We start from the raw sequence: 54,894 nt of genomic DNA on the forward strand, positions 1-54,894 counted from the left end.
GCGCGAGGCGCTGGCGGGTCTGGACAAAGTGCTGGCGCAGACGGCGGAAGATGCCGGCCGGCTGGCGCAGGCTGGGGCGCCCGCGGCCCAGATCACCGGCAATCTCAAGTTTGACCTTGTGCTGCCGGCCGCGCAGGTCGAGGCAGGACACGCCTGGCGCGCGCATCTGGGACGTTCCGTGGTGGCCGTGGCCAGCACGCGCGAGGGCGAGGACGCCCCGTTCATCGCGGCCATCAAGCGCCACGCGGTTGCACCGGGCGCGCCGCTCTTTCTGTTGATTCCGCGGCATCCGCAGCGTTTTGACGAAGCGGCGGGGCTGCTGTCGAACGCGAAAGTGCCGTTCGAACGGCGCTCGGCGGGCGCCGCCGCATCGCCGGATACCGCCGTGCTGCTGGGCGACACGCTGGGCGAAATGGCTTTTTATTACGCGGCTTCGGATGTGGCGATCGTGGCGGGCAGCTTTGCGCCGCTGGGCGGCCAGAACCTGATCGAAGCCTGCGCGGCGGGCGTGCCCGTGATCGTCGGGCCGCATACGTTCAATTTCAAGCAGGCGGCCGAGGATGCCATCGAGGCCGGCGCGGCACGCCGCGCGGCGGATCCGGTGCAAGCGGTGGACGCCGCGATGGCGCTGCTAAGCGATACGGCCGGCAGGCGGCAGGCGAGCAAGGCGGCCAGGGCCTGGTTCGACCAGCACGCCGGCGCCACGGCGCGCACGATGGCCGCGCTGGCGCCCTGGCTGGGCGAGCCGGCCGCGCGCCGGTAAGGCGTTCGTCAAGGCGCTAGTTAAGGCGTTTTGCGCGGCGTCAGCGTCACGGCGCCGGGGTTCAATTCCTGGCTGAACCGCCGCGCGTCCCGGCCCTCGTCCTCGGGCCGGGCGCCCAGCCAGCCCTGTCCCAGCGCAAAAACGCCCAGGTTCGCAAGCAGGATCAGGATGAAGAGCACGCGCATGCCGTACCTTCGTCAGAAAGAGGTGTTCAACGTGGCGCGCGCCACGGCGGCCAGCCCGTCCAGGACGGGATGGTCCAGGTAGACGGGAACGGGCGTCGCGCCAAACGCGCCGCCCGCATCGGCCAGCAGGCGTTCGATTTCTTGATGCACTTCGGGCCAGCCGCCGCCGGCCGCGTAGATCTGCGGCGTCTGGCCGTAGCGCTGGCGGCCCGCCAGCCATTGGCGCACGACGGCGCCGGCCTGGGCCGCGGCAATGCCCGAGGCGATGGCCTCGTGCGTGTCCGTGGGGTAGGGCACGACCTGGCCGTTGGCGATGGGCAGGTTGGCCGTGCCGTGCGCAAGCGAGGTGCGCATCATGGCCGGGCCCGGCAGGATCAGGCCGCCCGCGAAGACGTTGTCCGGTCCGACGGTGTCGATGGTGGTGGCGGTGCCGAAGCTGGCCAGCACGAAAGGCGGATGCGTGCCCGGCAGGCGCGAGAGCACGCCGAGCAGCGATGCCCAGCGGTCGGCGCCCAGCTGGGTGGGGGTGCGATAACTGTTGACCAGACCCAGCGTCGTTGCTTGTGACAGCGACCAGGTGACCGCGCAGCCGTGTTTGTTCAGGATGTCCGCGATGGCGTCGCCGCGCGCCGCGCCGGCGACGTTCACGCCCAACGCGCGCAGCGGCGGCCGCGGCAGGGCGGCCAGCCAGTCATCCAGCGCGTTCAGGTCCAGGCCGTCGAAGGCGACGGCCGCGGGCTCGCGCGGCATGTCCGGATTGCTGGCGTCCAGCCAACCCACTTTGAGTCGGCTGTTGCCGGAGTCGATGAGAATAATCATGCTTGGCGTCGAATCGAAATTTCACCGACCGAGATCGGTGTGGCGCCCTCGGGCGTTTGCACCAGCAGGCGGCCTTGATCGTCCACGCCACAGGCGGTGCCGCTTAGAAGAATAGCGCCCTTGTCCAGCACGTTCACCTTGCGGCCCGCCAGGGCGTCCACCTGGTCGAAACGCTGCCGGAATACGCCGAAGCCTTCGCGTTCGAGCGTGCGGACCGCCTCGTGCCAGGCCGTGGCGCTGGCGCAGACCAGGTCGGCAGCCGCAGCCGCGTGCGCGGCGCCGGCCTGCACCTGGGTCCAGTCCGCGACCTCGCGGCCCAGGGCAAGCGACAGCTCGGCCGCATCGATAAGGTTCACGCCCATGCCTATCACCACGGTGTATCCGGCGTCGCGGCCGCCCGGATTGCGGGTGGTTTCCACCAGGATGCCGGCCAGCTTGGCGTCGTGCCATTGGACGTCGTTGGGCCATTTCATGCACAGGCCGCGCGGCTCGGGCCCGGCGACGGTGCGCAGCGCCTCGCAGGCGGCCACGCCGGCCAGCGGCGATAACGCGGCCAGTTGCGTGGCCGGCAGGTGCACGTCGAATGCGCACGAGAACATCAGCGTGGAGCCCGAGCGGTTCTGCCACGGGCGGCCGGCGCGGCCTCGGCCGGTCTCCTGCAGATGCGTGCCCAGCAGCCAGGGCTTGCCCGCGCCGGCGCCCGAGCGCGCGCGCGCAAGCAGGTCGGCATTGGTCGATCCGGTGCTGTGGGTCCAGGCAATGTCCTGGAAGGCGGGCAGGCGGTCCGCGAGCGTCCGGGCAAGCGTTTCCGGGGCGGGCAGGTCGATGGGGCAAACGGGTGCGGGCATGGCCGCGATTGTAGGGCACGCAGGCCGCGCTCGCGGCTGCGGGGCCCCAGCGTTTATGATTGGCGATACATTTTGCATCGGTACCCCGACGACATGCCGCATTCCGCACTGCTTGCGACCGCCGCCGCGCCTTTTCGATACGAAGGCGGGGTTTGCCACGTGGGCGGCGATTGGAGCGTCCTGGCGCTGGCCGAGTCGGGCGAGGTCGAACGCAGGCGCGCGGCCCTCGCACAGGCGGCCAAGGACGGCGCCCGGTGGGACATGCACAGCATCCACCGGCTGGACACCATCGGCGCGCTGATCATCTGGCAGGCCTGGGGCGAGAAACTGCCCGAGCGCGTGCGTTGGGGCGCCGGGCAGCAGGATGTCTTCAACACGCTGGCGATGAACAAGGGCGAGACACCCGCGGCGGCGCCCAAGCCCGAGACATGGTCGTGGGTACGCGCCACGGGCGGCGCGGTCCTGCAGGCCGCCGAAAACGGCAAGGCGCTGCTTATCATGCTGGGCCAGCTCGTGCTGGATGTCGGCGCCATGCTGCGCCGGCCCTGGCTGGGCCCGTGGCGCGAGATTTCCGCGCAGGTGTACCGGACCGGCGCGCAGGCGCTGGGCATCACGGCGCTGGTGGGCTTTCTGATCGGCGTGGTGCTGTCTTACCTGTCGGCCCAGCAGCTTCAGATGTTCGGCGCCGACCGCTTCATCGTGCGCCTCCTGGGGGTCTCGATCGTGCGAGAGCTGGGACCGGTGCTTGCGGCGATCCTCGTGGCCGGCCGGTCGGGATCCGCGATTACGGCGCAGATCGGGGTGATGCGCGTGACGCAGGAACTGGACGCGATGCTGGTGATGGGCATTTCGCACGGCCAGCGCCTCATCCTGCCGCGCGTGGTGGCGCTGGCGGTCACGATGCCGCTGCTGGTGCTGTGGACCAGCGCCATGGCGCTCTTGGGCGGCATGCTGGCGGCGATGGCGCAGCTGGGCGTGTCCGCGCAGTGGTTCCTGCAATCGCTGCCGGATGCGATCTCGCTGACCAATTACTGGATCGGCATGCTCAAGGGCGTGACCTTCGGCATCCTGATCGCGCTCATTGCCTGCCACTTCGGCCTGCGCATCCAGCCCAACACCGAAAGCCTGGGACGCGGCACCACGACATCCGTGGTTACGTCGATCACGGGCGTGATTCTGCTGGATGCGGTGTACGCGGTCATCTTCAGCACGGTGGGCATCTGATGAATAGCGCCGCGCAGCACCGGCTGTTTACCGAAGAGGGCGTGACCGTCGAGCCGGTCATCACCGTGCGCGGCCTTCGCACGGCTTTCGGCGATCACGTGGTGCACGAGAACCTGGACCTGACGGTGTTTCCCGGAGAAATCCTGGTGCTGGTGGGCGGCTCGGGCACGGGCAAGACGGTGCTGCTGCGGCAGATCATCGGACTGGACGTGCCGGCCGCGGGCACCGTGAAGGTGCTGGGGCATACGCTTTCGGAACTGTCTCCGGGCGAACGCCGGCGCCTGTCATACCGCTGGGGCATGCTGTTCCAGGCGGGCGCGCTTTTCTCGGCGCTGTCGGTGTTCGACAACGTCGCGCTGCCGCTTCGCGAATTGCGCACGGTGCCCGAAGACCTGGTGCGCGACGTGGTCATGTGCCGGCTTGCGATGGTGGGCCTGTCGTCGCGAGATGCGGACAAGCGTCCCTCGGACCTGTCCGGCGGCATGGTCAAGCGCGTGGCGCTGGCGCGCGCGCTGTCGCTGGACCCGGAATTGCTGTTCCTGGACGAACCCACGGCGGGGCTCGATCCGCTGCGGTCCGACGAATTCGTCGACCTGGTGCGCAGTTTGCACCGGCAGCTTGGCTTTACCGTCGTCATGGTGACGCACGACCTGGACACGCTGCTGGCGCTGGCCACGCGCGTGGCCGTGCTGGCCGAGAAACGGGTGATCATTTGCGACACGGTGCCTGAAGTCCTGAAGTTCGATCACCCGTTCATTCATACGTTCTTCCTGGGCGAGCGCGGCTTGCGCGCGCTGGGAGATTTGGCACCGAAGGGAATGCACCATGGAAAACCGTAGTCATGCGCTCATGGCCGGTATCTTCACGCTGGTCCTGCTGGCTGCCGCGACGCTGACGGCCATCTGGATCGGCCGCGACCGGACGCAATTGCAGCCATACGAAATCATTTCGGCCACGGCCGTCACCGGCCTGAATCCGCAATCGGCCGTGCGCTACCAGGGCGTGCCCGTGGGCCGCGTGCAGTCGCTGGCGCTCAATCCCGACAAGCCGGGGCAGGTGCGCATCCGGATTGGCGTGGCCCCCAACACGCCGATCACCGAATCGACCTGGGCCGAACTGGGCGTGCAGGGCGTGACCGGCATGGCCAACGTGGACCTGCGCGATGACGGCTCGTCGCTCAAGCGCCTGACGTCCACGGCCGAGCATCCGGCCGCCATTCCGCTGCGTCCGGGCTTTCTGGACCGCATCGAAAAGCGCGGCGACAAGCTGATTTCCAACGTCGAGGTGGCGACGGAGCAATTGAAGCGCGTGCTGAGCGAACAGAACGTGCAGGCCCTCACGGCCAGCCTGCAGAACGCCACCGACATCTCGCAGTCCCTGAAGGACGCCACCCGTGATCTGGCGCCCACGCTGGCCAAGCTCGGTCCGCTGATGGATTCCTTGAACACCACCTCGCGCCAGGCCGACCGCGCCGCGCGCGAGATCGGCGACCTGGCCCAGCAGGCCCGCCAGTCGCTCGCGCGATTGAACGCGCCCGACGGCCCGCTGGCCGTCGCCACCCGCAGCCTGAACGACATCGCGCTGGCCGCCGCGCGGCTCGATGGCGAGACCTTGCCGGCCTTCACCACCATGGCCAACGATGTCAGCACGGCCGCACGGGGCGCCACCACCACCTTGCGCCGTGTGGACAGCACGCCGCAATCGTTCCTGTTCGGTCCCGCGCCCATTGCGCCGGGACCCGGCGAACCCGGCTTTGCCGGATTCCGGAGATAGATCCCATGAAGATGCGCAGCGCCATTCTGATCCTGACCCTGGCCCTGGCCGGTTGCGGCATCGGCCGCGTGGACGCGCCGCCCCAGTTGTTCGACCTGGGGCTGGACGCGCGGCCGGTGCCTGCGTTGCCGGCGCGCGATCCGATCGCGCTGTCGTTCCAGGCCGCGCCGGGGCTGTCCGACACCGGCATGATCTGGCGCGTGGGCGACAGCGCCGCGCCCCGGTCGTACGCCACCTATCGCTGGGCGGCCTCGCCCGCCGAGCTGGTGCGCCAGCGCATCACCGATCGCCTGTCGCGCCAGGGCGCTGTGCTGGGCGACCGCGTCACGTTGCAGACGCCGCAATTGCAGGTGTCGCTGGCGCAGTTCGAGCAGGTGTTCACCGAGGACGGCCAGTCGAGCCAGGGACGCCTGCTGCTGCAAGCCGTGCTGCTGAACGGGCGCGAGGTCGTGGACCAGAAGCGCATCATGGTGGCCGCGCCCGCGCCCACGCAGGATGCCGCAGGCGGCGTGGCCGCGCTGCGCCAGGCTACCGACGAGGCCAGCGACCAGCTTGCGCAATGGCTGGCGGCGACGCTGCGACCGCCTGCCGCTGCGCGCGGAAAGTGAGCTCGGGCTCGCGCTTGCGCGCGCCGTTGACGGTTGACCCGGATTTCGCCGCGCGGGCCGGGCGGTTAACATCGTTCCTTTTTCCGCACGTTGAGTCCCGCCATGTCCGCACGCACTGAAACCCACGCTTTCGTCGGCGCCGCCGGCCGTATCGATTGCGCCATCGACTGGCCCGCCGACGCGCCGCGCGGCTGGGCGCTGGTGCTGCATCCGCATCCGCTGCAGGGCGGCGCACGCGAGAACAAGGTGGTCACGACCTTGTCGCGCGCCTGCGTGCAGCACGGCCTGGTGGCGGTGCGTCCCAACTTCCGCGGTGTCGGCCACTCCGAAGGCGTGTTCGACAAATCCGTCGGCGAAACCGAAGACATGCTGGCCGTCGTGGCGCAGATGCGCGAGCTGCACCCCGAGCTGGCGCAGGCGCCGTGGGTGCTGGCGGGATTCTCGTTTGGCACGGCGGTCGCCGCGCAGACCTACGCCGCGCTGGCCGAACAGGGCGACGCCGTCCTGCCGTCGGCGCTGATGCTGATGGGGCCGGCGGTCAACCGCTTCCAATCGCACGAAGTGCAGGTGCCCGACGACACGCTGATGGTGCATGGCGAAGAAGACGAGGTGGTGCCGTTGTCCGAAGCCATGGACTGGGCGCGGCCGCGCTCGATTCCGGTCGTGGTGGTGCCGGGCGCCTCGCATTTTTTCCACGGCAAGCTGCTCGTGCTGCGTCAGCTGGTGCAGGCCCGCCTGAAGGTCGCGCTGGACTGAAACGGGCCTTGCCGCCGCGGCAGGTTGCATCAGGTTGCATGTTTTAGGCGCGCAGGGAACCCTGCGCGGCCGGGATGGGTCTGATCGACTGCCTATAATTGTCAGCCACTTGCCCCGCGCCGGCGGGCGTCATTCCTGGACCCACGTTGCCGATGAAGAAATTGCCTCACTCCGCTCAATCCCCCGTTGTCTTTACCCGCCGCCTGATCTCGGGCGCCGTGTTGTCAGCGATGCTGGCGGCCTCACTGCCGGCGTGGGCGCAGCAGGCGCCAGCCGCACCCGCCGCCGCGCCGGCCGCGACGGCCCCGGCGCCGTCGCCCTCGGGTGCAGTGCCTGTTGGCGACGTGTCGGCCGTCCCGGCTCCCACCATCGCGGCCAAGGCCTGGATCGTCATCGATGTGAATAGCGGCCAGACGCTGGCCGCATCCAACCCGGACATGAAGGTCGAGCCGGCCTCGCTCACCAAGATCATGACGGCCTACGTCGTGTTCAACGCGCTGGACGAAAAGCGCCTGACGCTGGAGCAGACCGTGCCGGTGTCCGAGCACGCGTGGCGCACGGGCGGCTCGCGCATGTTCATCGAGCCGCGCAAGCCGGTCACGGTGGACGAACTGAACCAGGGCATGATCGTGCAATCGGGCAACGACGCCTCCGTGGCGCTGGCCGAAGCCGTGGGCGGCAGCGAATCCGCCTTTGCCGCGCTGATGAACCAGGAGGCCGAGCGCCTGGGCATGAAGAACACGCACTTCATGAACGCCACGGGCCTGCCCGATCCCCAGCACGTGACGTCCACGCGCGATCTGGCCACGCTGTCCGCGCACCTCATCACGGATCACCCGGACTTCTTCCACTACTACAAGCAGAAGAGCTACACCTACAACAAGATCACGCAGCCCAACCGCAATCGCCTGTTGTGGGCCGACCCCTCTGTCGATGGCATGAAGACCGGCCATACCGACTCGGCCGGCTACTGCCTGGTCTCCACGGCCATGCGCGGCGACCGCCGCATCCTGGTGGTCGTGGTGGGCACCGACAGCGAAGCCACCCGCGCCGAAGAAAGCCTGAAGCTCCTGAACTGGAGCTTCCAGAACTTCGACACGGTCAAGCTGTTCGACAAGAGCCAGCCCGGCATCGACGCCCGCGTCTGGGAAGGCACTGCCGAAAACGTCAAGCTGGGTCCGCCCAATCCGGTGTCGATCGCCGTGCCGCGCGGCAAGGCCGGCGACTTGAAGCCGGTTGCCCAGCGCACCGATCCGCTGATCGCGCCGCTGGCCAAGGGTCAGCAGGTCGGCACGCTGCAGTTCACGCTGGACGGCAAGGTGCTGCGCACCGAACCGCTGGTGGTGCAGGACGCCGTCGAGCGCGCCGGGTTCTTTGGCCGCATGGTCGACACCGTCAAGCGCTGGTTCCAGTAAATCGGCGCACCGCGGCTGGGGCCGCGGGTGTAAGCTAGCAGCGGGCGTTTCGTGCGCGAAACGCCCGTTTTGCATTCTTCGGGGGCGGGCCGCGCGGCTCGTCCCTGTTCCATTTCAAATTCAGGAGTGCCTCATGATTCCGGGCGTGCCGGGCGAAAGCCAGGTGTATCTCAACGGTGAATTCCTGCGCATGGACGAGGCCAAGGTCTCCGTCCTGGACCGCGGCTTCATTTTCGGCGACGGCATTTACGAAGTCGTCCCCGTGTACCAGGGCAATGCGTTCCGCATGGCCGAACACCTTGACCGTCTTGACCGCAGCCTGGCCGCCTTGCGCATCGCGCAGCCGTTCGACCGCAGCGGGTGGATCAATCTGATCGAGCAGTTGCTGGACCGCTCCAACCTGGACACCTGCATCGTCTATCTGCAAGTGACGCGCGGCGTGGCCAAGCGCGACCATCCGTTCCCGTCGCCGGCCGTCACCCCCACGGTGTTCGGCATGATCGCGGCCTGGTCGCCGCCGACGGCCGCGCAACGCGCACAGGGCCTGTCCGCCATCAGCATCCCCGACGAACGCTGGCTGCACTGCGAGATCAAGTCCGTGTCCCTGTTGGGCAACGTGCTGGCCAAGCAGCAGGCCGTGGATGCGCAGGTGGACGAAGTCCTGCAGTTCCGCGACGGCTACCTGACCGAAGGCGCGTCCACCAATATCTGGGTCGTGTCCGGCGGAAAGCTGCTGGCCCCGCCCAAGAACAACCTGATCCTAGAAGGCATCCGCTACGGCCTGATGGGTGAACTGGCCGCCGAGGCCGGCATCCCGTTCGAGTCCCGCCGGATCTCGCAAGCCGAGGTGGAGCAGGCCGACGAGCTGATGCTGTCGTCCGCCACCAAGGAAGTGCTGGCCATCGTTTCGCTGGACGGAAAACCGGTCGGATCGGGCAAGCCCGGCCCTGTTTTTGAGCAATTGCGTGCGGGTTATGATGCCCGCATCGCCGCGCTGTAGTCCCGGCGCGGGGCGGCCCGCTTGCGATACCTGCGGGTCGGCCGCCCGCCCCGGCGGCGCCCGCCGGCACTTGCCGGCGCGCCGCTTGCCCCCATATAAGAATATTCAGGGGCAACTCTTTTTAGGCACATCATGCACATTCCGCCCGAAGATTCGTTGATCGAATATCCCAGCGACTTTCCCATCAAGGTCATGGGCAAGCACCATCCCGACTTTGCGCAGACGCTGACCGAGGTCGTATTGCAGTTCGATCCGGCATTCGACGCCGCGACCGTCGAAATGCGCCCCAGCAAGGGCGGCAACTATCTTGGCCTGACCTTCACCGTGCGCGCGACCTCGCGCGAGCAGCTCGACGCGCTGTACCGGGCGCTGCATGGCCATCCCATGGTGTCCATCGTCCTGTAAGGCAAGACCGCTGTGATCAAGTGGCTCGCGCGGCCGGTGGACTACCAGCCGGTCTGGCAGGACATGCAGGCGTACACCAGTCAGCGCGACGCCGGCACGCCAGATGAAATCTGGCTGTGCGAGCACACGCCGGTCTACACGCTGGGCCAGGCGGGCCGGCCGGAGCACGTGCTCAACCCCGGCAACATTCCCATAGTGCATTGCGACCGCGGCGGTCAGGTGACCTATCACGGCCCCGGGCAGGTCATGGCCTACGCGCTCTTTGACCTGCGCCGCGCCGACATGTACGTGAAGGAATACGTGTCGCTGCTGGAGTCCGCCGTCATCGACACGCTCGCGCAATTTGGCGTGGCCGGGGCCTGTCGCAAGCCCGGCGCGCCGGGCGTCTACGTGCCCCATCCCGCCGGCGGCGAGCTGGCCAAGATCGCCGCGCTGGGCATCAAGATCCGCAACGGGCGGGCCTATCACGGCGTCTCGCTCAACGTCGACATGGATCTGGCGCCCTTCCTGGGCATCAATCCGTGCGGCTACGAAGGCTTGCGCACCGTCGATATGGCGGCCTGTGGCGTGCGGCGCTCTCCCACCGAAGCGGGCGATGCGCTGGCGCAGAATCTGGCGTACGCCTGGAATTGCCGAAGGAACGCATTGTGAAGACCTATACGGCCGCCGAGGTCGCCGCGACCACGCCCGAACAGCTGGCGCGCCTGCGAGAAACCGGGCCGGCCGAAGACTACGCCGCCTGGATCCGCGCGGCAGCCGAATTGGGGCTGACCGAGGCGCAGACGATCTACGGGCAGATGCTGCTGGACGGCGTGGGCGTCGAACGCCAACCCGCCGAGGGACTGTCGTGGTTCAAGCGCGCGGCGCACGCCGATCACCCCATGGCCATCAACATGGTGGGGCGCTGCTATGAAAACGGCTGGGGTGTGGCGGCCGACGATACGGTCGCGGCCTACTGGTTCCGGCGTGCGGCGGACGCGGGCCTGGATTGGGGCATGTACAACTACGCGCACATGCTGCGCACGGGCCGCGGCGGCGTCACGCAGAATCAGGCCGCGGCGCTGGCGCTGTACCAGCAGGCTGCTCAAGCCGGCCACGTGAAGTCGATTGGCGTGGTGGGCCGCTATCACGAAGCGGGCGATGTAGTCCCGCAAGACCTGGAACGCGCGTTCGACTGCTATCGGCGCTGCGCCGAGGGCGGCGATTTCCGGGGCATGTTCCACCTGGGCCGCATGCTGCTGTTGCAGGGCCGCAAGGAAGACGCCGTCGCGTGGCTCGTGCGCGTGCCCGAAACCGCCACGCAGGCGTTCCTGAAGGAAGCGAACGGCATGCTGCAGGACTGCGGCTTTCCTGCCCTGTACGAGGTCGCGGACTGACGCGGATCAGGTGCTGAGCCGCAGGTCCAGCGCCACATCGATCATGTCGCGCTGGCCCGCGCCGCGTTCGCCTTCCAGCCGGTCCAACAGCAGCTGACCGGCCCGCCGGCCCAGTTCGGCGGCGTCCACGCCCAGCGTGGTCAGGCCCTGCACCCACTGCACGGCGCTGCCGTCATCCGAAAACCCCAGCACGGCCAGATCCTGCGGCACCTGCAGGTCGCGGTTGTGCGCTTCCGACACGGCGGCGGCCGCCAGCAGGTCGGACGTGCAGAACACCGCATCGAAGATCGTGTTGGTGGCCAGCAAGCGCAGAAAAGCCATGCGGCCGTCGTTCATGTGCTGGACCTCGGGCTGCACGATGTCGGCGACCCGTTCCAGGCCCAGCGCGGCGGCGCTGCCGACGAAGCCTTCGCGCCGGGCGCGCTCCCAGGGCGTGTCGGCGCTGATGCAGGCGACGCGCAAGTGGCGCTTTTCGGCCAGGTGCCGCGCCGCGATGCGGCCGGCCTCGGCGTTGTCGATCGCCACGGCGCTGTCCAGCATCTGGGGCGAAAGGCTCCAGGTCTCGACGACCGGAATCTCCAGCGCGGCGAGCGTGGCGCGCAGCGCGGCGTTGTCCAGGGGACCGACGACGAGGGCGGCCGCTGGCCGCAGCGCTTCCAGCAGCGGCAGCGCCGCGGCGTCGTGCCAGGGCGCCGCCGCCAGGTAGTAGCCGGCGGGGGCCAGCCGCTCGCTGCACGCCTGGAGGGCGCGGGCGGTCGGGCCGGCATCCAGACGGGCGGCAATCACGGCAATCGGGGCGGGCGAGGGCAGGCAGGGCATGGCAAAAGACAGGAAATGCGTCAGGCCAGACGATAACCCAGGGCTGGGCATCGCCGGGGCGCGGGACGTTCCCGCGGCGGATCGGGCCGTGAGGGGTAAAATGCCTGTTTTCTCCCAGACCCGGCCGTCTTTGCGCGCCGGTCACGAAGGTGTCCCATGTCCACGCTCGCCGAGTCTCCTGTGCCCTCGAACGAATCCGCCGCCGCGCCTGCCGAGGCGGTCTACGATCCGACGCAAAAGCAGAAATCGCAGGCCAAGACGGCGCGCATTCCCATCAAGATCATTCCGGCCGAGCGCCTGAAGAAGCCCGAATGGATCCGCGTGAAGGCCGCCGCGCCCGGTTCGCGCTTCTACGACATCAAGCGCATCCTGCGCGAGCACAACCTGCACACGGTCTGTGAAGAGGCCTCGTGCCCCAACATCGGCGAATGCTTCGGCAAGGGCACCGCCACCTTCATGATCATGGGCGACAAGTGCACGCGCCGCTGCCCGTTCTGTGATGTGGGCCACGGCCGGCCCGATCCGCTGGACACCAAGGAACCCGAAAACCTGGCGCGCACCATCGCCGCCATGAAGCTGTCGTACGTGGTGATCACCTCGGTCGACCGCGACGACCTGCGCGATGGAGGCGCGGGCCACTTCGTGGACTGCATCACGCATATCCGCGAACTGTCGCCCACCACCCGCATCGAGGTGCTGGTGCCCGACTTCCGCGGCCGCCTGGACCGCGCGCTGACCATCCTGAACGCCGGTCCTCCGGACGTCATGAACCACAACCTGGAAACCGTGCCGCGTCTGTACAAGCAGGCGCGTCCGGGCTCGGACTACATGCACTCGCTGAAGTTGCTGGCCGAGTTCAAGAAGCTGCATCCCGAAGTGCCCACCAAATCGGGCCTGATGCTGGGCCTGGGCGAGACCGACGAGGAAATCCTGCAGGTGATGCGCGACATGCGCGAGCACAACGTGGACATGATCACGATCGGCCAGTACCTGCAGCCGTCCGAACACCACCTGCCGGTGCTGCGCTATGTGCACCCCGATACGTTCGCGATGTTCGAGCGCGAAGCGTACGCGATGGGGTTCTCGCATGCGGCGGTTGGCGCGATGGTGCGGTCTTCGTACCACGCCGACGAGCAGGCGCACGCGGCTGGCGTGAACTGATCGTCTGATCGGTCTGGGCGTAGCCTTGCGTGGCCGCGCCCGCTACGCCTGCGAAAAAAACTTCTCCACGCCGCAGGCCACGAGCGCATCCAGGCTCTCGTCCACATACGTGGTCCAGTCGGCCGGCGCAAAGCCGGTTGCCAACGCCAAGGCCGTCGTGTCCAGCCGTGAGTTGCGCGGCCGCGCGGCGTCTGCCGCATAGTCCGCCGACGCCACGGCGGCAATCTGCTCAGGTTTCAGCGTCAGATTGATGCCCCGCTTGCGGGCGCCCGCGACAAGGTACTGCGCGTACGCATGCCAGCTTGTGGAGCCGGCGGCCGCGACGTGATAAAGCCCCGACGGCAGCGCCCGCGCCTGATGCAGGGCGATGCAGCGCACCGTGGTTTGCGCGATCAGCGAAGCGGGCGTCGGCGTGCCGTGCTGGTCCGCCACGACATGTAGCGATGCACGCGTGCGGGCCAGGTTCAGGATCGTGCGAAAGAAATTGTGCCCGTGCAGCGAATGGATCCAGCTGCAGCGCAGCACCAGCGCCTGGCAACCGCTTGCCGCAATGGCGCGTTCTCCGGCCAGTTTGGTGGCGCCATACACATTGATGGGATTGGGCGCGTCGGCTTCGGTGTAGGGCCGCGCAAGCGCGCCGTCAAAGACGTAATCCGTGGAGTAGTGAACCAGCAGCGCGCCGCTGGCCGCCGCGTGCCTTGCCAGCGTGGACACGGCCACCGCGTTCACCTGGGCTGCCGCTTCGGGTTCGCGCTCGGCCTGGTCGACCGCGGTCCATGCGGCCGCGTTGACGATGATGTCCGGGCGATGCGCGTGCAGCACCGCGGTAATCGCCCCCTGGTCGCGCATGTCCAGGGCATCCCGGCCCAGCGCCGTCAGATCGCCCGCCGCCGGCAATACGGCCTGCAGCGCACGGCCCAGCTGGCCGTCCTTGCCCAATAACAGGATGCTTGGCATGAGGGCGGGCTCCGGAAGGCGCGAGGACAGGTCAGCGGCGCGCCTGCGCGCCGGCCCAGAAGGTGTCCTGCTGACCAAGATGCCGGTTGACGTAGCGAGCCAGCACGAACATCAGGTCCGAGAGCCGGTTCAGGTATTGCCTGACCGGCGCGTTGACGGCTTCGACGCCCGCCAGCGCCACCACGGCGCGTTCGGCGCGCCGGGCCACCGTGCGGGCCATGTGAGCCAGCGCCGCGGGCCGGGAACCGCCAGGCAGGATGAATTCACGCAGCGGCGGCAGCGCCGCGTTGTAATGCGCCAGGCGCGCATCCAGGTGGGCCACCTGTTCGTCCTTGACCGCCACGTGGCCGGGGATGCACAGCTCCGCGCCCATGTCGAAGAGGTCGTGCTGGATGGTGAGCAGGTCGGCGGCCACGTCCTCGGGCAGGGTTTCGGTCAGCAGCAGGCCGATGACGCTGTTCAGCTCGTCCACGTCGCCCAGGGCGGCGATGCGGGGGGCGTCCTTGGGGATCCGGGATCCGTCCCCCAGTCCAGTGGTGCCATCGTCACCGGTGCGGGTGGCAATGACGGATAAGCGGTTGGCCATGGTGATGTGATTCGGTGTGGTGAGAAGCGTGTAGTGAAAGAGGTAAGCGGCTTGCGTCCGACGGTAAGCGCGCGCACCGTGAACAGGGGCTGTCAGCAAACAACCGTCAGGATTGTTGCGCACTGGCAGCGGAACTGTTGCATTCGCGCAGTATCCTAGCACTGTAAAAAGCGGCAAGGCCGCCTCGGCGTCTTGCCCGCTCGGACCGCATAGGGAGGTTTCATATGGGTTTTAACCGCAAATACACAACGCCCATGGCCGTTGCCACCGCAATGGCCGTCGTCTCGCTGGCCACGCCCCTGGCGTTCGCGCAGCAGGCCGACGCCACGGGCGAGGTGCGGCGCGTGGACGCCGCTGCGGGCAAGGTCACGATCAAGCACGATGCCATCAAGGCGCTGGACCTGCCGGCGATGTCGCTGGTCTATCAGGCCGATCCGGCGTTGCTGGCCAATATCAAGGCGGGCGACAAGGTGCGCTTCACCGCCACGCGCAAGGACGGCAAGTACGTGGTGACGGCGATCTCGAACTGACGCCGGCCTAATGAAAAACCCCGCCGCAATCGCTTGCGGCGGGGKTTTTTGCGCCCGGTTGCGCCGGGGGCGGGATCAGAGCACGTAGCGCGCCAGATCCTGGCTGCTGGCGGCTTCGGCCAGCTGCGCGTTGACGTAGGCGGCGTCGATCCTGACGTGCCTGTCCTGACTGGAGGTCGCATCGAAGGACAGCTCGTCGAGCAGCTTTTCCATCACCGTGTACAGACGGCGGGCGCCGATGTTCTCGGTGGTTTCGTTGACCTCGAAGGCCAGCTCCGCCAGGCGGCGCACGCCTTCGTCGGTGAATTCGAGCTCGACGTCCTCGGTGGCCATCAGCGCCGTGTACTGCTTGGTCAGCGACGCATCCGTGTCGGACAGAATGCGCACGAAGTCTTCGGCCGTGAGCGATTCGAGTTCGACGCGGATCGGGAAACGGCCTTGCAGTTCGGGGATCAGGTCCGACGGGCGCGACAGGTGAAAGGCGCCCGACGCGATGAACAGGATGTGATCGGTGCGGACCATGCCGTAGCGCGTGTTGACGGTGGTGCCTTCAACCAGCGGCAGCAGGTCGCGCTGCACGCCCTGGCGCGAGACATCGGCGCCGCCGGATTCCTGGCGGGCGGCAATCTTGTCGATCTCGTCCAGGAAGACGATGCCGTTCTGCTCGACGTTGGTGATCGCCACGCTGCGCAGGTCTTCTTCGTTGACGCGCTTGGCGGCTTCTTCGTCGACGATAAGCTTGAAGGCTTCGCGCACCTTCATCTTCTTGGGCTTTTTCTTGTCGCGCGCCATGCCCGCGAACATGCCGCGCAGCTGCTCGGCCATTTCTTCCATGCCCGGGGGCGTCATGACGTCCATTTGCGGCACGGTCTGGGCGACTTCGATCTCGATCTCAAGATCGTCGATCAGCCCTTCGCGCAGACGCTTCCTGAAGGTCTGGCGGGCGCTGTTGTCTTCGCCGCGCTGCGGCTCGCCCGAGGCGCCGCGGGGCGGAGGCACCAGCGCGTCCAGGATGCGGTCTTCAGCGGCGTCCTCGGCCTGGGTGCGCACGCGGCGCATTTCCAGCTCGCGGGTCTGCTTGATGGAGTATTCGGTCAGGTCGCGGATGATGGTGTCCACGTCGCGGCCCACGTAGCCGACCTCGGTGAACTTGGTGGCTTCGATCTTGATGAACGGCGCGTTGGCCAGCTTGGCCAGACGGCGCGCGATCTCGGTCTTGCCGACGCCGGTCGGGCCGATCATCAGGATGTTCTTGGGATGGATTTCGTGGCGCAGGGGTTCGGCGACCTGCTGGCGGCGCCAGCGGTTGCGCAGCGCCACGGCGACCGCGCGCTTGGCGCGGTTCTGGCCGACGATGTACTTGTCGAGTTCGGAGACGATCTCTCCGGGCGTCATGTTGGATGCGGACATGAGGGCGGATCCTTGAAGCTAGGGCGGGCTGGGAGGGCGCCGCGGCGCAGGCTGCGCCGCGTGGCGGGCGTCAGTCGCCCAGCGTTTCGATGACGTGGTTCTGGTTGGTGTAGATGCACAGGTCGCCGGCGATCTCGAGCGATTGCTTGATGATCGTCTCGGGCGGCAGGTCGGTGTTGCGCAGCAGCGCGAGGGCGGCCGACTGGGCGTACGCGCCGCCGGAGCCGATGGCGGCCAGGCCGTGCTCGGGTTCCAGGACGTCGCCATTGCCGGTGAGCACCAGCGTGTGCTCGGCGTCAGCCACAATCAGCATGGCTTCCAGACGGCGCAGGACGCGGTCGGTGCGCCAGTCGCGGGTCAGTTCGACCGCGGCGCGCATCAGGTTGCCCTGGTGCTTTTCAAGCTTGGCCTCGAAGCGTTCCTGCAGCGTGAACGCATCGGCGGTGGCGCCGGCAAAGCCAGCGAGGATCTTGTCGTGATAGAGGCGGCGGATCTTGCGGGCAGTGCCCTTGATGACGATGTTGCCCAGGGTGACCTGGCCATCGCCGCCCAGCGCGACGCGGTTGCCGCGGCGCACACACACGATGGTGGTGGCGTGAAATTGTTCCATGCGTTCCTTCCTATGAAAAAGTTAGCTGGGGGCGGTCGCGGGGATATCAAGGTCTGGGGACTCCATGCGCCCCGGGGACGATAAAAAAGGCCATGCGCGGAAACCGGCATGGCCTTTCAGGGGACGGAGCGAATGCGGGACGGGTCAGTCGCCGTACAGCTTTTGACGCATCTCGCGGCGTTCCTGCGCTTCGAGCGACAGGGTGGCCGTGGGTCGGGCGAGCAGGCGAGGGATCCCGATGGGCTCGCCCGTTTCTTCGCACCAGCCGTATTCGCCGCTGTCGATGCGGGCGATGGATTGCTGCACCTTCTTGAGCAGCTTGCGCTCGCGGTCGCGGGTGCGCAGTTCCAGGGCGTGCTCTTCCTCGATGGTGGCGCGGTCGGCGGGATCGGGCACGAATTGCGTTTCACGCAGGTGCTCGGTGGTCTCGCCGGCGTTGGCCAGAATGTCCTGCTCGAGTTGTTTGAGCCGTTCCTTGAAGAACGCCAATTGGCGGTCGTTCATATAGTCGGACTCGGGCATGGCCAGCAATTCCTTCTCGCTGGGCAGATCAATCGCCGTATCGCTCGTCGACTTGCTTGATTTTTTGGTTGCTGCCTTGGTAGCCATGTAAACACTCCACTATGAATCGATCCTGGCGCGGGCGTCCGTCCCGGTCCGTGTTACTTGTTGCCTACGCTATCCGTACCTCACAGTACTGCCTTCGTCGCATCGCGTCACGCAGGAATGGGGATTACCCCGCCAGGCACTGCTCCAAGCCCCGGGTAAAAATCTCCTGGGGCAGCTTTCGTCCGATGAACACCATCTTGGTGGACGGTTTTTCGGCCGCGGTCCACGGCTTGCCGGGTTCGGCGCCCATCATCATGTGCACACCCTGGAACAACATGCGGCGGTTGATGCCCTTCATGTACAGGATGCCCTTGTAGCGCATCAGGTCGGGGCCATAGACCTGCACGACGCCGCCCAGGAATTCCTCAAGGCGCGCGGGATCGAACGGCTTGTTGGAACGGAACACGAACGCGCCGATTTCGTCGTCGTGCTTGGGGTGGTGATGATGGGCATGATTGCAGTGCGCGCCGCATTCGCCGTCGTGGTCATGATCGTGACCGTGGTCATGGCCGTGGCCGTGATCATGGTCGTGATCGTGCCCGTGGGCATGGTCGTGCGCGGCGTCCGGATGCTCATCGGCCAGGAACTCCGGGTCGATGTCCAGAATGGAATTCAGGTTGAAGCCGCTGATGTCGATGATGGACTTGAGGTCGACGTCGCCGAAGTTGACGGCGGTGATCGGCGCGCGCGGGTTCATGTGAACCAGGCGGTGGCGCAGCGCTTCGTAGTCGACTTCGTTGACCAGGTCTTTCTTCGAGATCAGGATGCGGTCGGCGAAACCGACCTGCTTCTGGGCTTCGGGTTGTGCGTCGAGCGTGGCCATGCCGTGCTTGGCATCGACCACCGTGACCACCGCGTCCAGGCGGTAGTACTCGGCGATGTCGTCATCCATGAAAAACGTCTGGCACACGGGGCCGGGGTTGGCCATGCCGGTGGTTTCGAGGATGACGCGTTCGAAATTCAGGTCGCCGGCTTCGCGCTTGGCGCGAAGGTCGGACAGCGTGCGCATCAGGTCGCCGCGCACCGTGCAGCAGACGCACCCGTTGGACAGTTCGATGATTTCTTCGTCGCTGTCCTGCACGAGCAGGTCGTTGTCGATGCTTTCCGGCCCGAATTCGTTTTCGATGACCGCAACGCGGCGGCCATGGAATTCGGTCAGGATGCGTTTGAGCAGGGTGGTCTTGCCCGCACCGAGGAAGCCGGTGAGGATGGTGACGGGAACCATTTTGTCCAAACTGCGCGGGGTATTCATGGCGAAGCTGCTAGCGTGATGTCAGGGGCGTGAAACACGGCGCCTGACGGGGTTTTCAGTCCCTGCCGGAGATGTCTGCCACAGGCTGCGACAGCCGCCGATAGCGGCCGGACGCAGGATTACAGCACAGTCGGGGGCAGGGGGCAAACCCCGGGCCAACCCGGGGGGCCGTGGCCGCCAGATGGCAGCCGTACGCCGTCAAGTATGGGGCGATACCCCTATTTTGGGGCGGTTTGCGGGGTTTCAAGGGCGCATGGATACGCAAGCAGTAACCGGGCTGAAACGTTCCGCCCAGTCGGGCGCATCCAACGGATGAAACGAAAGGGGGAAGATCCCCGTTCAGTGGTGATGGTGGTGGTGACCCGCGTCGGCCGGCTGCGTCTTTTGGCACTGCGGGCACAGGGCGCGGATCTCGGTTTCGTGCGTGGCCAGCGCATAACCCGTCTGGGCGACGCGTTCGGCCAGCTGCCGGCTCATGGCCGGGTCGGAGACTTCGGCGACGGCGCCGCAACCGGTACAGACGACGAGCAGGTCGTGCGGCGCGCCGCCGGCGTCGTGGCAGGCGCTCCAGGCATTGACGGCGTCCAGGCGGTGTATCAGGCCTTCGTCCATCAGGAAGTCCAGCGCACGGTACACCGTGGGTGGCGCGGCGCCGGGGTGAACGGCGCGCATCGCGTCCAGCAGCTCGTAGGCCTTCAGGCTGCGGCCATGGCGCAGCAGGAGTTCAAGGACCTTGCGGCGGATGGGGGTCAGGCGGCGTCCGCGCTGCGCGCACAGCGTTTCGGCGACGCTGAGCTGAGCGCCTACGCTGTCGTTGCGGGGTGGACGGGACGGTGCGGACATGGCGGGCTTTATCTGAATGGAAAGCGCGCGCGCGATGCGCGCGCGAGATGCCTGGAAGGTAGCAGAAAACCCCTGGGTCCGGGAACTGGCAGGCGGGCTAGTCCAGTTCAGTTATGATATAACATAATAAAACCATCGCTGTTCCTTTACGCTGCCGTTTTCCGCTGTTGCCTGCCATGTCCCATTTCACGCTCCTGCCCCCGCGGTCCGGCGCCGCGCCCGGCCGGCGCGCGCCCGCCCGATCCGCATTTCTTGTTTCCGCATGGCGCCGCATGGCGTATGCCGCGGTGGCCGCCGCCGTGCTGTGGGCGCTGACCGGCTGGGCGCTGAACTGGTGGACGCTTGAGGGGTGGCTGCGATGACGGCGGCGCCCATCACCGTCGAGCTGGCCGACGCCTCGTTCGGCTGGCACGGGCGGCCCGCGCTGCGCTCGGTCTCGGGCAGTTTCGCGCCGGGCGGCATGACCGCTGTGGTCGGCCCGAACGGCGCGGGCAAGTCCACGCTCATCAAGGGAATCATGGGCGTTCTGCGCCCGATGACGGGCAGCGTGCGCATCCAGGGCGCCGGGCGGTCGGCGCTGGCGTGGCTGCCGCAGGCGGCGGAACTGGACCGGTCGTTTCCCACCACGGTCCTGGACCTGGTGGCCATGGGCGCCTGGCGACGCGTGGGCGGATGGCGCGGGTTCGGCGGCGAGGAGCTGGATTGCTGCATGCAGGCGCTGGAAACCGTCGGCCTGGCCGATGCCGCGGACCGGGGCGTGGACACGCTGTCGGGCGGGCAGATGCAGCGCGCCCTGTTTGCGCGGATGCTGGTGCAGGACGCGCCGGTGCTGCTATTGGATGAGCCTTTCGCGGCCGTGGACAGCCACACGGCCGAGGACCTGATGGCCCTGCTGTGCGGCCTGCATGGACAGGGCCGCACCGTGATCGCGGTGCTGCACGATCTGGACCTGGTGCGCGATCACTTTCCGGAATGCCTGCTGCTGTCGGGCTCGGTGGTGGCGTGGGGCGACACTGCCGCGACGTTGAGCGAGGCCCACCTGAAGGCGGCCCGGCAGCGGCAGGCGGGAGCCTGGTCATGACGCTTGCACAGTGGCTGGCGTCGCCGTTCCTGGACTACGGCTTCATGCGGCGCGCGCTGGCCGGCGCCTGCGCGCTGTCGCTGGGCGCGGCGCCCTTGGGCGTTTTTCTCGTATTGCGGCGCATGAGCCTGATGGGCGACGCGATGTCGCACGCCATCCTGCCAGGTGTGGCCGCGGGCTTTCTGATGGCGGGCCTGTCGCTGGGCGCGATGATGCTGGGCGGCATCGCCACCGGCCTGGCCGTGGCATTGCTGGCCGGGCTGGTGGCCCGGCTGACGCCGCTGCGCGAAGACGCCAGCTTTGCCGCCTTCTACCTGATCTCGCTCGGGCTCGGCGTGCTGCTGGTGTCGCTGCGCGGCTCCAACATGGACCTGCTGCACGTGCTGTTCGGCACGGTGCTGGGGCTGGACGACGCGGCGCTGCTGCTCGTGACGGCCACGGCCAGCGTGACCTTGCTCGTCCTGGCGGCAATCTACCGGCTGCTGGTCGCCGAATGCCTGGACCCGGGGTTCCTGCGCGCCAGCGGCGGCATGGGCGGCCTTGTGCACATGGGCTTTCTGGTGCTGGTGGTCGTGAACCTGGTGGCGGGCTTTCAGGTGCTGGGCACGCTGATGGTGGTGGGAATCATGATGCTGCCGGCCGCCGCGGCGCGGTTCTGGGTGCGCAGCGCGGCCCGGCAGATTCCGCTGTCGGCGGCGATCGGCGTGGCGTCTTCCGTGGCCGGGCTGCTGGTCTCCTATCACTTCGACGTGCCGGCCTCGCCCGCGATCATCCTGGCGGCCGGCGCCTGCTATCTGTTTTCCATCGTGGGCGGCCCGCAGGGCGGGCTGCTGCGGGCAACGCGCCGCGCGCGACCTGCCTGAGACTTCCTAAGGAGATTGACCATGCGTTCGATTCTGCCGGCCCGCCGCCGCGCACTGCTGGCCCTGGCGGGCGCCTGCCTGACCGCCGTCCTGGGCATTGCACAGGCGGCTGAGCCGTTGAAGGTGGTGGCCAGCTTTTCCATCCTGGGCGACATCGTGCGGGAAGTGGGCGGCGCCGACATCAGCCTGACCACGCTGGTCGGCCCCGACGGCGACGCGCACGGCTACGAGCCCACGCCGGGTGATGCAAGGAAGCTGGCCGAGGCGCGCGTGCTGGTGGTGAACGGGCTGGATTTCGAGACCTGGCTGCCCAAGCTGACAAAGGCGTCCGGCTTCGCGGGACAGACGGTGACGGCGTCCCAGGGCGTCGCGCCGCGCAAGTTCGCGGGGCATGGCGAAGAGCATGACCATGGGCATAAGGACGACCACAAGGGCGACCATGACCACGACCACGATCACGACCACGACCACGAGCCGGGCCATCATCATCACCACGGCGACGCCGATCCGCATGCCTGGCAGAGCCTGGCCAACGGCGTGATCTACGCGCGCAATGTGGCCAACGGCCTGGCGGCCGCGGACCCCGCGCATGCGCAGGCCTACCGCCAACGCGCCGACACGTATATCGCCAAGCTGCAGGCGCTGGACGCCAGCGTGCGCAAAAGCTTCGATGCCATTGGCGCCGACCGGCGCAAGGTTGTGACCTCGCACGACGCGTTCGGTTATTTCGGCGACGCCTATGGCGTGACGTTCATCCCCGCGATGGGCGTGTCGACGGACGCCGAGCCGTCGGCGCGCGAGGTGGCCGCGATCATCGAACAGGTGCGGCGCGACAAGGTGCCGGCGGTGTTCGTCGAGAACATCAGCAGTCCCAAACTGGTCCAGCAGATTGCCCGCGAGACCGGCGCCAAGGTGGGTGGTACGCTCTACTCCGATGCCCTGTCCAAGCCCGGACAGCCGGGCGCCACCTATCTGGAAATGTTTGAATGGAACGCACGCCAGCTTGCCGCGGCCTTGCAACCCTGAGCGCCGTGGCGGCGCTGCTGACGGCGGGCGCCGCCAACGCGCACCCGCATATGTGGATCGACGCGCGCGCGCAGATCGATGTCGATGCCGAGCAGCGCATCACCGCCGTGCGGCAGGTGTGGCGGTTCGACGAAATGTTCGGCGCCTATGCGACGCAGGGCCTGAAAAAGGGCAAGGACGGATCCCTGCCCGCCGCGACGCTGCAAGGCATGGCGCAGGACTGGATGAAGGCGCTGGGCGAACCGATCTCCCACTACTTCACGCGGGTCACGGTCAACGGCAAGAGCGCGGCATTCGCCGCGCCGCGCGACGCCCGCGTCGACTGGAACCCCAAGACCACGCGGCTCACGCTGTCCTTCACGTTGCCGCTGGCCGAGCCCGTCGCGCCGGGCGCGGGCGGCGCGCAAGTGGACATCTACGACCCCACCTATTTCGTGGCCTACGCATTTGACGAGAAGGGCGCAGTGTCGCTGGGCGCACCGCAGGGCGCGGCCTGCACGGCCGACTATCGCAAGCCCAAGGAACTGGATTGGAAAACCATGCAGGAACTGGCCGCGATCCCGGCCGACCCGGACGCCTTGCCGGACGAACTTTTTGCCATCACCAAGGGGCTCACGCACCGCATCGAGGTGCGATGCCCGTAAGCCGGCCGCAACGCGCGCTGGCGGTCGTTCTGCTGCTGATGCTGGGCGGCATCTCGGCAGCCGCCGCGCAAGGCGCGCATCCGTTCGGCGTGCCCGAAAGCGGGGGCGGGCTGGCAGGGCCCGGCTGGCTGTCCAGCTTCTTTGGCAGCGTGTCCGTCTGGCAGTCGCACTTCTACCGGCAACTGACGGGCGCGGTGCGCGCCTGGCAGGCGGACGGCGGCGCGGCGTGGGCCCTGATGGGCCTGTCCTTTGCCTATGGCGTCTTTCATGCGCTGGGACCGGGCCACGGCAAGGCGGTGATCTCATCCTATGTGCTGGCCAACCGCCAGACGGCGCGCAACGGGGCGCTGCTGGCCTTGGCGTCGTCACTGATCCAGGCGCTGGTGGCGATTGTGATGGTGGCGGTGCTGGCGGTCGTGTTCAACGCCACCGCGGCCACCATGAACGAAGCCACGCGCTGGCTGGAGCTGGCTTCGTACGCGCTGGTAACGCTGTTGGGCGTGTGGCTGGTGTGGATCAAGGCGGTGAGACCGCTGCTGCGGCGGGCCGGCGCGCGTGGGCAGGCGCATGATCACGAACATGCGCATGATCACGAACACGCACAGGCACATGCACATGCACATGCATACGCGGAGGCCCACTCCCATCGTCACGGCCACGACCACAACGACCATCACCACGATCACGACTGCGGTTGCGGACACGCGCATGTGCCCGCGCCCGAGCAGGTCGCCGGTCCGCTGAACTGGCGGCGCGCGTGGTCCGCCATCCTGGCGGTGGGCCTGCGGCCGTGCAGCGGGGCGTTGATCGTGCTGGTGTTCGCGCTGTCCCAGGGCTTTTTCATGGCGGGCGTGGCGTCGGCGCTGGCGATGGGATTGGGCACGGGGCTGACCGTGGCGGCGCTGGCTTGCCTGGCTGTCGCCGCCGGGGGCGCCGCCACGCGCCTGGGCAGCCGCATGTCCAGCGCGGGCGCGGCATGGCTGCGTTATGGCATCGAGGCGCTGGCGGCGATTGCCGTGCTGTTGCTGGGGGTGATGCTGCTGGGCGGCATGGTCGCCGCGGGCGGCTAGCGGTCGATGACGGGCAACTCGCGGCGTGGCCCGCGGGTGTCAGGACTTGCGCCCGGCGCGTGGATGCGCCTGGTCGTAGGCCTTGGCCAGATGCTGGAAATCGAGCCGCGTGTAGATTTGCGTGGTCGAGATGTTGGAGTGTCCCAGCATCTCTTGCACGGCGCGCAGGTCCTGCGCGGACTGCAACACGTGGCTGGCAAAACTGTGGCGCAAGACGTGAGGATGCACATGCGTGGGCACCCCGGCCGTCTGCGCGATGCGTGCGAGCTGCAACTGCACCACGCGCGGCGAAATGCGGCGTCCGCGCGCGCCCAGAAACAGCGCGGCAGCGTCTTCGGGCAGCGGCGAGGGCGGCGCGAGCTGCGGACGCACCTCGATCCACTTGCGCAGCGCGGCCATGGCCTGCTGGCCCACCGGCACCGAGCGGCGCTTGCCGCCCTTGCCCAGCACCACGACCTCGGCCTCGTCCGGATTCAGCCAGCCGCGCGATTCGTAGTCGGCCGTGCGCGTGTAGCGCAGGTCCAATCCCACCAGCTCCGACAGACGCAATCCGCTGGAATACAGGAGTTCGAACATGGCTTGGTCGCGCAGGGCGGCCGGTTCGGTGGCGACCTGGGCCGGCGCGCTGTCCAGCAGGGCCTGGGTCTGCTCGACCGACAGCGCCTTGGGCAGGCCGCGGGGCGCCTTGGGTGCGCGCACGCCCGCGACGGGATTGCCAGCCAGCTCGGCGGCCGGCGCCCACCATTGGTAAAAGCCGCGCCAGGCCGCCAGCGTGCGCGCCAGACTGCGCGGGCCGCGGCCCTGCGCATGCAGGCGCGCCACGAATTGGCGGATGTGGCCGTTGCCGAGCTTGTCCAGCGGCAGGCCGGCCTTGTCGGCGAGTTCGCGCAAAAAGTGCAGTTCGCGCCGGTAGCCATCCAAGGTATGGGGCGAGTACCGGCGGTTGGTCTCCAGATGGCGCAGCCAGGCGCTCATCGGATCGGGCAGGGCGGGCGGATTGGCGTTCGGCTCGGTGTCGCGCATCGCGTTGTCCTTGTCCGCCCCGGCAGCCTTACGCCTTGGGCGAGGCCGGATTCAGCCGATGCAGCGCGGCCGACGCGAGCTGGGCGATCGACTCCAGGAACGTCGTGCCCATTTCGGGCGTGAAACGTTCGGGGTCGTCGGAGCCCAGCACCAAGAGGCCCACGGCCGGGCCGTCGGCTTCCAGGCGCAGGGGCACCAGTGCCAGCGACTTGGGCTTGGCGTCCAGCCAAGCTACCGCTTCGAAGGCGGTGTCCGTGCCGACATAAGGCGTCTTCAGGCTGTCGGTGAAGGTGCGCACGTCTTCGGAGACGGGCTCGCCGTAGCCTTGATTGGGCAATTCGGACAGGTTCCACAGGCGCAGCGCCACGTGGTTCAGTTCGAATTGCTCGGCCAGGCCCAGCGCAATTTCGCCCGGCACCAGCTGCGGATCGCATTCGGACAACAGGCGGCAGCACCACTTGGCCACGTGCGAACCGATGGTCTCGTTGGCGGAGGCGTTGCGCACCAGTTCATTCAGGCGCCATTCCAGTTCACGGGTGCGCTCGCGCAGCGTGAGGATCTGGCGTTCGCCCAGCGAGATGGCGCGCGAGCCGTGAGGGTGCGGCACCTGCAGGGTGGCGAAGACGTCGGCGTGTTCGTCGAAGAAACCGGGGTTTTCTTGCAGAAAGGCTGCGATGTCCTGGGCGGTGAAAGCGGTATCGGTCATAGGGATTATCGGTTCAGCGCCATGGAGAAGACGAGCTTGTCGATGTCGACCTGGCCCGTGAAGACGGATTCGGCCGGGCCGGTCATGCGCAGTTGTTCGCCGTTCCAGGCGACGGTCAGCACACCGCCGCGCGTTTGCACGCGCACGGGCGAATCGAGCAGGCCGCGGCGGATGCCGGCCGCGACTGCCGCGCAGGCGCCCGTGCCGCAGGCCAGCGTTTCGCCGGCGCCGCGTTCGAAGACGCGCAGGCGGATGTTGTGGCGGTCAACAACCTGCATGAAGCCGGCGTTGACGCGGCGGGCAAAGCGCGGATGGGTTTCGATCAGCGGGCCCAGCACGGCGACGGGTGCGGTGTCGACGTTCTCGACGACCTGAACGGCGTGCGGATTGGAGATGGCAACCGCCGACACGGCGACCACGCGCGGCAGGCCGGCGGGCGCGTCCAGGTCCAGTTCCCAGACGGTGTCCTGGCCCTGCGTGGCCGAAGGCAGGCCGGCGGTGTCAAAGGGCAGCGCGGCCGGGTCGAAACGGGTGCTGCCCATTTCGACGGTGACCTGCTCGTCGTCGCCTTCGTCCAGGACCAGGATGCCCGTGGCGATTTCCGCGCGCAGCGGGTTGCGGTCGGACAGGCCTTGCTCGTGCACGAAGCGCACGAAGCAGCGGGCGCCGTTGCCGCAGTGTTCGACCTCGCTGCCGTCGGAATTGAAAATGCGATAGCGGAAGTCGGCGTCCGGCCGCGTGGCGCGTTCGACCAGCAGGATCTGGTCGGCGCCGATGCCGAAGTGGCGGTCGCCGAGCGCGCGCGCGCGCTCGGGCGTCATCTCGATGGTTTGGCGAACGCCATCGAGCACAACGAAATCGTTGCCCGCGCCGTGCATTTTGGTGAAGTTCCAGTTCATCACCGGATTATCGCCCATTCTCGCGGCGCGGCGAGCGACGGCGGTCAGTACAGCTTGGGCTCGCCTTCGGGGCGGGTCTTGAAGCGGCGGTGGACCCAGTAATACTGGCTGGGGCAGCGGCGCACCCAGCTTTCGAGGTCGCGGTTCAGGCGCGCGGTGGCCGCTTCCAGGCTGTCGCTGCCGGGGAAGTCTTCAAGCGGCGGCAGCACGTCGACGTGGTACTTGCCGGTGTCCGGATTCCAGAATCCCACGATCGGCAGGACCGCGGCGTTCCATTTCTGGGCAAGCTGGGCCGTGGCGAGCAGCGTGGCGGCGGGCACGCCGAAGAACGGCACGAAGACCGAACCCTGCCGGCCGAAGTCCATGTCGGGCAGGTAGTAGACGGGGCGGGGCGCGCGCAGATGCCGGATGAGGTCGCGCACGCCGTCCTTGCGGCTGACGAGGAACACTTCATTGAAGCGCGCCCGCCCGGCGGCCACGACGGCGTCGATGTGCGGATCGCTTTGCGGCGTGTACATGGTGGCCGCGCTGGGCACTTCCATGGTGAGGCGGGTGGCGGCCGCGTCCAGCGCAATGAAGTGCGGCGCCAGCAGGATGACGGCGCGGCCTTCGGCGGTCAGCGCGTTGATGCGGTCGGCGCCCGTCTGCGTGACCATGTCCTTGATGGCGTCGGGCGTGCCGTACCAGAGCACGCCGCGGTCGACGATGGACTGCGCCAGCGCCCGGAAGTGGTCGGCCACCCATTGTTCGCGCACGGCCTCGGGCTGGTCGGGAAAGCACAGTTCCAGGTTGCGGCGCACGATGCGCGCGCGCGACTTGGCCAGCCGGGGCGCCAGCCAGCCCAGCACGGCGCCGATGCGCAGGCGCGTCGACGGCTTGATACGGCCGAACCATTTCAGCAGGGAGACCAGCGTGCGCGTTTTTTTATCGTTCATGGATGCGGAATGAGACCGGGCGGCGGGATCGGCGGAAAGGCTCAGGCGGCCGGGGACGGCGGTTCCGCGCCGGGCGCCGGGCTGGCGCCGCGCGGGGTCTTGTAGCGGTTGTAGCTCCAGAGATACTGGTCGGGGCAGCGGCGGATCAGCGTTTCCATTGCGGCGTTGATGAGCGCGGCCTGGGCCTCGGGCTCGGCCGGCAGCGGCTCGGGCACCCGGACGTAGTGGATGCGCCAGCCGCGGCCCTTGGGCAGGCGTTCGCCGGCGGTGAGGATGATGGGGACGTTGGTCTGCGACGCGAGCTTGCCGGGCAGTGTCATGGTGTAGGCCAGGCGTCCGAAGAAGGGCACCCACACGCCGTCGCCCACGCTGGGGGCCTGGTCGGGCAGCATGCCGACGGATTCGCCGCGGCGCAACGCGCGCACGAATTCGCGCACGCCCTGCATGTTGGCGGGCACCGCATTGACGGCCGAACTGTTGCGCGCCGTTTCCAGCAGCGGCGCCAGCGCTTGCTTGCGCGGGGGGCGGAACATCACCGTCATGGGCATCTGGCGGGCCAGATAGCGGGCGGTGATCTCGAAGCAGCCCAGGTGGGGGGTCAGAAAGAGAATGCCCCTGTTTTCGGCGCGGGCGGCGGCGACGACGTCGTCATCGTCCGAGACCACCTGCGCCAGGCTTTCCTGGTTGCGGAACCAGACGCGGGGATTTTCCAGGATCATCGCGCCGGCTTCGGCCGCCGCGCGCCGCGCGAACGCCGCGCCGGGGTAGCCGGCCTGCGCCGCATTGGCCTGCAGGCGCCGCCGGTATTTGCCCGGCAAGGCGTAGATGGCGCGTCCCGCGAACCGCCCGATCGCATGCGCGACGGGGAGCGGCAGGGCGGCAAAAAGTCGGAACAGGGGCAGCAACATGCTTCAAAAGGTTGAAATCGGGCAGGGTAATACCGCTGATCGAGGCATATGGATACACCCCGGCCGCAAGCATAAGAACGGCATTTTCGCTTAAAATGCGCCCAGTCGCCGAGTTAACCGACAACTTGCGGGGCGACGGCAAGGGCAAAGCGCTTAGCGCGGCCCGTGCCAAATCCGCTAAAGCGTCGCGCCCAGTTGGCATTGTCATGCAGACCGGGGTGCAACGCGCCTCGAGAACCTATGCGCCGGCAAGACCGGACACTAAGGACGCATCTGTGGCCAACAACGATTTTCTCTTTACTTCCGAATCCGTCTCCGAAGGGCACCCCGACAAGGTTGCCGATCAGATCTCCGATTCGATCCTCGACGCCATCTTCACGCAAGACCCGAACGCGCGTGTCGCAGCCGAAACGCTGTGCAACACCGGCCTGGTCGTGCTGGCTGGCGAAATCACCACCACCGCCAACGTCGACTACATCCAGGTCGCGCGCGATACGATCCGCCGCATCGGCTACGACAACACCGAGTACGGCATCGACTACAAGGGTTGCGCGGTGCTGGTCGCTTACGACAAGCAGTCGCCCGACATCGCGCAGGGCGTGGACCGCAGCTCGGAAGACTACCTGAACCAGGGCGCGGGCGACCAAGGCCTGATGTTCGGCTACGCCTGCGACGAAACCCCCGACCTGATGCCTGCCCCGATCTGGTACGCGCACCGCCTGGTGCAGCGCCAGAGCGAACTGCGCAAGGACGGCCGCCTTGGCTGGCTGCGCCCGGACGCCAAGTCGCAGGTCACGTTCCGCTACGTCGACGGCCGTCCCGCCGAAGTCGACACCGTCGTGCTGTCGACCCAGCATGCGCCGGAAGTCTCGCAAGAGACCATCCGCGAAGCGGTCATCGAAGACATCATCAAGCCTAGCTTCCCCGAAGGCCTGATCACGCCCAAGACCAAGTTCCTGGTCAACCCGACCGGCCGCTTCGTCATCGGCGGCCCGCAAGGCGATTGCGGCCTGACCGGCCGCAAGATCATCGTCGACACGTACGGCGGCGCTTGCCCGCACGGCGGCGGCGCGTTCTCGGGCAAGGATCCGTCCAAGGTCGACCGTTCGGCCGCCTACGCCGCCCGCTACGTGGCCAAGAACATCGTGGCCGCCGGTCTGGCGCGCCAGTGCCAGGTGCAGGTCAGCTACGCCATCGGCGTGGCCGAACCCATCAACATCACCGTCTACACGGAAGGCACGGGCGTCATCCCCGACGACCAGATCGCCAAGCTGGTGCGCGAGCACTTCGACCTGCGTCCGAAGGGCATCGTGAACATGCTGGACCTGCTGCGCCCGATCTACACCAAGACCGCCGCCTACGGCCACTTCGGCCGCTCCGAGCCCGAGTTCTCGTGGGAAGCCACGGACAAGGTCCAGGAACTGAAGAAGTCCGCCTGACGCCAACCGCTACCCCGGTTGAAAAAAGCGCCCGATCCGATCGGGCGCTTTTTCTTTTTCAGAGTCCCCAGGCCGACAGGTCCGGATGCCGCGGCACGGGCGACAGCACCGCTTCCAGCGCCGCCGCGCAATCGAGCAGCGCGGCATCGGCGCCCGCGGGCGCCAGCAATTGCACGGCGCTCGGCAAGCCCTGCGCGTCCAGGCCTGACGGCAGTGCGACCGCCGCCGCGCCCAGGAAGTTGGCCGGGCGCAGCAGCTTGCCCAGGCCGGCGTGGCGCGTGTCCTGCGCGTCCAGCGCCTGCGCGGCCTGATCGATCGCGGGCATGAGCAAGGCGTCGATGCCCTGCATGGCCTGCCCGAAGGCCGCCATGTCGGCCTGGCGGCGCGACAGCGCGGTCTCGTAGCTGGCCTGTGTGATCCGGCCGCCAGCGGCGATGCGCGCGCGCACCACGTCCCACAACGGCTGCGAAGGGTCTTCGGCCAGCGCGCCGAAATGCCGATAGGCCTCGTAGGCCAGCACCAGCGAGTTGTCGTCGGCCATGCGGGCAAAGGACAGCGACGCGGGCGGATGCCAGGCGGCGGGCGTATAGCCGGCCTGCGCCAGGCGTTGCTGCGCCGCGTGCCAGGCTTGCAGCGCCTCGTCGGTGAGCGGGGCGGGCCAGGACTGCGGCGCCAGCACGGCGACGGCGCCGGGCTTGCGGGGGGCGCTGTGCCGCAGGCTGGTGAAGCAGGTGGCGGGCAGCGCAAGCGTGGCGGCGTCATCGACGTCCGGCGCGGCCAGCAGTTGCGTAAGCAGACGCGCGTCGGCGACGGTGCGCGCGATCGGGCCCAGCACGTCCAGCGTTTCCGACAGCGGCAGGCAGCCGGCCCGGCTGATGAGACCGGAGGACGGCTTGTAGCCGACCACGCCGTTCAGCGCCGCCGGCGCGCGCACGGAGCCGCCCGTGTCGCCGCCCAGCGCGATCGGGGCCAGGCCCGCGGCCACGGCCACGCCCGCGCCGCTGGACGAACCGCCGGGCGCGCGCGCCACGGTGGCGTCCCACGGATTGCGGGCGGTGCCCTGCGTCGGGTTCTGCCCCGACAGCCCGAACGCGAATTCCGTCATGCGCGTCTTGCCCAGGATCACCATGCCCGCTGCCGCGAGCCCGCGAGCCGCGGCGGCGGTCTCGGTGCTGACAACGCCGGCGCGCGCCTGTGAGCCGCCGCTGACGACGGTGCCTTCCCACTGCACGCTGTCCTTGACCGCGACGGGCACGCCATGCAGGGGGCCAGCGCAAATGCCGGCGTCCAGCAGCCGGTCCGCCGCGTCGGCCTGGGCCAGCGCGCGCTCGGCCGTGACCACGCTGTAGGCCGCCAGCGCCGCGCCGCGTTCGATCCGGTCAAGGAAATGCAGGGTGAGATCGCGCGAACGCAGCTTGCGCTCGCGGATGGCGCGGGCAAGCTGGCGCGCATCCTGGAAATGCAGGTCGATGTCTTGGGCGGGCATAAGTCTCATCGAAAAGGAAAAAGCCTTCCGGTCCGCGGCGGGACCGGAAAGCGATGTGAGGGAAGGGCGCGAGAAGAGGACAGCCTATTTCAGGACCTGGCCCTTCGTCTCGGGCATGCGGATGAAGGTGATCAGCGTGATCACGGCGCCGGCCAGCACGTAATAGAAGAACCAGCGCTCCATGCCCTTGCTTTGCAGCCAGGTCAGCAGGTAGGGCGTGGTGCCGCCCAGCAGCGCGACGACCAGGTTGTACGGCGTGCCGATGCCGACGGCGCGCACGCTGGTGGGAAACTGTTCCGACATGATGGCGGGCGCAATCGCGGTGTACATGGCGTACAGCACCAGCCCGAACAGCTCGACCGCCAGGATCGAACCGAACGACGGCCCGAGCGTGGTCATGATCGGGTAGAAGAAGATCAGGTAGCCCGCGGCAAAGAAGATGAGCTGCGGCTTGCGGCCGATGCGGTCGGACAGCATGCCGAACAGCGGCTGCACCAGCATGAACACGATCAGCGCGACGGTGTTGGCCGCGAACGCGGTCTTGGGATCGGCGCCGACCTGCCGGATGGCGTAGGTGGGCACGTAGGCCACGAAGATGTAGAACGCGAACGTGGTGAGGACCGAGAAGCCGACGATGCGCAGCACTTCGCGCGGGTGGTCGCGCAGCAGCGTGCGCAGCGGCTGCTTTTCAACGCCAGCCTTCTTGGCATGCGAGAACGCTTCGGTTTCCGGAATGGCGCGGCGGATCCACATGCCGGCCAGGCCGCCCAGCGCGCCCAGCATGAACGGGATGCGCCAGCCCCACTCGGCCATGTCGGCCTTGGTTAGAACGGTGGTGAGGATCCAGCCCACGGCCGAGGCGGCCAGGATGCCGACCGCGGCGCTGAAGAACACGAAGCTGGAGTAGAAGCCGCGCTTGTTGGGCGGCGCCATTTCCGCCAGAAAGGTCGTGGCCGAGGCATACTCTCCGCCCAGCGACAGGCCTTGCAGCAGGCGCGCGGCGGTCAGCAGCAGGGGGGCGGCAATGCCGATGGTGGCGTAGGTGGGCGTGATGGCGATGATGAGCGAGCCGCCCGCCATCATGAGGATCGTCAGGCCCAGCGCAGCCTTGCGGCCATAGCGGTCCGAGAAGATACCCAGCACCCAGCCGCCGACGGGACGCATGAAAAAGCCCACCGCGAAGATGCCGAACGTCGCGAGCAGGGCGGTGGTTTCGTTGCCCGGCGGAAAGAACTGGCTGGAAAAGAAGATGGCGAACGACGCGTAGATGGTCCAATCGAACCATTCCACCGCATTGCCTACACTACCGGCCAGAATCGTGCGGCCGCGCGAAACGGGCGGGGCGCTTGCCCCTTGCGCCTGACGCAAGGTTGCGGATGTGCTGCTCATGACGTCCTCAAAGTGGGTTTTGTTTTTTGGTCAAATAGACCAATAAAATTTGTGTTTTTATCAATGCGCGAACGTTAGATTAATGAATATGGTCACGTCAAGTAAGGGTAATTCCCTAATCGGCGCGTTGGACGAGACGGATCTCGCGTGCCTCGTCGCGCTGCAGGCGCAGCCTCGTGCCTCCTGGCGGGAGCTGGGCGCGGCAACCGGCATCGCAGAGCGAACCGTCGCGCGGCGCATCAAGCGCCTGATGGATGCGGACGCGCTGCGCGTCATCGCGGAGCCGGATCCGCTGGCCACCGGGCGCGGCGTGGTGCTGCACGCGTGGGTGCGTTGCCGATCGGGCCGCGTGCCGGACGTGGCCGAGCGTCTGGCGCGGCTGGACATCAGTCAGCTCGTCGTGACGCTGGCCGGATCGGCCGACCTGATGGCCGAGCTGACGCTTGCCGACGCGGCCGACATGCCGGATGTGGTGACCCGCGTGCTGCCGTCCATCGATGGGGTCGAACACGTGGAGGCGCGGCTGGTGCTGCGGCCGTTCCGGCGCGCGGGCCAGTGGCGCATCCAGCCGCAGGCCGGCGGCGATGCGGACGCGCCGCGGCTGTCGCCGCCCGTGGCGTTGACGGATCCCGAGCAGCGCATGGTGTCGCACCTGATGCGCGACGGGCGCGCCAGCCTGGCGGAATTGGCCGAGCGCTCCGGCGTCAGCGAACCGACCGCGCATCGCCTGCTGCAGAACCTGGTGGAGCGCCGCGCGCTGAGCTTTCGCGTCGAAGTCGAGCCGGCGCTGGTGGGCTTTCCGGTGGAGGCGGTGATTTCCGTGCAGGTGCGGCCGCAGGCGGTCGACGCGCTGGCCGCGCATCTGGCGCTGGACCCCAACACGCGCTGCCTGTTCGGCACCAGCGGCGCCTCGCAGCTCTTCTGGCATGTGCTGTGCCGCGACAGCCTGCATCTGTGGGACGTGGTGACGCGCCGGCTGGGCGAACTGGACGGGGTGCTGAACAGCGAGGTGGGTGTGGTGATGCGCGCGCACAAGCGTTGCGGCATTGTGCGCGCGGGGGCGCGGCTGGATCCAGACGCGGCGTGACGGGGAGACGGCGGCGGGCGGGGCAGCCGCCTTGCTGCCGCCCCGCCGCCCCGCCGGTCAGGCGCCGAGGTACGCGCGGGCCAGCGCGCCGTCCTGCGCGATGTCGGCCGCAGCGCCGTGCGCTGCAACCCGGCCAGATTCCAGCACGTACGCGCGGTCGGCCAGCGACAGCGCCAGCGCGGCCATCTGATCCACCAGCAGGATCGTCATCGATTCCTTGCGCAGCCGGTCCAGCGCCTCGAACAGCTCGTCGATGATCTTGGGCGCCAAGCCCAGCGACGGCTCGTCCAGCAGCAGGATCACGGGCTTGGCCATCAGGCCGCGCGCAATCGCCAGCATCTGCTGTTCGCCGCCGGAAAGCAGTCCCGCGCGCTGGTGCAGCCGTTCGCGCAGGCGCGGAAAGCGCGTCAGCATTTCCTCGACGCGCGCCTCGCGGTCCTTCGGATGCAGGAAGGCGCCCAGGCGGATGTTGTCCAGCACGCTCAGCCCCGGAAATACCTGGCGGCCTTCAGGCACCAGCACCAGGCCGCGCGCGACGATGCGGTCGGCGGCCAGGCCGTGCAGCTCCTGGCCCTGCAGGTGCATGCCGCCCTGCGCGGGCCGGTGCAGCCCGGCCAGCGTGCGCATCAGCGTGGATTTGCCCGCGCCGTTCGCGCCCAACAGCGCCACCATCTCGCCCTGCCTGACCTGCAGATCGATGCCGTGCAGCACGGGGTTGGCGCCGTAGCCGGTTGTCAGGTTGCCCACGCCCAGCACCTCGGGCGGCAGCGCCTCGCCGGCCGGCCTGTGCCGCGCGGCCGGCGCACGGCGCGCGGCCTCGTCGCCCAGGTAGGCTTGCCGCACTTCGGGGGATTGCTGGATCTCGGCGACGCTGCCCTGCGCCAGTTCGCGCCCGGCGTCAATGGCCACGATGTGATCGGACACGCCCATCACCAGCGTCATGTCGTGCTCGACCAGCAGCACGCCCGCGCCAGCGTCGGCGATGCGCCGCAGCAGTCCGGCCAGCCGCGTCTTGTCCTCGCGCGAGAGGCCCGCCGCGGGTTCGTCCATCAGCAGCACGTCGGCGTCGGTGGCCAGCGCCCGCGCAATTTCCACCAGCCGCCGGTCCACGTGCGGCAGGTCGGCCGCGGCGATGTCCAGCGCGCCTTCGTAGCCGCAGAACGCGAGCAGGGCGCGCGCGCGTTCGCGCACGTCGGCCGCCAGGTACCGGTGCGAGGCCAGCAGCCCGCCCAGGCGGCCGCGCAACATACCCAGCGCGACGTTGTCCTCGACGCTCAATGTGTCGAAGAGCTGCGAGGTCTGGTAGGTGCGGGCGATGCCGCTGCGCGCTACGCGGTGGGCCGCCAGCGCGGCCAGCGGCGCCTCGCCCAGCTTCACGTTGCCGCTGGTCGGCTGGTAGTAGCCGCTCAACATGTTGATGACGGTGGACTTGCCCGCGCCGTTGGGGCCGATCAGCGCGGTCACGGCGCCGGGCGGCACGGTGAACGACACCGCCTGCACGGCGCGCACGCCGCCGAAGGTCATGGTGAGCGCGTCGGCATGCAGTGTGCGGCGGGCCCGCACGGACGTGGGCATGGCGCCGTGGCGGGGCGCCAGACCCTGCGTCTGCGCGCGCCGGCGCCAGCGCGCCAGCAGTCCGGCGGCGCCTTCGGGTGCGGCCCACAGCACCACCAGCAGGAAGGCGCCAAAGAACAGCAGGCGGTATTCCTCCAGGCTGGACAGCATTTCCGGCAGCAGGCCCACCACCACCGCGCCGAGCAGCGGTCCGGCCAGCGAGCCCGCGCCGCCGATCGTCACCGCCAGCACGAACAGGATGGACTGCATGAAATTGAAGTTGTGCGGCGTGATCATGCCGGTCAGCGGCGCATACAGGCCGCCCGCCAGCCCGACCACGGCGGCCGATACCATGAAGGCCACCGCCTTGACCGCCAGCGGATTGATGCCGATCGATTCGCTGGCCGTCTCGCTGTCCTTGACCGCGCGCATGGCCGCGCCCCATGTGCCGCGCGACAGCAGCGCATAGCCGATCAGCGCGGCAAACACCGCCACGATGGCCAGCATGGCCACGCCGCGGTCGCCGCCCAGGCTGCCGATGGCGGGCTGCACGATGCCCATCAGGCCGTTCTGGCCGCCGGTGAGGGCGCCGCCCTCGATCAGCGCGTGCTCCACGATGAAGCCGAAGGCAATCGTGATCATCGCCAGATAAGGGCCTTTCACGCGTAGCGCCGGTACCGCGAGCAGCAGGCCGAACGCGGCGCACACCAGCGCGGCGGCCGGCCACGCCAGCCAGAAGCTCCACCCGGCCTGGCCGGTCAGGATGGCGACCGTGTAGGCGCCGATCGCGTAAAAGCCCGCGTGGCCGAACGACATCTGGCCGGTCAGACCCAGAAGCACGTTCAGCCCGATGCCGGCCAGCGCCAGCAGCGCCACGTTGCCCAGCACGAAGACGTAGTAGCCGTTGACGGTGGCCGCCAGCATCAGGGCCACCGCGCCCAGCAGGGCGTACAGCGCCGGCGGCAGCCAGCGCATTGCGGATTGCGTGTTCATCAGACCTTCCTCACATCGGCGCGCCCGAACAGGCCATTGGGCAGCACGGCCAGCATGACGATCACCAGCGTGAAGCTGATGATCTGCGTGTACCCCGACCCCAGCGCCACGGTGATCAGCGCTTCGACCACGCCAAACAGGAGGCCCGCGATCATCACGCCCCACGCGCTGGTGATGCCGCCCAGGATGGCGACCACGTAGGCCTTCAGCCCGAACAGGGTGCCCATGTCCGCCGTCACGTTAAAGAGCGGGGCGACCAGCGCGCCGGCCACGCCCGCGAACAGCGTGGATACCGCGAAGGCGGCCATGATGGCGTGACGCACGGGGATGCCCATGAGCCGCGCGGCGTTCGGGTTCTGCACCACGGCAAGCAGCGCCACGCCCCAGCGGGTGCGGCGCGACAAGGTGTGCAGCGCCGCCGCCAGCGCCAGTCCGACCACCGGAATCAGCAGTTGCAGCGGGTAGATGCCCAGCCCCAGTCCGCCGATTTCAAGCGGCGCTTGCGCCAGCGGCGACGGCAGGCTGCGCGGCTCCTTGCCGAACGTGAACATGACCACGTTGTCCAGCACGATGCCCAGCGCCACGGTGGACATGAGCCACGCGTTCGAACCGCGGCTGGCAAACGGCCTGACCGCCAGCCGTTCCACGACCAGGCCGTAGAGCGCGCACAGTGCCAGGGCGAACACCAGCGCGATGGCCAGCGGCCAGCCCAGCGTCTGGGCGAACGTGTAGGTCAGCACGGCGCCCAGCATCATGGAGCTGCCCTGGGCAAAATTCACCGTGCCGGACACGGCGTAGGTCAGGTAAAAGCCCAGGGCCATCAGGCCGTACATGCTTCCAAGGCCCAGGCCGCTGACGATGGCGGACATCAACAACATGCGCGTCTCCCGCGTGGTCCGGCCGCGTTACTGCGTGCCCTTGACGGGCAGGATGCGGTTGTCGATGAAGTGCGTCCAGACGTAGTCGTCCTGGCGCAGCGCGTCGTGCGTGGCCGGCGTGAAGGGCTGCTCGTACGTCTTGATCAGGCCTTCGTACTTGCCGATCTTGTAGAAGCCCTGGCGCACCGCGTCGCCGTCGGTGGAACCGGCCTGCGCGATGGCCAGCGCGGCCAGCTGCATGCCGTCGTAGGCGTTGGCCACGCCCACGGCGGGCGTGATGTCCTGCGGTCCCTTGATGTCGGAATACTTGGCCTTGAGCGCCTGCATCACCTTCTCGCCCACCGGTCCCTGCTTGCCGAAGAAGCTGTAGGTCTGCACGAAGTGCACGTTCTTGGCGTTGGGACCGGCCAGTTCGGTGAAGCGTCCGCCGGCAGGGCCCCAGTGCGAAACGACCGGCACCTTCCAGCCCATGCGGTCCAGCGACTTCACCACCTGCGCCGACGGGCCCACGTTGCCCACGAGGAACAGCGTGTCGGCGCCGGCGGCCTTCAGACGGCTCAGTTGCGGCACGATGTCCAGGTCATTGGGCTGGAATTTCTCGACGCCGGCGGGCGTGACCTTGGCCGCGGCCAGCGCGGCATTCAGGCCTTTTTCGTTGGACTCGCCCCAGGGGTTGTTCACCAGGATCATGCCGGGCTTGGCGCTCTGGAACGTCTTTTGCGCGTACTGCACCATCGCGCTGTCGACGATCTCGTCCATCGCGGACACGCGGAACACGAAGTTGGGGGTGCCCTTGTTCTGCGTGATGGCCGTGCCGGCGGCCCACGGGCCCATGAACGGCACTTTTTCCTGGTTCACGATGGGCACGATGGCCATGGAGACCGGCGTGTCCAGGCCGCCAAACAGCACGGCAACCTTTTCCTTGTAGATCAGCTCGCGCGCGGCGGCCATGCCCTTGGCGGGATTGCCTTCGTCGTCGCGGCGCACCAGCACGACCTGGCGGCCGCCCAGAAGGCCGCCGCGTGCGTTGATCTCGTCGATGGCGACCGTCATGCCGCGCGTAAGCGCTTCGCCCGCGCGCGCCGACTCCCCGGACAGCGCGGTGATCAGGCCGATCTTGATCGGGTCCGCGGCCAGCGCCGGCTGCGTGGCCAGGCCCGCGGCGAAAAGGGCGGCGGCGGTCGCGCGGCGCATGAAGGAACGACGGGTCGGGGTCATCGGGACACTCCTGAAAAAGTGGAATGAATCTTGCATGGGGTTAAGTGCTGCTTCGTTCCCTCATGCAAGATCCATGCCACCTGTTCCGCGCCGCCTGCCGTATGCCGACTTCGCCCCGCCGCCGCAGGGCGCGGGCGGCGCAGACGGGGTTTGTGCACACCGATGCCAGGATTTTGTCGCCAAAACCGCAGCAATTTTGTTCACAATCATGCTTCAGGATTTGCACCAAAATGAATCCATCCTCGCTTCAAAGCACTAAACCGGGGCGCGACGATCAGTCCCCATGGACGCCGCAACCGCTGGCCTGCCACGGCCGCTTTCCGTATCGCGGCATCGCCGGCCGCGCCGATTATTCGTGGCCCAACGGCGCGCGCCTGGCTGTGTACCTGGGGTTCAACATCGAGCATTTCGCCTTCGGAGAGGGGCTGGGCGCCGAGCTGGGCCCGCCGTCTCCGCATCCGGACGTCCTGAACTACGCCTGGCGCGAATACGGCAACCGCGTGGGGGCCTGGCGCTGTCTGGAACTGTTCGACGAACTGCGCCTGCCAGCCGGCGTGCTGATCAATACCGCGCTGTACGAGCACTGCCCGGAACTGGTGGATGCCTTTCTTGCGCGCGGCGATGAGCTGATCGGCCACGGGTACAGCAACGCGCACCGGCAGGGCGGGCTGCCCGAAGCCGAGGAACGCGCGCTGCTTGCGCATTGCCGCGACCGCATCCTGCGGCATGCGGGCAGCGAGCCGGCCGGCTGGCTGTCGCCCTGGATCTCCGAGAGCCACTCGACGCCCGACCTGCTGGCCGAGGCGGGCTACCGGTACACGCTGAACTGGTGCCATGACGACCAGCCGATGCGCATGCGCACCCGCGCGGGCGACCTGTGGGCGATTCCGTATCCGCAGGAGCTCAACGACATTCCGATGATCATGGGCCGCAAGATGGACGCGCGCGATTTTGCCGATATGATCCTTGACCAGTTCGAGGAAATGCGCGCGCAGGCGGTCCGCCAGCCGCTGGTCATGGGCATCGCGCTGCATCCGTACATCGTCGGCCAGCCGTACCGGCTGCGTCATTTGCGGCGCGCGCTGGCGCCGCTGGCCGCCGCCCGCGACCGGGGCGAGATCTGGTTCACCACGCCGGGCGAGATCTGCCGGCACGTGGACAGCCTGCCGCCGGGCGTGATCGACTAGGCGCTGTCCCGCCACCTTGATGTGTTTCCCTTGTTGACCCGAGTCCCGCATGTCCACCAAAAGCGCCGCCAAACCCAACAGTTCCGCCACCGCGCGGTCCAAGTCCGCCAAGCCCGCCGCGGACGATGACGTCCTGCCCGACGCCGACATGGAGCGCCGCATCTGCGAAGCGGTCTACGAAAGCGTGATGAGCCAGCGGCTCACGCCCGGCACCAAGCTGCCCGAAGCCGCGATCTGCGAACTGTTCGGCGTATCGCGGTCGGTGGCCCGCAAGGCGTTGCAGCGGCTGGCGCACGAGCATGTGGTGGACCTGCATCACAACCGCGGCGCGGTGGTGGCCGAACCCACCCCTGAAGACACCCGCCAGATCTTCCAGGCGCGCCGCGCGCTGGAAGCCGCGCTGCTGCCGCTGGCCGCGGCCCGCGCCACGCGCGCCGACTACGCCTCGCTGCGCCGGCAGCTGCGCGACGAGCATGCGCTGCTGCATCGCGCCGGGCAACCGGCCTGGGCGCGGCAGGCCAGCGCCTTTCACGTCCGCCTGGGCGAACTGTCCGGCAACACCATCCTGCACGGCTACCTGGCCGAGCTGGTGTCGCGCTGTTCGCTCATCGTGGCGCTGTACGAGCCGCCGGGCAATGCCGCGTGCGAACACGGCGAACACGTGCTGATCGTGGACATGCTGGAACGCGGCGACGTGGCCGAAGCCGTGCGGATCAACGACAACCACCTTGCGGACCTGGAGCGGCGCATCAGCCTGGAGCGCCCGCAGCCCGCGCAAACCCTTGCCCAGATGCTGGGACTGGCCTGATATGGAAATCGACTTCGACGCTATCACCGAATACCAGCGCTACAAGCTGATGGCCAGCCTGATCGTGCCCCGGCCGATCGCGCTGATCACCACGCTGTCCGAGACAGGCGTGGTCAACGCCGCGCCGTTCAGCATGTTCAACATGCTGGGCGAGGACCCGCCCATCGTGATGGTCAGCATCAACCGCCTGGAAGACGGCGGCCTGAAGGACACGGCGGTCAACATCGCGCGGGACAAGGAATTCGTGGTCCACCTGACCGACGAGGCCATGGCGGAAAAGATGCACCGCTGCGGCGACCGCCTGCCGTCCGATGTCAGCGAACTGGCGCATGCGGGCCTGGACGCCGCGCCCAGCCACCGCGTGGCGCCGCCGCGCATCGTAGAGGCGCCTGTTGCGTTCGAATGCACGCTCTTTGAAACCCTGGAGACGGCCAGCCGCCAGATCTTCATCGGCCAGGTCCGCTGGCTGCATGCGCGCGACGGGCTGATCGACACGGAAACGTGGCGCGTGCGGCTGCAGGACTACTTTCCGGTGGGGCGGTTTGGCGCCAGCTTCTATGTGCGCACGCGCGACCGCTACGCCATCGACGCGGACAGCGCGCCCGCGGGCGCTGCCGCCCGCACGCCCATCGACGAGATCTGAGCGCTCACCACACCGCGGCGTCCGAGCCCGGCGCGCGCACGCGTCGCGCAAAGCGCCGCGACAGGAAGTCGACGAAGGCCAGCGTCTTGGCCGGCAGGTTCAGTCGTTCCGGATAGAGGGCGTGGATGTCGGCGGGCGGGGTGCGCCAGTCCGTCAGAACCTCGCGCAACCGGCCTTCGCGCAGGTGCGCCGCGGTTTCCCATTCGGAGCGCATGACGATGCCGTGGCCGTCCAGCGCCCATTCCAATGCGCTCTGGCCGTCGTTCGAACTGACCGGCCCGCGCACCTTCACGGTTTCCGCGCGGGCGCCCGATTCCAGCCGCCAGGTGCCGTAGGCCACGTCGTTCTCGCGCACGACGATGCAGCGGTGGCGCTGCAGGTCGCCGGGCGTGCGCGGCTCGCCATGCGTCTCCAGGTAGCGGGGCGATGCGCACAGCAGGCGCCGGTTTGACGCGATCCGGCGTGCCGTCAGCCGCGCATCGGGCAGGTCGCCGAACCGCACCGCCACGTCAAAGCCTTCCTCGATCAGGTTCAGCGGCCTGTCGGTCAGCCGCATCTGCACTTCCACATCGGGGTACTGCCGGCAAAAGTCCGAGACGGCCGGCACGATGTGGGCCCGTCCGAAGCCGAACGTGGCGTTCAGCCGCAGCAGCCCCTGGGGCTGGGCGCGCGCACTGGACACCGAACGCTCCAGCGCCTGCAGGTCCGCCAGGATGCGGGAGCCCTCGGCAAGATACAGCTCGCCTTCCTGCGTCACGCTGACCCGGCGGGTGGTGCGGTTCAAGAGGCGCACCCCCAGGCGCTGCTCCAGCTTGGCCAGGCGCGTGCTGACCGCGGGCGGGGTCAGCCCCAGTTCGCGGGCGGTGGCGGACAGGTTGCCGTGCTTGACCACGAGCGAGAAAAAGGCGAGATCGGAGAGCGCATCCATGGCTATTTATAAATCTGATTTAACAAAGCTTTATTTTTTCTCAGAATTATAAGAACCGACTAGGTCTATACACTGGGTTCACCGATACAGAGCCGCACCCACGCGGCCAACCGAGGAGACCCGAAAAATGAAGACAGCCAGATTGGCCGGCGCATTGTGCGCCGCCCTTGCCGCATCCTGTTGGGCCCATTCCGCCGCCGCCAGCAACGCCTTTCCCGAGCGTGCGGTGACGCTGATCGTGCCGTTCGCGCCGGGCGGCAGCGTGGACATCGCGGCCCGCCTGATCTCCGACGCGTGGGCCAAGGAACTGGGGCAGAGCGTGATCGTGGAGAACCGCGCCGGCGCGTCCGGCAACATCGGCATGACGGCCGTGGCGCGCGCCGAGCCCAACGGCTACACGCTGGGCATCAACACCATGTCGCTGGCCATCAATCCGGCGCTCTTCAAGACCATGCCGTTCGATACCGCGAAGGACCTGCGTTCCGTGGGCACGGTGGGCACGTCGCAGCATGTGCTGACGGTCACCAATGCGTTGCCCGTGCAGTCGGTGAGCGAACTGCTGGCCTATGTGCGCGCCCGTCCCGCCAACGACCTGAGCTTTGGTTCGGCCGGCACCGGCAGCACGTTCCACATGGCGGCCGAGTTGTTCAAGTCCGTTTCCAAGACGCAGATCATGCACGTGCCGTACAAGGGCGGCGGTCCCGCCATGCTGGACACGATCAGCGGACAGGTGCAGATGAGCTTTCCGGTGCTGTCCGCGGCCAAGCCGCAGGTCGATGGCAAGAAGCTGCGCGCGCTCGGGGTGACGGGCACGGCACGCTCGCCGCTGCTGCCCGACGTGCCGACCATCGCCGAGTCCGGCCTGCCCGGCTACGAATTCAACACCTGGTTCGTCATCAGCGCGCCAGCGGGGACGCCGCAGCCGGTCATCGACACGCTGAACGCCAAGCTTGGCCAGGCGCTGAAATCGGCCGCGCTGACGCAGCGCATGCAGAAAGAGGGCTTCGAACCCCTGATCACGTCGCCGGACAAGACCGATGCGATGGTGGCCGCGGAGATGACGCGCTGGTCCGGCATCGTCAAGGAAGCCGGGATCGAGGCGAATTGAGCGCTTTTCAAGGTTTAACGCGCATTACCCGCCCGCGCGCGCCGCGGGCGCATTCTTCAAGCAAGGAAGCACAGACATGCCCGGCATGACGCTATACGACAAACTGGTGGCCAGCCATGAGGTGGCCCGGATCGACGGCGAGCACGTGCTGCTCTACGTCGACCTGCACATCATGAACGAGTACACCAGCCCGCAAGCCTTCAGCGGCCTGGCCGCGCGCGGCCGGGGCGTGTTGCGGCCGGGTCAGCAGATGGCGGTGGTGGATCACATCATCCCCACGCATCCCGTGCCGTCCGCGCTGCGCGTGATCGCCGATGATGCCTCGTCGCGCCAGGCGCTGAACCTGAAGCGCAATTGCGACGAACAGCGCATCGCGCTCTTTGACACCACCGATCCGCTGCAGGGCATCGAGCACGTCATCGCGCCCGAACACGGCATGATCCTGCCCGGCATGGTGGTGCTGTGCGGAGACAGCCACACCACCACGTATGGCGCGCTGGGCGCCCTGGGCTTTGGCATCGGGACGAGCGAAGTCGAGCACATCCTGGCGACGCAGACGCTGGTGTACCGCGTGGCGCGCAACATGCGGATCCGCATCGACGGCGCGCTGCCGGCGCATGTGTCGGCCAAGGATCTGGTCATCTACATCGTGCACCGCATCGGCGCGCAGGGCGCGCGCGGCCATGCCGTGGAGTTCTGCGGCGAGGCCGTGGCCGCGCTGTCCGCCGAAGCGCGCATGACCCTGTGCAACATGACGGTCGAGGCGGGCGCGCGCGCCGCGCTCATCGCACCGGACGCCGTCACCGACGCCTACGTCACTGCGCACGCGCCGCAGCTGCGCGGCGCGTTGCTGGACGAAGCGCGCGCCTGGTGGGCCACGCTGCGCTCGGACGATGGCGCGCACTTCGATGTGGAACACGTGTTCGACGCGAGCCGCATTGCGCCCTTCGTGACGTGGGGCACGAGCCCGGACCAGGCGATTGCCGTCGACGGCGCGGTGCCCGATCCGCGCGACGAGCCGGACACGCTGGCCCGGCTGGCGCTGGAGAAGGCGATGGACTATATCGGCCTTGGCGCCGGCGAGCCGATCGCCGGCGTGCCGATCGATCGGGTGTTCATCGGCTCCTGTACCAATGGCCGAATCGAGGACCTGCGCGTCGTCGCGGATCTGGCGCGCGGCAGGAAGGTGGCCGCGGGGGTGCGCGCGATGGTGGTGCCGGGGTCCGGCGCCGTGCGCGCCCAGGCCGAAGCCGAGGGGCTGGCGGCCGACCTGATCGCGGCGGGCTTCGAATGGCGCCAGCCCGGCTGTTCGATGTGCCTGGCGATGAACGACGACGTGCTGCGCCCGGGCGAGCGCTGCGCATCCACCACCAACCGGAATTTCGAGGGACGCCAGGGGCGGGCAGGGCGCACGCACCTGATGAGTCCCGCGATGGCCGCCGCCGCCGCGCTGGCCGGCCGTATCGTCGACGTGCGCGCATGGGGAGACGCCAAATGACTGCAATGATCGAAGGCGTGGCCGCGCCGCTGCCGTATTCCAATCTGGACACCGACCAGATCATGCCCAAGCAGTTTCTGCGCATCATCGACAAGGCCGGGCTGGACAAGGGCCTGCTGTACGACCTGCGCTTTGACGAGCAGGGCGCGCCGCGGCCGGACTGCGTGCTGAATCAGCCGGCCTATGCGGGCGCCAGCATTCTGGTGGCGGGCCCCAACTTTGGCTGCGGCTCCAGCCGTGAACACGCCGTCTGGGGCTTGCAGCAGTTCGGCATCCGGGCGGTGATCGCGTCCAGCTTTGGCGAGATCTTCTATTTCAACGCGCTCAATAACGGCTTGCTCTTGGTGACGCTGCCGCCCGCCGAGGTCGACGCGCTGCTCTCGAAGGTGTCCAATACCCCGGCGGCCGGATCCAACCGCGTCGGCATCGACGTGATGGCCGGCCAGGTGCGCGCCGCCGATGGCTGGCAGGCCCGCTTTGACCTGCCGGCGCGGCATCGCAGCATGTTCGCGCAGGGGCAGGACATGGTGGGCGCGACGCTGCAGCAGTTGCCAGAGGTCGCGCGTTTCGAAGCCCGCCATTGGGCGCGCTTTCCGTGGATGAAGGACGTGGCGCGCCAGGTGCGCGACCGGCTGGACGCCGCCTGACGCGGCAGTCGCGCCACGACGATAGGAGATGACGCAGATGACCGCCTTTTTCGACCTGCCGGTGCGGCGCTTTGCCGCCAACGGTGTGGAGATCGCCGCCCGCATCGACGGCTCGGGTCCGCCGCTGCTGCTCTTGCACGGGCATCCGCAGACCCACGCCATCTGGCACCGCGTCTGGCCCGAGCTGACGCGTCATCGCACCTGCGTGGCCGCGGACCTGCGCGGCTATGGCGACAGTGACAAGCCCGCCGCCAGAGCCGATCACGCCGCTCATTCCAAGCGGGTCATGGCGGCGGACATGGTGGCGCTGATGCGCGGCCTGGGTCATGACCGCTTCGAGATCCTGGCCCATGATCGCGGCGCGCGGGTCGCGCACCGGCTGGCGCTGGATCATCCCGAGGCCGTCGCCCGCATGATGCTGCTGGACATCGCGCCCACGCTGGATATGTACGAAGGCACGACGCGCGCCTTTGCGCAGGCCTACTTCCATTGGTTCTGGCTGATCCAGCCGGCCCCCGTGCCAGAAACGATGATCGAACACGACCCGGTCTTCTACCTGCGGTCCGTGATGGGCGGCCGGCCGGGCGGGCTGGCGCACTTTTCCAACGAGGCCATGGCGGAATACGAGCGCGCCGCGCGTCAGCCCGGGTGGGCCACGGGCATCTGCGAGGACTACCGCGCCTCGGCCACGATCGATCTTTCGCATGACGAAGCGGGCCGAGCGGCCGGCGAGCGCCTGCGCATGCCGGTGCGCGCGATGTGGGGCGAGCGCGGGGCCGTCGGCCGCAACTTCGATGTGCTGGCGCTGTGGCGCGCGGTGGCCGACGACGTGACGGGCGGGCCGCTGCCGGGCGCGCATTACCTCGCGGAGGAATCGCCGGACGCGGTGCTGGCCGAGGCAGGCGATTTCTTCGGTTGGCGCTGAGGCAGGCGGGGCGGGTCCGCGTGTCAACCAAGCCTTGGCGGGCGATAGGGATATCCAAAAAGGGACGCACCCCTGGTGTTAACCTTCGCCCCATGAATCGTTACTTCGCCGATCTTTCCGAATTGCCCGACGCCGAGGACGCGCAACGCGCCTTCAAAGCCTCGGATTCGCCCTGCGTGGCCGTCTGCTCCACGCTGTTTGACGACATCTGCCGCGGCTGCGGCCGCACCGCCATGGAAGTCGCCAACTGGGTGTTCATGTCGGAAGCCGAAAAGCGCGAAGTCTGGATCCGCATCCGCTCGCAAGGGTATCCGCGGCGCAACAACTGACGCGCCGCGCCGGGGGCGCCACACCGCTTTCGTGGCGTTGAGGGCCGGGACCCTGTCCCCGTCTTGGGCTTGTCACATGGCGTAGGCTCAATAGCGCCATTGCCCACTCCCGGCTCCATCATGCGCATCGTTCTCGTCACGGATGCCTGGCATCCGCAAGTCAACGGCGTCGTCCGCACCTGGACGACCATGCGGCAGATCCTCAGCGAATGGGGCCACGAGCTGATCGTGGTGAGCCCCGAGGGCAGCCGAACCATCCCCGCGCCTTCCGAACCCGATCTGCGCCTATGCCTCACGCCCGGCCGGCAATTGCGGCGCGTGCTGGGCGACACCATTCCCGATGCGCTGCACATCGCCACGGAAGGCCCGTTGGGGCTGGCGGCCCGCCGCATGGCGCTGCGGCGCGGCTGGCGCTTCACCACGTCCTTTCACACCATGTTTCCGGACTACCTAGAGGCGCGCATGGGCATCCCCGCCGCGCTGCCGTGGCGCTACCTGCGCTGGTTTCACCGGCCGTCGCAGTGCGTGCTGGTGCCCACGCCCACGGTGCGCGACATCCTGGTGCGGCGCGGTCTGGCGAATCTGCGGGTCTGGTCGCGCGGGGTGGATCCGCGCAAGTTCCAGCCCGCGTCCAGCCAGGCGTTCCGGGATCTGCCCCGGCCCGTCTGGCTGAGCGTGGGCCGCGTCGCCAAGGAAAAGAACCTGGATGCCTTCCTGTCCCTGGATCTGCCGGGCACCAAGGTGGTGGTGGGCGCGGGGCCCGACGAGGCGCGCCTGAAAAAGCGCTTTCCGGACGCCGTCTTCCTGGGCATGCAGCAGGACGGCGCGCTGCCGGGGTATTACGCGGCGGCCGACGTCTTCGTGTTTCCCAGCCTGACCGATACCTTCGGGCTTGTCATGCTGGAGGCGATGGCCTGCGGCACGCCGGTTGCCGCCTTCCGCAGCGAGGCGCCCATTGCCGTGGTGCAGGAGGGCGTCACGGGCCGGCTGGACGACGACCTGAAGCGCGCCTGCCTGGCCGCGCTGCCGCTGGACCGCGACGCCGTGCGGGCACACGCGCTGACCCGCAGCTGGGATTCGGTCGCCGCGGACCTGCTGGATGCACTGGTGCCGCTGACGCAGGGGGATTCGCGCGGGGCGGCCAACGCCTGGGCCACCACAACCTGATACAGACGCGCGGCCCGGATGTGCTGGCCGTTCGGGGCGCCAACCTTGTACAATGCCCGGCAATCCTGAGGAGCGTTGCGACGACCCTGCGGTCCCCCAGGTGGCCCCCTTGCGCGGCCACCCCATGCGGACCCCGGCTCGCCAGGCTCAGGAATCCCTGTTCAAGCGCCGCGCCTTGCGCGTCGCTACAGCAACGGCGCTCACCTTTGTCGCGTATGGCGGGAAAGGCGAGCACTCGACTGTCGTGGTGTATTCGCGTTGTCCGGCCATCTCGTGCGCCGTTCGTAATTTACGTGGAGCCTACACACCATGAACGCTGTGACTGATAAATCCTTTACCGACTACCTCGTCGCCGACATGTCGCTGGCCGGCTGGGGCCGCCGCGAACTCGCCATCGCCGAAACCGAAATGCCCGGCCTGATGGCCATCCGCGAGGAATTCGCCGCGTCGCAGCCGCTCAAGGGCGCGCGCATCGCCGGCAGCCTGCACATGACCATCCAGACCGGCGTGCTGATCGAAACGCTGGTGGCGCTGGGCGCTGAAGTGCGCTGGGCCTCGTGCAACATCTTCTCCACGCAGGACCACGCCGCCGCCGCCATCGCCGCGTCCGGCACGCCGGTCTTCGCCGTCAAGGGCGAGACGCTGGAAGAGTACTGGCAGTACACGCACAAGATCTTTGAATGGCCCAACGGCCAGAACGCCAACATGATCCTGGACGATGGCGGCGACGCCACGTTGATGCTGCACCTGGGCACCAAGGCCGAAAAGGACCTCTCCGTCCTGGCCAACCCGGGCAGCGACGAAGAGCGCATCCTGTTTGCCGCCATCAAGGAAACGCTCAAGCGCGATCCGAAGTGGTACTCGACCCGCCTGGCGCTGATCAAGGGCGTGACCGAAGAAACCACCACCGGCGTGCATCGCCTGTACCAGATGTCGCAGAAGGGCGAGCTGGCGTTTGCCGCCATCAACGTCAACGACTCGGTCACCAAGTCCAAGTTCGACAACCTGTACGGCTGCCGCGAATCGCTGGTTGACGGCATCAAGCGCGCCACCGACGTCATGGTCGCCGGCAAGATCGCGGTTGTGGCCGGTTACGGCGACGTGGGCAAGGGCTGCGCCCAGGCGCTGGTCGCGCTGCGCGCGCAAGTGTGGGTCACCGAAATCGACCCGATCTGCGCCCTGCAGGCCGCCATGGAAGGCTTCAAGGTCGTGACGATGGAAGAAGCTGCCGCCCACGGCGACATCTTTGTCACTGCTACCGGCAACTACCATGTGATCACGCGCGAACACATGAACGCCATGAAGGACCAGGCCATCGTCTGCAACATCGGCCACTTCGACAACGAAATCGACGTCGCTGCCCTGGCCGACTGCCAGTGGGAAGAAATCAAGCCGCAAGTCGACCACGTCATCTTCCCGGACGGCAAGCGCATCATCCTCTTGGCGCAGGGCCGTCTCGTGAACCTGGGCTGCGCCACCGGCCACCCCTCGTTCGTGATGTCGTCCTCGTTCGCCAACCAGACGATCGCCCAGATCGAACTGTTCACGCGCAACGAAGCCTACAAGTCCGGCGAAGTCTACGTGCTGCCCAAGCACCTGGACGAGAAGGTCGCCCGCCTGCACCTGAAGAAGCTGGGCGTCAAGCTCACGACGCTGCGCCAGGATCAGGCCGACTACATCAGCGTGCCGGTCGAGGGCCCCTACAAGCCCAATCACTACCGCTATTGATGGATGTAGCACAATAGGAAAATGCCGCGCCATGTCGGCGCGGATTTTCCGATCTGCGGGTCACGCCCGTCTTCGCCCGGCGTCGACGGGTCCGCGGAGCGTCAATACAGGAGTTCGAACATGGTGACACTGATACTCGTCTGGATCCTGAACGCGGTGGCCTTGCTGGCCGTTGCCTACCTGCTGCCCGGCATTACGGTGGCCAGTTTCGGTTCGGCGCTCATCGCCGCGCTGGTGCTGGGCCTGGTGAACATGCTGGTCAAGCCGGTCCTGGTGCTGCTGACGCTGCCCATCACGATCGTTACCCTCGGGCTTTTCCTCATCGTCATCAACGCCTTGCTGTTCTGGTTCGTGGGCTCCGTGCTCAAGGGCTTCCAGGTCAACGGGTTCTGGTGGGCCGTGGGTGGCGCGATCCTGTACAGCATCATTTCCGGTCTCCTGACCAAGCTGATCCCGTAGGGTAGAGATCCCCCCGAGCGCTGCGCGCTTCCCCCTGGGGCGTGCCTGCGGACCGGCGGAGCCCGGATCCGCGGCACCCCGCGCTGTCACACTGGCCGAATGCGGCGCTTAGCCATAAAAATACTGATATGTCCGAATCGATTTCTCCTGCTTTCAGTCTGGAATTCTTTCCTCCCCGCGACCTGGCCGGCCAGGAGCGGTTGGTGCGCGCGGCCAAGCAGATGCTGGCCATCCAGCCCAAGTACGTCAGCGTGACGTTCGGCGCGGGCGGCTCCACGCGCGCCGGCACCGCCGACGCCGTGCGCACGCTGCGCAACCTGGGTTGTGACGCCGCGCCGCACCTGTCGTGCGTGGGCGCCTCGCGCCAGGACCTGCGGGACATCCTTCAGGCCTACAAGAGCGAGGGCGTGCGGCGCGTGGTGGCCCTGCGCGGCGACCTGCCGTCGGGCATGGGCGGCGACGCAGGCGAGCTGCGCTACGCCAACGAACTGGTGTCGTTCATCCGCGAGGAAACCGGCGACTGGTTCCATATCGAAGTGGCCGCCTATCCCGAAATGCACCCGCAGGCCACCAATCCGTCGGCCGACCTGGCCCACTTCGTGAGCAAGGTGAAGGCGGGCGCCGATGCCGCCATCACGCAGTACTTCTTCAATGCCGACGCCTATTTCGACTTCGTCGACCGGGCCCGCGCCAAGGGCGTGGACGTGCCGATCGTGCCGGGCATCATGCCCATCACGAACCACACGCAGCTGCTGCGGTTCTCCGAGATGTGCGGCGCGGAAGTCCCGCGCTGGATCCGCCTGCGCCTGGCCGAATTCGGCGACGACAAGGCCTCCATCCGCGCCTTCGGCGTGGACGTCGTGACTGAGCTGTGCCAGACGCTGCTGGACAACGGCGCGCCCGGCCTGCATTTCTACACGCTGAACCATTCCGAAGCGCCGCTGGCGATCTGGAAGGAACTGACGGTGTAAGCGGTCGGCGGCGCGGCGGCGGAAATACCGCTGGCTGCCGTCGTGACAGGCCGGCGTCTTCCCCGGTCTCAATAAGCTGGTCAGATCGATCCCCACGAAGCGTTACGCGGCGTGGGGATTTTTCTTTCTGGTAACTCAGACCCGCTCCTCAGCAGTTTCGAAGTATTCATATGTCCAAGGGCGCGGCCCCGCCTTAGATTGAACGACTTTTCGTTCAATCAACGAGTGAAACTCACATGGCGGGAGCGGCGACTGATTTGACGGCCAAGGCGTCCAGATGGACGCGTCGGGTGGTAAGTACATTGCCATGTCCGGATTGGACCTCGCTGGAACACGGTATCCGCCCCTGGCTTTTTCTGGACGGCGCCCGCAGCGACACACTCGAAAGCGACGTTCTGCGAGTCACAAGGGCATTCGAGCACCGGTGGGTCTGGCGCGACACGCCTCGGGAGTACCGCAACCCAGGCTATCGCCATGGTCCTTTGTTCGTGCCCCTGGACGAGGCCTTGTTCACTCACGCCCTTGACCATTGGTTCCGTCAGCAAACCGGGATCATCCTGCTCGCCTCTGACGATCACGACACCCTGGTCGCCCATCTGCAACAGTTGCATCAACTGACGGGTTCAGACGGACTTCCGATCAGCTTCAGCCTTAACGGCGCGCGGGCGCTTGAAGAGTTCTGTGAAGGCTTGAACGCGCACGCCCTGTCCAGGCTGTTCGGCCCCATCCAACGCTTCATCTGGTACGCGGGCGACCCGCATCAGGGCGAATGGCTGGTTGCGGACTCTCCCTTCCCGGGGCAAGCCACAACCGCGCTGGACGAGCCCATCGCCTTGACGAAAGCCGATGAAATCTCACTCGACGAGGCCAGCCTCGCGTGGTTCATGCGTGACTGCGCGCGCAGTGTTCGCCAGCGAACGCCGGCCTACGACGATCCAAAGAATGAACCAGTCCTGTGGCGTTGCATCGACCTCTTCATGCACGAGGCGGGCGATCAACTCGCACTCACCTTGGAACGCGACGTTCGCCGATACGTCGATCTGCGCTTTCGCTACCCGCAAACGTTTTTCTCCACAGACAACGCGCTTCGCGAAATGCTGACCAGCCGGCACATTCCGGGAAAACAGCGGTTGTTGGATGCCGAAGCACGGCTCTCGACCCTTGTGGCGCGGTAAAGGAGCCTCATCAGGTGGACGACAAGGCGGTGAACTACAAAAAGGCACTGGGCTCCATTCGCCCGAATGAAAAACGCGTCGGCAAAGCCATCTCCCCACCGCCCTGCGAACGCGGTGTGCCCCTGTATCCGCTGCGCTATGGCATTGCCGATCACGCGTGGGACAGGGAGGTGTTTCCCCGCCTGAACGTTGAGGGCTATCCCACGCTCACGGCCGGCAAAGCGTACGGATTGCGCACATTGCGTCCGGGCACTTATGTCTACCTCTTCCACTTCGAGAATGGGCGCATGTGGACGCAGCATTACCAAGTCACCGAGGACGTCCGATTCGCCCGTATCTGGTGGAGTGATGCGGACGACGACGATGCCACGCCGGGCAGGCTCAGCCGGCCCGATACGGTGGGTGCTCAGACGTATCTCTTCGCGCCGGACGCAAAGACTGCCGAAACCGTACACATCCTGGTGAGCGACACGCTGCTGTCCCACCGCACGTTGTGGGCCATCGAGACCAATGACGGCGGCCTTCGCGATGCATTGAGCACGCAATGCAGGCCTGCGGGCAATGCGTACCAAGAACACATCTTCGACGCGACGCTGCTGGGCGAGGCCGCACCGGAACTCGTCTCGCCATCCGGACATGGCGCGCCCCGGCCGTTTGGATGGAGCGAAATCCAGTTCTCGGAAAAGGCGCCAAATCACCACAACATTCAAGCCAACATGTACCTCGCGTTGCTGCCCCGCAAGGACCTCACGCCCCTGGTGGTTGCGTTACAGGATCCGATCGGGATCGCCAGCGAGCTTCATTATCGGATTACCCATTCCGTGACCCGCAAGACGGAATACGCCGGACGCAATGCGCACAAATTGCAGAGCGCAACGCTCATCCGCAATTACTTCGAGGCGATGAAGAAAGAGGCGGGTAGAAACCCAGACGTCGCCAACACGATCACGCGGCAGCAAAACTTGGTGAACTACAGCGGCGCCATGTCATTCCCCGGCGTCTACGCCAAGGAAATCGAAGCGTTTGACCGCACTATCGCAGCAGCGGTAGCGGATTCCGTTGCGTGGGTTCGCCTTATCGATCCCTCGCGGCTACTCGGCAAGACACTGCGTTGCTTTGATCCCGGCGTGATCCACAACGCCCATGACTATGAGGACGCCGTTCTGCAGTGCATTGGCGGTCTGGTGCACGCGAAAGATGGAATACAGGTGCTGAACGACCTGATCAATCTTCCGGTCGAGAAAAGTCCCTTTTGGCTCGCGCTGGCCAATGGCAGTGAACTGCTTCTTGCTCGTCTGAAGGCCAGTTCCGGGGAGCTTGCCAAGAATCTTTTCAGCGTCTTGGACAGGTTTCTGGAAGAGCACAAGCTAACGGCAGCTTCCAACGCCCTCATTGGGCTGCTGCAGGCTGTGCCGGAATCCAAAGTGGCGGAGGCATTTGTGCCTCGTCTGCGGCACGTGATGGAGATCAGAGCCGGCATCACCATTGTGCGATATGACTTCGGAATTGCGGATTTGCAGCGTGCAGCTTACGAATTTCAAGGGTATCAAGCCCTAGGCGAAGAGAAATTTCGTGAGTGGAAGATGCCGCCCCCGAAGATCAATCCCGCAGACTCCGCAAAAAGGGCGTCAGTCTTTGACTGGGTGCAGGTTGATGACGCGACTTCCCGAACAACTGATCCGATCCGAGGCGATCGATCTGCACTCCCGGCACCACGTTCAATTCAGATGACGGGCAATCCGTTCATCAATATGTTGAACCGTGTGCGAGGGCCCCTAGGACATTTGTTTTCCGGTCTGGGTGGGCTCTTAGCTTTAAAAGGCTTGGCTAGTGCCTGGAAGAAACAGAAAGACAACAGCGCTCCGGTTGCCAACTATGTGGGTCTTTTCGGAGCCATGAGTACGGTCGTCGCTGCCAGCATAGAACTTGGCACATCTATGGTTTCCAGCACGACCACAGGACGTGCGAGCAAACTTGCCGAAAGGGGAATGAAAATCCTTTCAGCAAAATATGGGATGGCAGTTTTTGGAGCATTGGGATCCGGACTTGTGTCCGCATCTGACTCCATCAGATCGATCAGCGCTTTTAAAGACAGTAACCCTGTCCTGGGGGGAATGCTGATGGGTTCAGCGTTAGCAGGTGGCGTGCTGACCGCAGCCACGTGGGGAGGCGG

Annotated in this window: 57 protein-coding genes and 1 riboswitch (2 of these 58 cut by a window edge); of the genes, 35 read left to right on the forward strand and 22 right to left on the reverse strand. The window is 67.4% G+C overall.

Features of this window, described 5'->3' with window-relative positions:
- A protein-coding gene (locus ASD87_RS23575) for a 3-deoxy-D-manno-octulosonic acid transferase (protein WP_056327204.1) crosses the window boundary here: on the forward strand, positions 1-763 show its 3' portion. It extends 527 nt beyond the left edge of the window; only the last 763 of its 1,290 coding nucleotides appear in the window; its start codon lies off the left edge, out of view; its stop codon occupies positions 761-763.
- Positions 764-783: 20 nt separating this feature from the next.
- Here the strand turns inward: ASD87_RS23575 and ASD87_RS27235 are convergent, their stop codons facing one another.
- The 3 genes from ASD87_RS27235 to ASD87_RS23585 are packed head-to-tail and all read right to left on the reverse strand — an operon-like array spanning position 784 to position 2,615.
- On the reverse strand, positions 784-948 hold the full coding sequence (locus ASD87_RS27235) for a hypothetical protein (RefSeq protein WP_174245407.1): 165 nt from the start codon (positions 946-948) through the stop codon (positions 784-786).
- Positions 949-960: 12 nt separating this feature from the next.
- Positions 961-1,767 (reverse strand): type III pantothenate kinase, encoded by an 807-nt coding sequence (locus ASD87_RS23580; protein ID WP_056327205.1) that lies wholly within the window; start codon positions 1,765-1,767, stop codon positions 961-963.
- On the reverse strand, positions 1,764-2,615 hold the full coding sequence (locus ASD87_RS23585) for a biotin--[acetyl-CoA-carboxylase] ligase (protein ID WP_056327207.1): 852 nt from the start codon (positions 2,613-2,615) through the stop codon (positions 1,764-1,766). Before ASD87_RS23585 ends, ASD87_RS23580 begins: the two co-directional genes overlap by 4 nt.
- Before the next feature lie 93 nt (positions 2,616-2,708).
- Between ASD87_RS23585 and ASD87_RS23590 the strand changes: the two genes are divergently transcribed.
- The 10 genes from ASD87_RS23590 to ASD87_RS23635 all read left to right on the forward strand — a co-directional run bounded on the left by ASD87_RS23590 (position 2,709) and on the right by ASD87_RS23635 (position 11,172).
- Entirely contained in the window at positions 2,709-3,839 is a 1,131-nt protein-coding gene (locus ASD87_RS23590; protein ID WP_056327209.1) for an ABC transporter permease, read from the forward strand.
- Complete coding sequence (locus ASD87_RS23595) at positions 3,839-4,678, forward strand: ABC transporter ATP-binding protein (RefSeq protein WP_056327212.1); 840 nt, start codon at positions 3,839-3,841, stop codon at positions 4,676-4,678. Before ASD87_RS23590 ends, ASD87_RS23595 begins: the two co-directional genes overlap by 1 nt.
- Positions 4,665-5,612 (forward strand): MlaD family protein, encoded by a 948-nt coding sequence (locus ASD87_RS23600; RefSeq protein WP_056327214.1) that lies wholly within the window; start codon positions 4,665-4,667, stop codon positions 5,610-5,612. The genes ASD87_RS23595 and ASD87_RS23600 overlap by 14 nt, the downstream gene beginning before the upstream one ends.
- A gap of 5 nt (positions 5,613-5,617) precedes the next feature.
- Entirely contained in the window at positions 5,618-6,220 is a 603-nt protein-coding gene (locus ASD87_RS23605; protein ID WP_056327217.1) for an ABC-type transport auxiliary lipoprotein family protein, read from the forward strand.
- 102 nt (positions 6,221-6,322) lie between these two features.
- The gene (locus ASD87_RS23610) at positions 6,323-6,976 is read left to right on the forward strand and encodes an alpha/beta hydrolase (protein ID WP_056327219.1); all 654 of its coding nucleotides are present in this window, start codon (positions 6,323-6,325) and stop codon (positions 6,974-6,976) included.
- 152 nt (positions 6,977-7,128) lie between these two features.
- On the forward strand, positions 7,129-8,391 hold the full coding sequence (locus tag ASD87_RS23615) for a D-alanyl-D-alanine carboxypeptidase family protein (RefSeq protein WP_142052305.1): 1,263 nt from the start codon (positions 7,129-7,131) through the stop codon (positions 8,389-8,391).
- A gap of 133 nt (positions 8,392-8,524) precedes the next feature.
- Positions 8,525-9,391: a D-amino acid aminotransferase gene (locus ASD87_RS23620; protein WP_056327224.1), complete on the forward strand. Its 867-nt coding sequence runs from the start codon at positions 8,525-8,527 to the stop codon at positions 9,389-9,391.
- 132 nt (positions 9,392-9,523) lie between these two features.
- Positions 9,524-9,796 (forward strand): YbeD family protein, encoded by a 273-nt coding sequence (locus tag ASD87_RS23625; protein ID WP_056327226.1) that lies wholly within the window; start codon positions 9,524-9,526, stop codon positions 9,794-9,796.
- A gap of 12 nt (positions 9,797-9,808) precedes the next feature.
- Entirely contained in the window at positions 9,809-10,447 is a 639-nt protein-coding gene (gene lipB, locus ASD87_RS23630) for a lipoyl(octanoyl) transferase LipB (RefSeq protein WP_056327227.1), read from the forward strand.
- A complete protein-coding gene (locus ASD87_RS23635; protein ID WP_056327229.1) occupies positions 10,444-11,172 on the forward strand; it encodes a tetratricopeptide repeat protein in 729 nt (242 codons plus the stop codon). The genes lipB and ASD87_RS23635 overlap by 4 nt, the downstream gene beginning before the upstream one ends.
- A gap of 6 nt (positions 11,173-11,178) precedes the next feature.
- Here the strand turns inward: ASD87_RS23635 and ASD87_RS23640 are convergent, their stop codons facing one another.
- Positions 11,179-11,991: a LacI family DNA-binding transcriptional regulator gene (locus ASD87_RS23640; RefSeq protein ID WP_056327230.1), complete on the reverse strand. Its 813-nt coding sequence runs from the start codon at positions 11,989-11,991 to the stop codon at positions 11,179-11,181.
- Positions 11,992-12,147: 156 nt separating this feature from the next.
- On the opposite strand from ASD87_RS23640, the gene lipA reads away from it, so the two are divergent.
- On the forward strand, positions 12,148-13,152 hold the full coding sequence (gene lipA / locus ASD87_RS23645) for a lipoyl synthase (RefSeq protein WP_056327233.1): 1,005 nt from the start codon (positions 12,148-12,150) through the stop codon (positions 13,150-13,152).
- A 42-nt stretch (positions 13,153-13,194) separates the two neighbouring features.
- On the opposite strand, the gene rfbD is transcribed toward lipA, so the two are convergent.
- Together rfbD and ASD87_RS23655 are read right to left on the reverse strand one after the other, a co-directional pair.
- Positions 13,195-14,109, reverse strand: coding sequence for a dTDP-4-dehydrorhamnose reductase (rfbD, locus tag ASD87_RS23650; RefSeq protein ID WP_056327235.1), 915 nt, complete (start codon positions 14,107-14,109; stop codon positions 13,195-13,197).
- Between the two features lie 31 nt (positions 14,110-14,140).
- A complete protein-coding gene (locus ASD87_RS23655; RefSeq protein ID WP_056327237.1) occupies positions 14,141-14,695 on the reverse strand; it encodes a cob(I)yrinic acid a,c-diamide adenosyltransferase in 555 nt (184 codons plus the stop codon).
- Between the two features lie 224 nt (positions 14,696-14,919).
- Between ASD87_RS23655 and ASD87_RS23660 the strand changes: the two genes are divergently transcribed.
- Positions 14,920-15,225, forward strand: coding sequence for a copper-binding protein (locus ASD87_RS23660; protein ID WP_056327239.1), 306 nt, complete (start codon positions 14,920-14,922; stop codon positions 15,223-15,225).
- Positions 15,226-15,300: 75 nt separating this feature from the next.
- On the opposite strand, the gene hslU is transcribed toward ASD87_RS23660, so the two are convergent.
- The 5 genes from hslU to ASD87_RS23685 form a co-directional block, all read right to left on the reverse strand.
- Positions 15,301-16,635, reverse strand: coding sequence for an ATP-dependent protease ATPase subunit HslU (gene hslU, locus ASD87_RS23665; RefSeq protein WP_056327241.1), 1,335 nt, complete (start codon positions 16,633-16,635; stop codon positions 15,301-15,303).
- Positions 16,636-16,705: 70 nt separating this feature from the next.
- Entirely contained in the window at positions 16,706-17,245 is a 540-nt protein-coding gene (gene hslV, locus ASD87_RS23670) for an ATP-dependent protease subunit HslV (RefSeq protein WP_056327243.1), read from the reverse strand.
- Between the two features lie 144 nt (positions 17,246-17,389).
- The gene (gene dksA / locus ASD87_RS23675) at positions 17,390-17,854 is read right to left on the reverse strand and encodes an RNA polymerase-binding protein DksA (protein ID WP_056327244.1); all 465 of its coding nucleotides are present in this window, start codon (positions 17,852-17,854) and stop codon (positions 17,390-17,392) included.
- A 124-nt stretch (positions 17,855-17,978) separates the two neighbouring features.
- A complete protein-coding gene (locus tag ASD87_RS23680) occupies positions 17,979-19,106 on the reverse strand; it encodes a GTP-binding protein (protein WP_056327246.1) in 1,128 nt (375 codons plus the stop codon).
- Positions 19,107-19,445: 339 nt separating this feature from the next.
- A complete protein-coding gene (locus tag ASD87_RS23685) occupies positions 19,446-19,949 on the reverse strand; it encodes a Fur family transcriptional regulator (protein WP_056327248.1) in 504 nt (167 codons plus the stop codon).
- Positions 19,950-20,125: 176 nt separating this feature from the next.
- Between ASD87_RS23685 and ASD87_RS23690 the strand changes: the two genes are divergently transcribed.
- The 6 genes from ASD87_RS23690 to ASD87_RS23715 are packed head-to-tail and all read left to right on the forward strand — an operon-like array spanning position 20,126 to position 24,633.
- Complete coding sequence (locus ASD87_RS23690) at positions 20,126-20,311, forward strand: hypothetical protein (RefSeq protein WP_056327250.1); 186 nt, start codon at positions 20,126-20,128, stop codon at positions 20,309-20,311.
- Complete coding sequence (locus ASD87_RS23695; RefSeq protein WP_056327252.1) at positions 20,308-21,030, forward strand: metal ABC transporter ATP-binding protein; 723 nt, start codon at positions 20,308-20,310, stop codon at positions 21,028-21,030. The genes ASD87_RS23690 and ASD87_RS23695 overlap by 4 nt, the downstream gene beginning before the upstream one ends.
- The gene (locus ASD87_RS23700; RefSeq protein ID WP_056327254.1) at positions 21,027-21,893 is read left to right on the forward strand and encodes a metal ABC transporter permease; all 867 of its coding nucleotides are present in this window, start codon (positions 21,027-21,029) and stop codon (positions 21,891-21,893) included. The genes ASD87_RS23695 and ASD87_RS23700 overlap by 4 nt, the downstream gene beginning before the upstream one ends.
- Positions 21,894-21,914: 21 nt before the next feature.
- A complete protein-coding gene (locus ASD87_RS23705) occupies positions 21,915-22,919 on the forward strand; it encodes a metal ABC transporter solute-binding protein, Zn/Mn family (RefSeq protein WP_056327256.1) in 1,005 nt (334 codons plus the stop codon).
- Complete coding sequence (locus ASD87_RS23710; protein WP_056327258.1) at positions 22,880-23,563, forward strand: DUF1007 family protein; 684 nt, start codon at positions 22,880-22,882, stop codon at positions 23,561-23,563. The genes ASD87_RS23705 and ASD87_RS23710 overlap by 40 nt, the downstream gene beginning before the upstream one ends.
- Entirely contained in the window at positions 23,554-24,633 is a 1,080-nt protein-coding gene (locus ASD87_RS23715) for a nickel/cobalt transporter (RefSeq protein WP_082586418.1), read from the forward strand. Before ASD87_RS23710 ends, ASD87_RS23715 begins: the two co-directional genes overlap by 10 nt.
- 39 nt (positions 24,634-24,672) lie before the next feature.
- Here the strand turns inward: ASD87_RS23715 and xerC are convergent, their stop codons facing one another.
- Genes xerC through ASD87_RS23740 form a run of 5 tightly spaced genes read right to left on the reverse strand, consistent with a single transcriptional unit; the run spans position 24,673 to position 29,104 of the window.
- Positions 24,673-25,656: a tyrosine recombinase XerC gene (gene xerC / locus ASD87_RS23720; RefSeq protein WP_056327260.1), complete on the reverse strand. Its 984-nt coding sequence runs from the start codon at positions 25,654-25,656 to the stop codon at positions 24,673-24,675.
- Positions 25,657-25,684: 28 nt separating this feature from the next.
- Positions 25,685-26,362, reverse strand: coding sequence for a DUF484 family protein (locus tag ASD87_RS23725; RefSeq protein ID WP_056327261.1), 678 nt, complete (start codon positions 26,360-26,362; stop codon positions 25,685-25,687).
- 5 nt (positions 26,363-26,367) lie between these two features.
- Complete coding sequence (gene dapF, locus ASD87_RS23730) at positions 26,368-27,279, reverse strand: diaminopimelate epimerase (RefSeq protein ID WP_056327263.1); 912 nt, start codon at positions 27,277-27,279, stop codon at positions 26,368-26,370.
- A 26-nt stretch (positions 27,280-27,305) separates the two neighbouring features.
- Positions 27,306-28,196, reverse strand: coding sequence for a lysophospholipid acyltransferase family protein (locus tag ASD87_RS23735; RefSeq protein WP_056327266.1), 891 nt, complete (start codon positions 28,194-28,196; stop codon positions 27,306-27,308).
- Positions 28,197-28,237: 41 nt separating this feature from the next.
- Entirely contained in the window at positions 28,238-29,104 is an 867-nt protein-coding gene (locus ASD87_RS23740) for a lysophospholipid acyltransferase family protein (protein ID WP_056327268.1), read from the reverse strand.
- A gap of 275 nt (positions 29,105-29,379) precedes the next feature.
- On the opposite strand from ASD87_RS23740, the gene metK reads away from it, so the two are divergent.
- The gene (gene metK / locus ASD87_RS23745; RefSeq protein WP_056327270.1) at positions 29,380-30,543 is read left to right on the forward strand and encodes a methionine adenosyltransferase; all 1,164 of its coding nucleotides are present in this window, start codon (positions 29,380-29,382) and stop codon (positions 30,541-30,543) included.
- Positions 30,544-30,601: 58 nt separating this feature from the next.
- On the opposite strand, the gene ASD87_RS23750 is transcribed toward metK, so the two are convergent.
- Both ASD87_RS23750 and ASD87_RS23755 read right to left on the reverse strand, forming a co-directional pair.
- On the reverse strand, positions 30,602-32,029 hold the full coding sequence (locus ASD87_RS23750; protein WP_056327272.1) for an amidase: 1,428 nt from the start codon (positions 32,027-32,029) through the stop codon (positions 30,602-30,604).
- A gap of 84 nt (positions 32,030-32,113) precedes the next feature.
- The gene (locus ASD87_RS23755; protein ID WP_056327274.1) at positions 32,114-33,418 is read right to left on the reverse strand and encodes an MFS transporter; all 1,305 of its coding nucleotides are present in this window, start codon (positions 33,416-33,418) and stop codon (positions 32,114-32,116) included.
- Between the two features lie 82 nt (positions 33,419-33,500).
- Between ASD87_RS23755 and ASD87_RS23760 the strand changes: the two genes are divergently transcribed.
- Positions 33,501-34,505, forward strand: coding sequence for an Lrp/AsnC family transcriptional regulator (locus ASD87_RS23760; RefSeq protein ID WP_056327276.1), 1,005 nt, complete (start codon positions 33,501-33,503; stop codon positions 34,503-34,505).
- 57 nt (positions 34,506-34,562) lie between these two features.
- Here the strand turns inward: ASD87_RS23760 and ASD87_RS23765 are convergent, their stop codons facing one another.
- From ASD87_RS23765 to ASD87_RS23775, 3 genes are read right to left on the reverse strand one after another with little or no spacing between them, the layout of a single operon-like run.
- Positions 34,563-37,052, reverse strand: coding sequence for a branched-chain amino acid ABC transporter ATP-binding protein/permease (locus tag ASD87_RS23765; RefSeq protein ID WP_056327278.1), 2,490 nt, complete (start codon positions 37,050-37,052; stop codon positions 34,563-34,565).
- Complete coding sequence (locus tag ASD87_RS23770) at positions 37,052-37,930, reverse strand: branched-chain amino acid ABC transporter permease (protein ID WP_056327280.1); 879 nt, start codon at positions 37,928-37,930, stop codon at positions 37,052-37,054. The genes ASD87_RS23765 and ASD87_RS23770 overlap by 1 nt, the downstream gene beginning before the upstream one ends.
- Positions 37,931-37,957: 27 nt before the next feature.
- The gene (locus ASD87_RS23775) at positions 37,958-39,148 is read right to left on the reverse strand and encodes an ABC transporter substrate-binding protein (RefSeq protein ID WP_056327282.1); all 1,191 of its coding nucleotides are present in this window, start codon (positions 39,146-39,148) and stop codon (positions 37,958-37,960) included.
- 230 nt (positions 39,149-39,378) lie between these two features.
- On the opposite strand from ASD87_RS23775, the gene ASD87_RS23780 reads away from it, so the two are divergent.
- The 3 genes from ASD87_RS23780 to ASD87_RS23790 are packed head-to-tail and all read left to right on the forward strand — an operon-like array spanning position 39,379 to position 41,786.
- Positions 39,379-40,335, forward strand: coding sequence for a polysaccharide deacetylase family protein (locus ASD87_RS23780; protein WP_200952229.1), 957 nt, complete (start codon positions 39,379-39,381; stop codon positions 40,333-40,335).
- Between the two features lie 49 nt (positions 40,336-40,384).
- On the forward strand, positions 40,385-41,143 hold the full coding sequence (locus tag ASD87_RS23785; protein WP_056327284.1) for a GntR family transcriptional regulator: 759 nt from the start codon (positions 40,385-40,387) through the stop codon (positions 41,141-41,143).
- A gap of 1 nt (position 41,144) precedes the next feature.
- Positions 41,145-41,786 carry a flavin reductase family protein gene (locus tag ASD87_RS23790; protein WP_056327286.1) on the forward strand — a complete coding sequence of 214 codons (642 nt, stop codon included), beginning with the start codon at positions 41,145-41,147 and terminating at the stop codon, positions 41,784-41,786.
- A 4-nt stretch (positions 41,787-41,790) separates the two neighbouring features.
- Here the strand turns inward: ASD87_RS23790 and ASD87_RS23795 are convergent, their stop codons facing one another.
- The gene (locus ASD87_RS23795) at positions 41,791-42,714 is read right to left on the reverse strand and encodes a LysR family transcriptional regulator (protein ID WP_056327288.1); all 924 of its coding nucleotides are present in this window, start codon (positions 42,712-42,714) and stop codon (positions 41,791-41,793) included.
- Between the two features lie 127 nt (positions 42,715-42,841).
- Here ASD87_RS23795 and ASD87_RS23800 point away from each other — a divergent pair, with 127 nt between their 5' ends.
- From ASD87_RS23800 to ASD87_RS23850, 11 genes are all read left to right on the forward strand, one after another.
- A complete protein-coding gene (locus ASD87_RS23800; RefSeq protein WP_056327290.1) occupies positions 42,842-43,822 on the forward strand; it encodes a tripartite tricarboxylate transporter substrate binding protein in 981 nt (326 codons plus the stop codon).
- A 76-nt stretch (positions 43,823-43,898) separates the two neighbouring features.
- On the forward strand, positions 43,899-45,320 hold the full coding sequence (gene leuC / locus ASD87_RS23805; protein ID WP_056327292.1) for a 3-isopropylmalate dehydratase large subunit: 1,422 nt from the start codon (positions 43,899-43,901) through the stop codon (positions 45,318-45,320).
- Positions 45,317-45,967 carry a 3-isopropylmalate dehydratase small subunit gene (gene leuD, locus ASD87_RS23810; protein ID WP_056327294.1) on the forward strand — a complete coding sequence of 217 codons (651 nt, stop codon included), beginning with the start codon at positions 45,317-45,319 and terminating at the stop codon, positions 45,965-45,967. The genes leuC and leuD overlap by 4 nt, the downstream gene beginning before the upstream one ends.
- 37 nt (positions 45,968-46,004) lie before the next feature.
- The gene (locus ASD87_RS23815) at positions 46,005-46,892 is read left to right on the forward strand and encodes an alpha/beta fold hydrolase (protein ID WP_056327296.1); all 888 of its coding nucleotides are present in this window, start codon (positions 46,005-46,007) and stop codon (positions 46,890-46,892) included.
- Between the two features lie 92 nt (positions 46,893-46,984).
- Positions 46,985-47,221 (forward strand): DUF1289 domain-containing protein, encoded by a 237-nt coding sequence (locus ASD87_RS23820; RefSeq protein WP_056327298.1) that lies wholly within the window; start codon positions 46,985-46,987, stop codon positions 47,219-47,221.
- Between the two features lie 120 nt (positions 47,222-47,341).
- Complete coding sequence (locus ASD87_RS23825) at positions 47,342-48,388, forward strand: glycosyltransferase family 1 protein (protein WP_056327300.1); 1,047 nt, start codon at positions 47,342-47,344, stop codon at positions 48,386-48,388.
- Positions 48,389-48,449: 61 nt separating this feature from the next.
- Positions 48,450-48,597, forward strand: a riboswitch (S-adenosyl-L-homocysteine riboswitch).
- Between the two features lie 100 nt (positions 48,598-48,697).
- Entirely contained in the window at positions 48,698-50,116 is a 1,419-nt protein-coding gene (gene ahcY, locus ASD87_RS23830) for an adenosylhomocysteinase (protein WP_056327303.1), read from the forward strand.
- Between the two features lie 123 nt (positions 50,117-50,239).
- Complete coding sequence (locus tag ASD87_RS23835; RefSeq protein WP_056327402.1) at positions 50,240-50,575, forward strand: phage holin family protein; 336 nt, start codon at positions 50,240-50,242, stop codon at positions 50,573-50,575.
- 128 nt (positions 50,576-50,703) lie between these two features.
- Positions 50,704-51,546 (forward strand): methylenetetrahydrofolate reductase [NAD(P)H], encoded by an 843-nt coding sequence (gene metF / locus ASD87_RS23840; RefSeq protein ID WP_056327305.1) that lies wholly within the window; start codon positions 50,704-50,706, stop codon positions 51,544-51,546.
- A gap of 257 nt (positions 51,547-51,803) precedes the next feature.
- Complete coding sequence (locus ASD87_RS23845; RefSeq protein ID WP_162256807.1) at positions 51,804-52,721, forward strand: DUF4123 domain-containing protein; 918 nt, start codon at positions 51,804-51,806, stop codon at positions 52,719-52,721.
- A 14-nt stretch (positions 52,722-52,735) separates the two neighbouring features.
- Positions 52,736-54,894 carry the 5' portion of a toxin VasX gene (locus ASD87_RS23850; protein WP_056327308.1) on the forward strand. The gene runs 682 nt beyond the window's last position, so 2,159 of the gene's 2,841 nt are visible here — the first part of the coding sequence; the start codon lies at positions 52,736-52,738; its stop codon lies off the right edge, out of view.

This window comes from Achromobacter sp. Root170 (genome assembly GCF_001428165.1).
In the GTDB taxonomy this organism is placed as follows: Bacteria; Pseudomonadota; Gammaproteobacteria; order Burkholderiales; family Burkholderiaceae_B; genus Achromobacter; species Achromobacter mucicolens.

Excerpts from the sequence above, each read along its gene's own strand:
- ASD87_RS23735 (WP_056327266.1), bottom strand. The coding sequence starts at position 28,196 with ATGAACGATAAAAAAACGCGCACGCTGGTCTCCCTGCTGAAATGGTTC.
- ASD87_RS23685 (WP_056327248.1), bottom strand. The coding sequence starts at position 19,949 with ATGTCCGCACCGTCCCGTCCACCCCGCAACGACAGCGTAGGCGCTCAG.
- ASD87_RS23820 (WP_056327298.1), top strand. The coding sequence starts at position 46,985 with ATGAATCGTTACTTCGCCGATCTTTCCGAATTGCCCGACGCCGAGGAC.
- ASD87_RS23775 (WP_056327282.1), bottom strand. The coding sequence starts at position 39,148 with ATGACCCCGACCCGTCGTTCCTTCATGCGCCGCGCGACCGCCGCCGCC.
- xerC (WP_056327260.1), bottom strand. The coding sequence starts at position 25,656 with ATGCGCGACACCGAGCCGAACGCCAATCCGCCCGCCCTGCCCGATCCG.
- ASD87_RS23695 (WP_056327252.1), top strand. The coding sequence starts at position 20,308 with ATGACGGCGGCGCCCATCACCGTCGAGCTGGCCGACGCCTCGTTCGGC.
- ASD87_RS23600 (WP_056327214.1), top strand. The coding sequence starts at position 4,665 with ATGGAAAACCGTAGTCATGCGCTCATGGCCGGTATCTTCACGCTGGTC.
- ASD87_RS23620 (WP_056327224.1), top strand. The coding sequence starts at position 8,525 with ATGATTCCGGGCGTGCCGGGCGAAAGCCAGGTGTATCTCAACGGTGAA.
- ASD87_RS23605 (WP_056327217.1), top strand. The coding sequence starts at position 5,618 with ATGAAGATGCGCAGCGCCATTCTGATCCTGACCCTGGCCCTGGCCGGT.
- leuC (WP_056327292.1), top strand. The coding sequence starts at position 43,899 with ATGCCCGGCATGACGCTATACGACAAACTGGTGGCCAGCCATGAGGTG.
- ASD87_RS23625 (WP_056327226.1), top strand. The coding sequence starts at position 9,524 with ATGCACATTCCGCCCGAAGATTCGTTGATCGAATATCCCAGCGACTTT.
- dksA (WP_056327244.1), bottom strand. The coding sequence starts at position 17,854 with ATGGCTACCAAGGCAGCAACCAAAAAATCAAGCAAGTCGACGAGCGAT.
- ASD87_RS23660 (WP_056327239.1), top strand. The coding sequence starts at position 14,920 with ATGGGTTTTAACCGCAAATACACAACGCCCATGGCCGTTGCCACCGCA.
- ASD87_RS23700 (WP_056327254.1), top strand. The coding sequence starts at position 21,027 with ATGACGCTTGCACAGTGGCTGGCGTCGCCGTTCCTGGACTACGGCTTC.
- ASD87_RS23585 (WP_056327207.1), bottom strand. The coding sequence starts at position 2,615 with ATGCCCGCACCCGTTTGCCCCATCGACCTGCCCGCCCCGGAAACGCTT.
- ASD87_RS23725 (WP_056327261.1), bottom strand. The coding sequence starts at position 26,362 with ATGACCGATACCGCTTTCACCGCCCAGGACATCGCAGCCTTTCTGCAA.
- ASD87_RS23765 (WP_056327278.1), bottom strand. The coding sequence starts at position 37,052 with ATGAACACGCAATCCGCAATGCGCTGGCTGCCGCCGGCGCTGTACGCC.
- ASD87_RS23795 (WP_056327288.1), bottom strand. The coding sequence starts at position 42,714 with ATGGATGCGCTCTCCGATCTCGCCTTTTTCTCGCTCGTGGTCAAGCAC.
- ASD87_RS23680 (WP_056327246.1), bottom strand. The coding sequence starts at position 19,106 with ATGAATACCCCGCGCAGTTTGGACAAAATGGTTCCCGTCACCATCCTC.
- leuD (WP_056327294.1), top strand. The coding sequence starts at position 45,317 with ATGACTGCAATGATCGAAGGCGTGGCCGCGCCGCTGCCGTATTCCAAT.
- ASD87_RS23740 (WP_056327268.1), bottom strand. The coding sequence starts at position 29,104 with ATGTTGCTGCCCCTGTTCCGACTTTTTGCCGCCCTGCCGCTCCCCGTC.
- hslU (WP_056327241.1), bottom strand. The coding sequence starts at position 16,635 with ATGTCCGCATCCAACATGACGCCCGGAGAGATCGTCTCCGAACTCGAC.
- ASD87_RS23790 (WP_056327286.1), top strand. The coding sequence starts at position 41,145 with ATGGAAATCGACTTCGACGCTATCACCGAATACCAGCGCTACAAGCTG.
- ASD87_RS27235 (WP_174245407.1), bottom strand. The coding sequence starts at position 948 with ATGCGCGTGCTCTTCATCCTGATCCTGCTTGCGAACCTGGGCGTTTTT.
- ASD87_RS23595 (WP_056327212.1), top strand. The coding sequence starts at position 3,839 with ATGAATAGCGCCGCGCAGCACCGGCTGTTTACCGAAGAGGGCGTGACC.
- ASD87_RS23710 (WP_056327258.1), top strand. The coding sequence starts at position 22,880 with ATGGAACGCACGCCAGCTTGCCGCGGCCTTGCAACCCTGAGCGCCGTG.
- ASD87_RS23590 (WP_056327209.1), top strand. The coding sequence starts at position 2,709 with ATGCCGCATTCCGCACTGCTTGCGACCGCCGCCGCGCCTTTTCGATAC.
- ASD87_RS23760 (WP_056327276.1), top strand. The coding sequence starts at position 33,501 with ATGAATATGGTCACGTCAAGTAAGGGTAATTCCCTAATCGGCGCGTTG.
- ASD87_RS23770 (WP_056327280.1), bottom strand. The coding sequence starts at position 37,930 with ATGTTGTTGATGTCCGCCATCGTCAGCGGCCTGGGCCTTGGAAGCATG.
- ASD87_RS23690 (WP_056327250.1), top strand. The coding sequence starts at position 20,126 with ATGTCCCATTTCACGCTCCTGCCCCCGCGGTCCGGCGCCGCGCCCGGC.
- ASD87_RS23755 (WP_056327274.1), bottom strand. The coding sequence starts at position 33,418 with ATGAGCAGCACATCCGCAACCTTGCGTCAGGCGCAAGGGGCAAGCGCC.
- ASD87_RS23780 (WP_200952229.1), top strand. The coding sequence starts at position 39,379 with ATGAATCCATCCTCGCTTCAAAGCACTAAACCGGGGCGCGACGATCAG.
- ASD87_RS23640 (WP_056327230.1), bottom strand. The coding sequence starts at position 11,991 with ATGCCCTGCCTGCCCTCGCCCGCCCCGATTGCCGTGATTGCCGCCCGT.
- ASD87_RS23705 (WP_056327256.1), top strand. The coding sequence starts at position 21,915 with ATGCGTTCGATTCTGCCGGCCCGCCGCCGCGCACTGCTGGCCCTGGCG.
- metF (WP_056327305.1), top strand. The coding sequence starts at position 50,704 with ATGTCCGAATCGATTTCTCCTGCTTTCAGTCTGGAATTCTTTCCTCCC.
- lipA (WP_056327233.1), top strand. The coding sequence starts at position 12,148 with ATGTCCACGCTCGCCGAGTCTCCTGTGCCCTCGAACGAATCCGCCGCC.
- ASD87_RS23615 (WP_142052305.1), top strand. The coding sequence starts at position 7,129 with ATGAAGAAATTGCCTCACTCCGCTCAATCCCCCGTTGTCTTTACCCGC.
- rfbD (WP_056327235.1), bottom strand. The coding sequence starts at position 14,109 with ATGCCAAGCATCCTGTTATTGGGCAAGGACGGCCAGCTGGGCCGTGCG.
- ASD87_RS23610 (WP_056327219.1), top strand. The coding sequence starts at position 6,323 with ATGTCCGCACGCACTGAAACCCACGCTTTCGTCGGCGCCGCCGGCCGT.
- hslV (WP_056327243.1), bottom strand. The coding sequence starts at position 17,245 with ATGGAACAATTTCACGCCACCACCATCGTGTGTGTGCGCCGCGGCAAC.
- ASD87_RS23715 (WP_082586418.1), top strand. The coding sequence starts at position 23,554 with ATGCCCGTAAGCCGGCCGCAACGCGCGCTGGCGGTCGTTCTGCTGCTG.
- ASD87_RS23655 (WP_056327237.1), bottom strand. The coding sequence starts at position 14,695 with ATGGCCAACCGCTTATCCGTCATTGCCACCCGCACCGGTGACGATGGC.
- ASD87_RS23825 (WP_056327300.1), top strand. The coding sequence starts at position 47,342 with ATGCGCATCGTTCTCGTCACGGATGCCTGGCATCCGCAAGTCAACGGC.
- ASD87_RS23815 (WP_056327296.1), top strand. The coding sequence starts at position 46,005 with ATGACCGCCTTTTTCGACCTGCCGGTGCGGCGCTTTGCCGCCAACGGT.
- ASD87_RS23800 (WP_056327290.1), top strand. The coding sequence starts at position 42,842 with ATGAAGACAGCCAGATTGGCCGGCGCATTGTGCGCCGCCCTTGCCGCA.
- ASD87_RS23580 (WP_056327205.1), bottom strand. The coding sequence starts at position 1,767 with ATGATTATTCTCATCGACTCCGGCAACAGCCGACTCAAAGTGGGTTGG.
- ASD87_RS23750 (WP_056327272.1), bottom strand. The coding sequence starts at position 32,029 with ATGCCCGCCCAAGACATCGACCTGCATTTCCAGGATGCGCGCCAGCTT.
- ASD87_RS23785 (WP_056327284.1), top strand. The coding sequence starts at position 40,385 with ATGTCCACCAAAAGCGCCGCCAAACCCAACAGTTCCGCCACCGCGCGG.
- ahcY (WP_056327303.1), top strand. The coding sequence starts at position 48,698 with ATGAACGCTGTGACTGATAAATCCTTTACCGACTACCTCGTCGCCGAC.
- dapF (WP_056327263.1), bottom strand. The coding sequence starts at position 27,279 with ATGGGCGATAATCCGGTGATGAACTGGAACTTCACCAAAATGCACGGC.